Raw genomic sequence first — 57,671 nt, forward strand, 5'->3', positions numbered from 1 at the left:
TATTATGTATGTCCTGCCTTATGATTCAAAGGCCGATCTCCTCACTTTGCGTGCGCAGTGCATCCGGCACGATCTGCCCGATCCGCTCTCACCACTGGAGATTGACGGGGCCCTGTTGCCGCGCCATGTCTTTATTCACGACGGTCCGCGCGTGTTCCCCTATTTCGTGCCCAGCGTCGAGTCGGTAAAAATCTTCCACGAATATCTTGATCTGCACCGCAGTAATCCTGAGCTTGATATTCAGATGTTACCGGTTTCAGTTATGTTTGGTCGTGCACCTGGCCGGGAAGTGCAGGGTGAAGACAATCCACCGCATTTGCGCTTGCTTAACGGCGTACAAAAATTCTTTGCCGTGCTCTGGCATGGACGTGACAGTTTTGTGCGCTTCTCACCGACCGTCTCTCTGCGTCGTATGGCGACTGAGCACGGCACGGATAAATCCATCGCCCAGAAACTGGCCCGGGTTGCCCGTATCCACTTTGCCCGTCAGCGTCTGGCGGCTGTTGGCCCGCGCCTTCCCGCGCGCCAGGATTTGTTCAACCGCCTGCTGCAATCGAAGGCGATTGAAAAAGCGGTAGAAGACGAAGCCCGCAGTAAAAAGATTTCCCATGAGAAGGCGCAGCAGAACGCCATCGAGATGATGGAAGAGATTGCCGCCAACTTCTCCTATGAAGCCATTCGCGTGACGGACCGGGTAATGGGCTGGCTCTGGAGCCGCCTCTATCAGGGTATCAATGTGAACGGCGGTGAGCGCGTGCGTCAGTTGGCGCAGGACGGACACGAGATCGTTTATGTGCCCTGCCACCGCAGCCACATGGATTACCTGCTGCTGTCTTACGTGCTGTATCACCAGGGGCTGGTACCGCCGCACATCGCCGCCGGTATTAACCTAAATTTCTGGCCTGCCGGGCCGATTTTCCGCCGTCTGGGTGCCTTCTTTATTCGCCGTACCTTTAAGGGCAACAAGCTCTACTCCACCGTTTTCCGCGAATATCTGGGCGAGCTTTTTACCCGCGGCTATTCCGTCGAGTACTTCGTTGAAGGCGGCCGTTCACGTACTGGCCGACTGCTGGATCCTAAAACCGGGACGTTATCCATGACGCTGCAGGCCATGCTGCGCGGCGGTACGCGCCCTATCACGTTAGTGCCTATTTACATCGGCTATGAACACGTCATGGAAGTGGGAACCTACGCGAAAGAACTGCGCGGTGCCGTTAAAGAGAAAGAAGGCTTTATGCAGATGGTGCGCGGCTTGCGCAAGCTGCGTAACCTCGGCCAGGGATACGTGAATTTTGGTGAGCCGCTGCCGCTGATAAATTATCTGAACAAGCGCGTTCCTGAATGGCGGGATTCTATCGATCCCATTGAAGCCCAGCGCCCGGGTTGGTTAACCCCAACGGCGAATGATATCGCGGCCACCATCATGGTGCGAATCAATGAAGCCGGCGCGGCGAATGCCATGAACCTGTGCGTGACCGCCCTGCTTGCTTCACGTCAGCGCTCACTAACTCGCGAGCAGCTGATTGAGCAACTGGAGTGCTACACCCAGTTGCTGCGCAATGTGCCCTACTCACCGGATGCAACATTGCCAGACATGTCCGCCGAAGCCTTGCTGGACCATGCCCTTAGCATGAACAAGTTCGAGAGTGAGAAAGACAGTATTGGTGACATCATTATTCTGCCGCGCGAGCAGGCCGTGCTGATGACCTACTACCGTAATAACATTCATCATATGCTGGTGATGCCAGCGCTGATTGCGGCGATTGTGCAGCAGCACCGTAATCTGAGCGAAGCCGAACTGCTGCGTCAGGTCAGTCTGATTTACCCCATGCTGAAGAGCGAACTGTTCCTGCGCTGGAGCAATGACCAACTGCCGCAGTTGCTCACTGATTTGTGCCAGGAACTGACGCGTCAGGGGCTGATTACCATTGAAGCGGGCCTGCTGTCGTTCAATACCGCGCGTTACCGTACGCTTCAGCTGCTGGCCGCAGGTGTACGTGAGACGCTGCAGCGCTACGCCATTACTTTCTCCATCCTGAGTGCCAAGCCCACCATCAACCGTGGCACGCTGGAAAAAGAGAGCCGTACCCTGGCGCAGCGTCTGAGCGTGTTGCACGGCATTAACGCGCCGGAGTTCTTTGATAAAGCGGTGTTTTCCTCACTGGTGCTTACACTGCGTGATGAAGGCTATATCAGCGACAGTGGCGATGCAGACGTGGCGCAGACACTGGCGACCTGGCATATCCTGGCTGAGCTGGTTACCAGCGATGTACGCATGACCATTGAGAGCGCTGTCGCGCACGATTAACGAGTCAGCGACAACGAAAAAGGCGACCATTGAGGTCGCCTTTTTTATCCGCGTGCTGGCATGGCGCAACTACCCGCTTTGACCCACTTTCCAATCCACAAGCTGGCTGTGATGTCCTGTCAATGGCGTTTAAAGAAGCTGTGAAAACGGCGGCGTATTCATCAGCACGCCCAGAAACAGAACCAGTCCTACGTAGTTGTTGTTCAGAAAAGCGCGGAAACAGGCCTGGCGATCGCGCTCTGCGATCAGCTTTTGCTGATAAACAAACAGCCCGCCAGCCAGCAATAGTGTCCAGTAAAACGCCCCGTTCAGATCCAGAATCATCCCTACCCACGCCATGAGTACCAGCGTCGCCAACTGCAGCAAACCAATAATGAATTTGTCGTAGCGGCCAAACAGTATCGCCGTTGATTTAACGCCAATCTTCAAGTCATCATCGCGATCGACCATGGCATATTGCGTGTCATAGGCCACCGTCCAGCAAATGTTAGCCAGAAATACCAGCCAGCAGACAAGAGGTAAGGACTCACTAACTGCTGACCATGCCATGGGAATCGCCCAGCCAAATGCCGCGCCCAGCACCACCTGCGGCAAATGCGTATAGCGCTTCATAAACGGATAGACCCAGGCCAGTGCCAGGCCCACGACCGAGAGCATGATGGTCATCAGGTTCATGCTCAGCACCAGGGCAAAGGCAATCAGTCCTAACACCACAAATAAGTATTTGGCCTCTTTCGCAGTGACGGCACCGCTTGCCAGCGGCCGGTGCTTCGTGCGCTCGACATGACCATCGACCTTGCGATCGGCATAATCATTGATGACACAGCCTGCGGCGCGCATAACAAATACCCCGGCGACAAACACCGCCAGTATGTGTAGGGGCGGAACAGCCATCTTTGCCAACCACAGCGCCCACAATGTTGGCCACAGCAGCAGCAGAGCGCCAATCGGCTTATCAATGCGCATCAGGCGGCTGTAAGCCTGCCATTTCGTCATGTTTTGTGTGTTCTGCACAGGTCAAACCCTTAACCTTGATCACGATAGAGCGGCGAAGCCGGTAAAAACAGTTCCGTTAACAGCAGCGGTTTCCCTGACAGTCGCAGGCGCGAGCGGCGTCCCCAGAGCGCATCAACGCGGCCAGGCTCAATGAAATCGCGGGTCAGCGTTGATGACGAGAACAGATAACGCCCCAGCGGGCGCGTACCGAGTTGCTGTAACATCGCTTCCGGGCCGTTGAGGGTACTTTCTGGCACCAGCGTGCGCCCTGCCAGCCAAGGTTCCTCATCCCCGTAGAGGATGACTTCTCGCAGCCAGAAACGCTGATCGGCAGGGAGTAATGCCCCTTCATCGCCGAGTTCATCGGCGGAGATAAAGCCCTCACGTACAGGTTCCACCCTGACCTTCTGGCAATGCTGTTCAAAACGTCGCGTCATGGAATCCTCTTCCATTAGCCAGTCACGAAGCGGTTGCGTCAATGCGGCATCGTCCAGCGCCAGCCAGTTAAGTGAACGTAACGAACGGAGCGGGTCTTGCGTCATGGCACTTTCCCCTAAAAATTTTCAGAGAGGTAGTTTAGCGCAGAGCGATACGAGGAACACCCGTCCTGAATGCTGAGAACGTGATTACTCGCGTTTAAGCCGGTTACTGTTTGCCAGCCACAGCGTGATCACCAGCAGCAGGATGGCCGCAGAGTAGCACAGCGTATCAAAGGGATTTTTATGGTCGACGATGATCAGCCTGATGATGGCCGTAATCCCGATATAGACAAAATAGCGCAAGGGAAAATGGTAGCCCGACTGAAAGTACTTCACGATGAGTGCAATGAACTCAAAGTAGAGAAAATAAATCACAATGCCCTCAATTAGCAGGTAGGAGGACGCCTGCTCACCGGTGCTAAACAGCACATTGGCCAGATGTACCGTCTCCTTGCCCAAAAATACCATCAAAATGAAGGCCAGGATCAACAGCCCCGCGTTCAGCACCCACTGCATCAGGCGCGCAATCTTCTGTGCTGCAGGATTTTTATCACTCATGTCACGCCTCGAGAATCGAATGGAGTTCGGTTAGCGTTATCATGCTTTAGTGTGACCTAAATCACAATATAGCCGTCAGGCTTACCGCATCCGCTGCCCTCTCCGACACAACGTTGAGACGTGCCGTGTTCCCTGTCAGGCAGGGTGAATTCCGTCTCCCAAAGGCGGAATGACACAGCTGTACAGGCCGGTTTTTTATTGCTGTGTTGCTGCGGCTCACATCGGCCCGTTACGGCGGCTGATTTTCGCCGTGCCGCGGGTTGTTAAGCCTGTCATCCATTTTTCATATCCGCAGACTACATTGGCTCGGCTTTTGCGAACGACGGCGTCAGACAATGCTTTCACCCGCGCCTCTGGATGAAGGCGTTTACTGCCCTGAGCTGGCGCGTGGCTTCTGTCCTCTGACAGTGAGCAGAGTCAGGTGGCCGCAAAAAACGCGATGCAGTACGCGAGACGTCACCAGAAAGCAGACGGCTCGCAATAAGTTAGTGTGCGCACACTATCAAAATAGATCCTGCGCAGGCGGTAATGAGACGTGAAATCAAAGCCTGTCACCGCGTCAGATAACCTCACAGTGATCCCTGAGGGCTCAGACGCGCAAATTCAGCGGCGCAGCAAGGAGAAAACATGAAAACGATTTTGGTGATTTTGGATGGCCTGAGTCACTACGTTGCTCAACATGCTATGGGCTACCTGCATGCGGAATGCGCCCAGGACAGAGGGCATTATTACAGCCTGACCTGCGAGCTACCCTCGCTGTCACGTCCGCTGTATGAATGTATTCTGACCGGCGTTGCGCCGGTGCAGAGTGGCATCATTCATAACGACGTTAACCGTATGAGCCGCGAACGCAGTGTGTTTCACTATGCGCGCGATGCTGGACTGACCACCGCCGCCGCCGCTTACCACTGGATAAGCGAGCTGTATAACCGCACCCCTTTCGTCCCGGCACGCGATCGCCACACTGAGGCCCCGACCCTGCCTGTTCAGTTTGGTCATTTTTACGTCGATGACAGCTATCCAGACTCGCACCTGTTTGAAGATGCCGAGAGTCTTCGGTTACGTTACAACCCGGATTTCCTGCTGATTCATCCGATGAATATCGATCATGCCGGACATCAGCATGGCCTGTCTTCTGCGCAGTACCGTAACCGCGCGCGCATGGCGGATGGCTATCTGTCGCAGTGGATGCCCGGCTGGCTGGCAGAAGGCTATCAGGTCGTCGTCACGGCCGACCACGGGATGAACGACGACCGGTCGCACGGTGGCATGCTGCCAGAAGAAACGACCGTTCCGCTGTTTGTGTTTGGCGAGGGATTCTCGCTAAGGCCCGGCCTGGCGCCTCAACAAACCGAGCTTTGTGGCACCCTGTGTTCACTGCTTGATGTGCTCCATGATAAGCCAGTCCATCATGCCCTGCTGGCGGGCTCAGCATACTGAAGCTGGCGCCCTTCCCCGTGCGGCGGAAGGGTTAAGAACATGAACGTCTTAAACCCGCTCCTGTGCTGACCTGCCAGGGTCAGCAACCGGGTATCACCCGCAGCCCTCTCCGGCCAGCCCCGCGCCCACTGAACGTTTCTGCCGGTGCGATGCGCTACCGCTGACCGTCTAATCGGCCTGAAAAGGCTCGCCCGGTAAACGAAGCGGTGCGCGCAGGCCGGATTTGTCCATGCAGATCGCCAGAGTAGTCTACATTTAGAGATGTCGACGTTGCGCAGGTTGTTTAAAACACTGAAAAAAATTGCACAGCGTCCGGCAATCACGTGATCAGATTGCGTTCTCCATCAGGCTGGCAATCTGAACCGCCTGAAGCCTGATGGTTAAGGAGCCACTATACGTGTTAACCCTGCTTAACTTACTCTCTGCCGTTGCGCTTCTGGTATGGGGCACGCACATTACCCGCTCCGGAATTATGCGCGTATACGGTGCCGATTTGCGCCGGGTGCTCAGCCGCAGTGTAGAAAAGAAACCCATGGCGTTCCTGGCCGGCATTGGCGTGACCATGCTGGTACAAAGCAGCAATGCCACCACGCTGCTGGTGACCTCATTTGTGGCCCAAAACCTGGTGAGCCTGACACCGGCATTGGTGGTGATATTGGGTGCTGACGTCGGGACAGCCATTATGGCGCGCGTCCTGACGTTTGATCTCTCCTGGCTTTCACCACTGTTTATCTTTTTTGGCGTAGTGTTTTTCATCAGCCGCAAACAAACCCGCGCAGGACAGCTTGGACGTACCAGCATTGGTCTGGGGCTTATCCTGCTGGCGCTGCAGTTGATTGTCGAAGCCGCCAGGCCAATCACCCAGGCCTCGGGCGTACAGGTGCTGTTTTCCAGCTTAACGGGTGATGTGATGCTGGATGCCTTGATCGGCGCGGTCTTTGCGATTATCAGCTACTCAAGCCTGGCAGCGGTGCTGATTACGGCCACCCTGACGGCAACGGGCGTGATCGCCTTTAAGGTGGCGTTGTGCCTGGTGATTGGCGCTAACCTCGGCAGTGGTTTACTGGCCGTCATCAACGGCAGTGGCTCCAACGCGGCGGGTAAACGCGTCGCGATGGGCAGCCTGCTGTTTAAGCTGATTGGCTGCGTATTGATTCTGCCCTTTGTCGATCCGGTTGCGGTATGGCTGGACAAGCTGCCGGTGAACGACGAAGAGCTGGTGATCTTCTTTCACGTTTTCTACAACCTGATTCGCTGCGTGGTGATGGTGCCGTTCGCCGATGCCATGGCGCGTCTGTGTTGCCGACTGATTGCTGACGATGCCGAAAGCGATACCACGCTGAAACCCAGGCACCTTGACAGCAGCGCGCTGGATACACCGGCACTGGCGTTGGTTAACGCGGCGCGCGAAGCGTTGCGCATGGGCGACGTGCTGGAGCAGATGCTGGACACGTTTCTGCAAGTGGTTCGTGGAGAAGCACGCGCGGAACGTCGCGTGCGGCGGCTGGATGATGACGTCGATGTGCTCTACACCGCCATCAAACTCTATCTGGCGCGCATGCCCAAAGAGGATTTATCAGAGCAGGATTCTCGCCGTTGGGGAGAAGTGATTGAAATGTCGCTAAATCTGGAAATGGCAGGCGATATCATTGAACGCATGAGCGGCGATGTAGCCGATAAGTCTCTTGCCGCGCGGCGGACCTTTTCGCCAGAAGGCATGAAAGAGCTTGAGTCACTCTACGAACAGCTGGTTGAAAACCTGCGGCTGAGCCTGTCGGTTTTCCTCTCGCACGACGTCACCAGCGCGAAGCGGTTGCGCCGAGCCAAACACCGTTTCCGCCTGAAAATACGCCGTTATTCCCATTCACACGTCAATCGCCTGCACCAGCAGAATGTGCAGAGCATTGAAACTAGCTCACTCCATCTGGGCCTGCTGGGTGATATGAAGCGGCTAAACTCCCTGTTCTGCGCAGTGGCCTACACGGTGCTGGAACAGCCGGATGACGAAAGGGACGGGGATTAATTTACAGGGGCCATCCGGCCCCGTGATGTCGGTTGTACAGGCAAAAAACTACTTCTTTTTCTCAACAGGTTTACCCGACCAGTAACCCGCCAGCAGTGAACCGGACAGGTTATGCCAGACAGAGAACAGGGCGCCCGGCAGCGCTGCCAGAGGAGAAAAGTAAAGTTTGCCCAGCGTTGCGGCCAGTCCTGAGTTTTGCATACCGACCTCAAGCGCCAGCGTGCGGCAGGTGGACTCATCAAAGCCAAACAGTTTACCGCCCCAGTAGCCTCCCAGCAGACCAATGGCATTGTGCAGGATGACCGCTGCAATCACCATGACACCGACTGAGGCAATAAAGCCCTGGCTACCTGCCACGACGGCGCTGATGATCAGCAGAATACAGAGCATGGAAAAGGCTGGTAGATAGGGCTCGATCCGGCGCACCACGCTGTTCATGGTGTGATGGATGATCAGGCCTAACCCGATAGGGATCACGACGATCTTCACGATGCTCAGTAGCATCCCAGCGACATCAACCTGAATGTGCGTATCCACGTAAAAGCGCGTCAGCAGCGGAGTGGCAAACACGCCCACCAATGCTGACACCGACGAGATCGTCACCGACAGGGCCACATCGCCTTTAGCCAGATAGATCATGACGTTAGAAGCGGTCCCACTGGCAACGCTGCCCACCAGAATCATCCCCGCAGCGAGATCCGGCGGCATATGAAACAGCTTAGCCAGCGCCCAGGCGGCCAGCGGCATGACCAGATAGTGTAAGAAGGTGCCGGCAATAACCGGCGCCGGGCGCGTCAGCACGCGTTTAAAATCATCAATGTTCAGCGTTACGCCCATGCCAAACATAATCAGCATCAGCAGATAAGCGACCCATGGACCGATGCCAAGAAAGGTTGTGGGTGAATAGTAGGCAGCGACAGACAACAGAATTGCCCACAAAGGAAACAGACGAGTTAAGGTGGCAAGCATAAACAGATATCCTTATGAGCGAGTGAGGGACTACTGTGAAAGCACGCTGTGCCGCCTGGCGGCCTGTCGTGAAAAAGCCGGACAGAGCCCGGCTTTAACCCAGTGGCGGCTGAGCGCTTATTCAAACAAATTGTGATGCAGTGTACGCACTACGCTTTCAGCATCATTGCCCGGCACAAGGAAACAGAGATTGTAGCTGCTGGCACCGTAGCAGATCATCCGCAGGTTAAAAGGTTCGAGCACGCCGAAGACCTCTTTCCCTACGCCGCAAGCTTTCGACAATTCGTTGCCGATAATGGCCACCAGCGCCAGGTTTTCTTCCACTTCCACCCGACAGAGTGACGACAGCTCCGTCAGCAGCGCCTGGCTCAGCAGATTGTCGCCCGTTGAGGTTGATCCCGTGGTATCCAGCGTTAACGCCACGCTGACTTCCGACGTGGTGATCAGATCCACTGACACGTTGTGACGCACCAGAATATTGAACACTTCAGACAGGAAGCCCGGCGTGTGTAGCATATTCAGGCTGTGCAGCGTGACCAGGGTTTGCTTGCGGCGCAGCGCCAGCGCACGGAACAGCGGTGGATTCGCCGTCTCATTGCACACGCGCGTACCGCCCGCGGCAGGATCTTTACTGGAACCAACAAACACCGGAATGTCGCTACGCACCGCAGGCAGCAGCGTCGCAGGGTGCAGCACTTTGGCCCCAAAGGTGGCCATTTCAGCCGCTTCTTCAAAGGTGATCTCATCAATACGTTTTGCCGCAGGCACCACGCGCGGATCGGTGGTGTAGATCCCCGGCACGTCCGTCCAGATATCCACGCGCGAGGCTTTTAACGCTTCACCCAGCAAGGCAGCCGTGTAGTCACTGCCGCCGCGACCTAACGTGGTCGTGCGCCCTTTTTCTTCGCTGCCGATAAAGCCCTGGGTCACCACCAGTGACGCAGCAATACGCGGTTGCAGTTGCGCGCTAACCTGTTCAGCCAGTACGGCCACATCGGGCTCAGCACGGCCAAAACGGTCATTGGTGCGCATGACTTTGCGTACATCGAACCATTCTGCATTAACCTTGCGTTCACGCAGGATCTCAACGAACAGCAAGGTCGACATCAGTTCGCCGTGGCTGACCAGTTCGTCGGTTAAGGCGTTAGACGTGGCCAGCGCGGCCGCATCGGACAGCATGCCGATGTTATCAATGATGCGGTCGATTTCGTCGCGAATGACGTCCGGATTTTGCAGACGATCGATGATGGCGTATTGAATGCGGCGGATGTCATCGAGTTGCGCTGCACGCTGCGATGTCTCCTGGCCTTCGGCAAGAGAGACCAGCAGGTTTGTGATGCCTGCAGAGGCAGAAAGCACCACCAGCCGGGTATTGCTGTCCTGCAATACCACATCGGCGCTACGGTTCATGGCATCGAAATCGGCAACGCTGGTACCGCCAAATTTCGCTACATTCAGATTCAGAGACATTGTATGACCTCGTGTCAGGGTACGTTGCCCTCATCCGTTAACGGGTGAGAAACAGTAATTCAGCCTAAGCACAAGGAAAGAGCAGAAACGGGTAAGATCGAATAGACGAGTCACCCAGAAGCGCTCCACCTTGCAAAACGTCCGACTGTGGACGTTTCTGGTGACAACCCAGAGGATTCAGCCCCTGTAGCCGACAGTCAACACACCGTGTGTTTACCACCTCGGCGTCGCTCCCCCTGATGTGTTATCGCCGGATACGGTTCCTCCAACACACTGCCTGGGCGACGCGCCTCTTCTGGCTTGCGCACGGGTGCGCAAGTAGCGCGCATAGATTTATCGATTTCTGGCCCTGCTGTCAATGACCGCTGTGGGACAATTTTTCATGCAGAGCGCACCGGATAACAAATTTTGCCCTAATGCAGCGACTACAGTGCTTAATGGCTTCAGCAACGCCACCACTTTCTGATGTGGCACAAGGTATGCGGTCTGCTAACAGGCCATACTTTTCAGCCTTTCCCCCATGGAATCAGGCTGAAATCTTGCCGCATTATTGACCGTAAAACAGCGTGTTTTCATCATGGTGCCTTTATGGCGCAGACAAAATTTTCCTTTCAGTTGCAACTGTGGTCATACTGAAATGCTAACCGGGTACGATGCGACCCCGATGGAATGACGGTTCTTAATATCAACAAGAGTGTTGCCATGAAAAATATCAATCCGACCCAAACCGCAGCCTGGAAAGCGCTGCAAGAGCACTATGAACAGATGAAAACGGCGAAAATTGCCGACCTGTTTGCCCAGGATGCCGATCGTTTTGCTAAATTCTCAGCCACCTTTGACGACCAGATGCTGGTGGATTTTTCGAAAAACCGCATTACTCAGGAAACCCTCGATAAGCTTCAGGCACTGGCAAAAGAGACCGATTTAAGCGGTGCGATTAAGTCTATGTTCTCGGGTGAGAAGATTAACCGCACTGAAGATCGCGCCGTGCTGCACGTCGCGCTGCGTAACCGCAGTAATACGCCGATTATCGTTGATGGCAAAGATGTCATGCCTGAAGTCAACGCCGTGCTGGAAAAAATGAAAGGCTTTTCCGAACGCATTATCGGCGGTGACTGGAAAGGCTATACCGGAAAACCCATTACGGACGTTGTTAACATCGGTATCGGTGGATCTGACCTCGGTCCCTTCATGGTGACGGAAGCGCTGCGCCCGTATAAAAATCACCTGAACATGCATTTTGTGTCTAACGTCGATGGCACGCACATTGCCGAAACGCTAAAAGATCTGAGTCCTGAAACCACGCTGTTCCTGGTCGCCTCTAAAACCTTCACCACCCAGGAAACCATGACCAACGCCCACAGTGCGCGTGACTGGTTCCTGAAAACGGCCGGCGATCAACAGCACGTTGCGAAGCACTTTGCTGCGCTCTCCACCAATGCCAAAGCGGTAGGCGAATTTGGTATTGATACGGACAACATGTTCGAATTCTGGGACTGGGTAGGCGGTCGCTATTCACTCTGGTCAGCAATCGGTCTGTCAATTATCCTTTCTATTGGCTTCGATAATTTTGAGCAGCTGCTGAGCGGCGCGCACGCCATGGATAAGCACTTCTCAACCACGCCAGCGGAGCAGAATCTTCCGGTGCTGCTGGCGCTGATCGGGATCTGGTACAACAACTTCTTCGGTGCCGAAACAGAAGCCATCCTGCCGTACGACCAATATATGCATCGCTTCGCGGCCTATTTCCAACAGGGAAATATGGAATCGAACGGTAAATACGTTGACCGTGCAGGCCAGCCTGTTACCTATCAGACAGGCCCGATTATCTGGGGCGAACCGGGTACAAACGGCCAGCACGCGTTCTACCAGCTGATTCATCAGGGCACCAAACTGGTCCCGTGCGACTTTATCGCCCCTGCTGTGAGCCACAATGCGCTTGCCGATCACCATCCTAAACTGCTGTCTAACTTCTTTGCCCAGACCGAGGCCCTGGCCTTTGGTAAATCGCGTGATGTGGTTCAGAAAGAGTTCACCGACGCCGGCAAGTCTGCCGAGTCGGTCGCGCATATTGTGCCGTTTAAAGTGTTTGAAGGTAACCGGCCTACTAACTCTATTTTGCTACGCGAAATCACGCCGTTTAGCCTGGGTGCCCTGATTGCCCTGTATGAACATAAAATCTTCACCCAGGGTGCCATTCTGAACATCTTTACCTTCGATCAGTGGGGCGTTGAGCTGGGCAAACAACTGGCAAACCGTATTCTGCCAGAGCTCGAAAATGACAGTGATATTACCAGTCATGACAGCTCCACTAATGCCTTAATTAATCGCTACAAGCGTTGGCGTTAAATTTCTCCAGGCACAAAAAGGCGGCTATTTAGTCGCCTTTTTTATTCTATGATGGAGAGTGCAACCCGCTTTTTATCTGAAAAGTCGATATACGGATTGGATAATTCTTAAAATAGGCTGAGGCAAATCCGAAGTTAGCCGGGGTTAAATCATGACAATCTTATTAAAAATGGCCCTAAAACGGCACGAAGATCATTCTTACCTGTTGTTTTATAATGTTATTTAATTTAACCACGCTTAAGGAAATTCCGATAATTCTTATTCCGTACCAAAGAATACTAAATAAGTAGAAACCGCTTTGCTTTCTCCGTCTTTGCAGACAAATATCCGGCTTTTCAACATAAACCCATGCCTTTAAAATAAGTTAACGCTGAATTTACTTAATTTAGCCCGTTTACGCCCTCACAGACTGACAGGTTTTTACATTACTGAACTCTGGTATTTTGTTGCCCTATACTGGACGCGCCCGTAATGGGTCTGTCCTTCGGCTTTGCGTCAACGGTTTATGCTGTTGTGCAAAAATGTCGGATAGCAATCCTTCATTCACTCAATGTAGGTGTTGTTATGAAAAAACGCATGATTGCCGGTCTGGCATTACTTTACGTAGCCGTCTCTTCCAGTGCGTTTGCCGCGCCGGAAGAAGCTGGTGCTGCAGCGGGCGCACAGGCGGGCACCATGTCCGCAGGTACGACGACCGCTGTAGGTATCGGCGTGCTCGGCGCGTTAGTAGGACTCGGTGTTGCCGCTTCTGGCGGTGGTGACGGGGCAAATACTGGTACAACAACCACAACCACAACGGGCACCACGCGTTGATGGGTACCCTGCTCATTCGGGCTGTAGCAAGGCTGCGAACGCGCATATCACGATTCGTTTGCGCAGGTAAATGAGTCGCTATCAGGATGCCACAGCGTCGGCGGCCTGAACGAGTAAGGGTATGGGAGCTTTAAACATAACCACACTTTCGTGTGGTTATTTTTACTTTGGCATCATTTATCAGGGACACATTGTGCGCCAACTTCCGCTGCTGCTCGTTTGCCTGCTGCTGCAGGCCTGTACACAAACGCAAAAAGGACTCGAACAGACCGTGATGATGGCCATTGAAGGGCCAGAAGATGTCACCGTCACGCCTCAGCAGATTGATAATCTGCCCTATGCCAGCCTGTATGCCCGAATCAATGATGGCCAGCGCATTTTTGTCGTGCTGGGTTATAACGAAAATGGCCAGCAAAAGTGGGTCACTCGCGATCAATCGATGCTGGTCACCGCACATGGCAGGCTGATCAAAACGCTGGGCCTGCCTGACAATCTGACAGACGTCAGCAATTTACAGCAGGATCCGCTGGCTAAAGGCCTGCACCTCAGCAACGGAGACAGCTGGACGCGAATTGTTCAGTGGACCGTTCAGGGCAACGTCCATAGCGGAACCCTGAGCTCAACCTTCACGCGGGGCGATGACGAGGTGCTGGATATTGCGGGGAACCGCATTGCCTGCCGCGTCTGGCATGAGCAGCTTCATATCGACAGCCTAGATCGCGAGTGGCAAAACACGTTCTGGATCGACAACAGTAGCGGTCAGGTCGTGCAGTCCCGACAAATGCTGGCTGCCGATGCATTCCCTGTTGATATCACCATTCTGAAGCCGGCAAAATCATGAAAAACATAACACGCTTGTTGGCAGGAATGAGCCTGCTCACCACCCTGGCCGCTCAGGCCGCAGGTCAGGTTACCGTGCATGCCCCCCACGATACCCAGAGTGTTCAGGTTAACCAGGTGGAAAACCTGGCACAGCTGGTGACTCAGCCCGCGCTGATGACAAAGACTGACTGGCGACGCGCCGTTATTGCCGAGCGCGGGGCAACGGCAGTCGCGCAGCAGCAGTATCAGCAAACGCTGGCGCAGTTGCGCGCCTGGCGTGCCGACAGTAGCGGAGAGCAGGCTGCGGCAATTGATGCCGTTATTCATCAGTTAAGCGGTATCCGGGTGACCGGGCGGCAGTTCACCTCCCTGGATCCCGACTGGATCCGTCTGCACACGATGGATAACCGCCGCCTGGAAGGCAGCTACGATCTCTACCTTACCCAGCCCAGCACCAGCGTCCTGTTGTTTGGCCCCATCGCGGGTGCCGGTGCCGTGAACTGGCAGCCAGGGAAATCCGTACGGGATTACCTGAGCGAGCACCCCCGCCTGGCTGGAGCAGAACGTAATATCGCGATTGTGATTGCGCCGGACGGCACGACGCGGGAAGCGCCTGTGGCCTACTGGAATCACCGCCACGTTGAACCCGAACCCGGCAGCATCATTATGACGGGCTTCTCGTCGTGGAGCCTGCCAGGCGCGTTTAAAGACCTGAATGATCGCCTTGTTTCTGTTCTGACTCACCGGATACCAGACTGATGAAAAAACGTTATCTTCTCAGCCTGTTGGCTGTTTCTGTGGCAAGCGCCTGTCAGGCCCATGCGGAAATGTATGCCGCGCCGGTAACGCCTTCGCAGTCTGATTTTGGCGGCGTGGGCCTGATGCAGGTGCCCACCGCGCGTATGGCGAAAGAGGGCGAATTTAGCCTGAACTTCCGCGATAATGATCAGTATCGCTACTATTCTGCTTCACTGCAGCTTTTTCCCTGGCTGGAAACAACCGTGCGTTATACCGATGTGCGCACCCGGCGTTACAGCGCGGTGGAAAGTTTCAGCGGCAACCAAAGCTATAAAGATAAAGCTTTCGACCTGAAGCTGCGCCTGTGGCAGGAAGGTTACTGGCTGCCGGAGGTCTCGTTTGGTACCCGCGATCTGGGCGGCACCGGCCTGTTCGACAGCGAGTACCTGGTCGCCACCAAAGCCTGGGGGCCGTTCGACTTTACGTTGGGTATGGGCTGGGGCTATCTGGGCAACAGCGGAACCGTGAAAAATCCCTTCTGTTCCTACAGCGACAGCTACTGTCAGCGTCCCGGCGTCGGTCAGGCGGGATCGATCAATGGCTCGCAGATGTTCCACGGCCCTTCGGCGGTATTTGGCGGGATAGAATACCAGACGCCCTGGCAGCCGCTGCGCCTGAAGGTGGAATACGAAGGTAACGATTACAAGGATGATTTCGCCGGACGCCTGCCGCAGCGCAGCAAGGTCAACGTCGGTGCAATCTACCGCGTCACTGACTGGGCCGATATCAATGCCAGCTATGAGCGCGGCAATACTTTTATGTTCGGCTTCACCATTCGCACCAACTTCAACGATATGCATCAGGATCATATCGACAGTCCGAAACCTGCGTACAACCCGAACCCGCAACCTAAGCTGCTGGAAACCACGGTGACAGGTAATCAGCTGTCTGAACTGAAGTACAACGCAGGCCTGGCTGGTCCAAAAATCCAGACCAAAGGCAGCACGCTGTACGTATCAGGCGAGCAAACCAAATACCGTGACACGCGTGAAGGTGTGGATCGCGCGAACCGCATCATCATGAATCATCTCCCAGACGGTATTGAGACCATAAACGTGACGGAGTCGCGTTACAACATGCCTCAGGTCACGACAGAAACCTCCGTTGCCAGCCTGCGCAACGAGCTGGGGGGTTATCCATTAGGGCATGAAAAGCCGTTACAACAGGTCCGCACAGATCCGGTTGATCCGGAGCCTACCGAGCAGGGCATGTTTATTCGCAAAGAGCGCCTGAGTTACAGCCTGTCGCCGGTACTTAACCAGTCTGTGGGCGGCCCGGAAAGTTTCTATCTGTACCAGGTTGGCGTGATGGGCAACGTCGATTACTGGCTCACCGATCACTTGCTGGTAGGCGGTAGCCTGTTTGCTAACGTTGCGAACAATTACGACAAATTTAACTACAACGGCGCACCTGCGGATTCCACGCTGCCACGCGTGCGTACGCACATTCGCGACTACGTTGAGAACAACGTTTACGTTAACGATCTGCAAGCCAACTACATGGATTATCTGGGTAACGGATTCTATGGCCAGGTCTACGGCGGCTATCTGGAAACCATGTATGGCGGCGTAGGCGGCGAAGTCCTCTATCGTCCGGTAGACAGCAACTGGGCCGTTGGCGTGGATGCTAACTATGTGCGCCAGCGTGACTGGGATGACATGATGAGATTCACCCGTTACGAAGCGCCTACCGGCAACCTTACCGGCTACTGGCGCCCCTGGTTTATGGAGAACGTCTTAGTGAAAGCCAGCGTCGGGCAGTATCTGGCGAAGGATAAAGGCGTCACGATTGATCTCTCTAAGCGCTTCGACAGTGGCGTGATGGTTGGCGTTTATGCCACAAAAACCAACGTATCATCGCAACAGTATGGCGAAGGTGACTTTACTAAAGGCTTCTATATCTCCATCCCCATGGATCTGTTTACCGTTACGCCAACCCGTGGCCGTGCGCAGATTAACTGGGTACCGCTCACCCGTGATGGTGGCCAGATGCTGGGAAGGAAGTACCAGCTGTATGACATGACCTCGGACCGTGACGCCCGGTTTAACTAAAAAAGAGGCAGCCATCAGGCTGCCTTGTTTTTTTAGTCGGCGTCGTAACCCAGATTGGGGGCCAGCCAGCGCTCCACTTCGCTTACCGACATGCGCTTACGCGCCGCATAGTCCTCAACCTGATCGCGCTGAATCTGCGCCACGGCGAAGTAGCGGCTGTCAGGGTGGCTGAAGTACCAGCCTGATACCGAGGCGCCCGGCCACATGGCAAAAGACTCCGTGAGTTTCATACCCGCGTGCGTTTCCACATCCAGCAGCGCCCAGATAGTGGCTTTCTCAGTGTGTTCCGGACAGGCCGGATAGCCCGGCGCCGGGCGAATGCCCTGATAATTTTCGCGGATGAGCGCCTCATTACTGAGGTGCTCATCGGGAGCAAAACCCCAAATTGTTTTGCGCACCTGTTCGTGCAGATATTCGGCGAAGGCTTCGGCTAAGCGGTCCGCGATAGCTTTGACCATAATCTTGTTGTAGTCGTCCTGCTGCTTATCGTAAGCCTCGGCCAGCGCATCTTCTTCCAGCCCGCCCGTAACGGCAAAAGCCCCGATATAATCAGCTTTACCGCTGCTTTTCGGCGCCACAAAATCGGCCAGACAGTAGTTGGCAAAGTCGGTTTTTTCCGTTTGCTGCCGCAGATGATGGCTGATGTTCAGCAGCGTATCGCGCTGCTCATCCGCAAAGATATGAATATCGTCGCCCACGCGATTAGCCGGGAACAGGCCGACCACGCCGCGTGGCGTCAGCGCTTTTTCGTCACTCAGCTTATCCAGCATCGCGTTAGCATCGGCAAACAGTCGTTTCGCTTCATCGCCCACGACCTCATCCTCCAGGATGCGCGGGTATTTGCCAGCCAGCGACCAGGTCATAAAAAAGGGCGTCCAGTCGATGTAATTGCGCAGCACGTCAATGCCCGCGTCAACGCGCCTGACACCGACGTGCTTCGCTACGGGCGGTGTATAGCTGTCCCAGTCAATCTTCGTCGCGTTGTCGCGCGCAGCGCTGAGTGACACCGGCGGCGTGCGCGGTTTTTTACGCGCATGCTGAATACGCACGGTTTCATATTCTTTGCGGGTGCGCGCAACGAAGTCATCCCTGAGCGTATCCGATAGCAGGGATGACACGACACCCACCGTGCGCGAGGCGTTTTGCACATAAACGGTGGGCCCGCTGTAGTGCTGTTCGATTTTCACGGCGGTATGGGCTTTAGACGTGGTGGCGCCACCAATCAACAGCGGCAGCGTAAATCCCTGACGCTCCATCTCTTTCGCCATGTTGACCATTTCATCCAGCGACGGCGTGATGAGCCCAGAAAGACCAATGATGTCAGCCTTCACTTCGCGCGCGGTCTTGAGGATTTTCTCGCCCGGCACCATCACGCCGAGGTCGATAATCTCATAGTTATTGCACTGCAGGACCACGCCAACAATGTTTTTGCCAATGTCGTGGACGTCGCCTTTGACCGTTGCCAGCACCACCTTACCGTTACTGCGTCCGGCTTCTTTACTGGCCTGAATGTAGGGTTCAAGCCAGGCGACGGCCTGTTTCATCACGCGGGCCGATTTCACGACCTGCGGCAGGAACATTTTGCCTTCACCAAACAGATCCCCCACCACATTCATGCCGGACATCAGCGGCCCTTCAATCACGTCTATCGGGCGCGCGGCCTGTTGACGGGCTTCTTCCGTGTCCTGTTCAATAAACTCGGTGATGCCTTTGACCAGTGAGTATTCCAGCCGTTTCACCACGTCCCAGCCGCGCCATTCAGCCTGCTGCTTTTCATCCGCACTGTCGCTTTTATTGCGGCGGTATTTTTCCGCCAGCGCCAGTAATCGCTCAGTACCGTCGGCGCGCCGGTTAAGGATCACGTCCTCAACGGACTCACGCAGTTCGTCAGACAGGTCGTCATAAATGGCCAACTGCCCGGCGTTCACGATTCCCATGTCCATACCGTTACGGATGGCGTAGTAGAGAAACACCGCGTGAATCGCCTCACGAACCGGATCGTTGCCCCGGAACGAGAACGAGACGTTAGATACGCCGCCCGAGATCATCGCATGGGGCAGTTCACGTTTAATGTCTTCGCAGGCCCCAATAAAATCCATCGCGTAGTTGTTGTGTTCGTCGATACCGGTCGCAACGGCAAAAATATTGGGATCGAAAATGATGTCCTCAGGCGGAAACCCCACCTGTTGCGTCAGGATCTGGTAGGCGCGGCGACAGATCTCAATCTTCCGCTCACGCGTATCGGCCTGCCCCACCTCATCGAAGGCCATCACCACCATGGCGGCCCCGTAGCGGCGGACAAGGCGGGCATGGTCGATAAATACGGCCTCACCTTCTTTCATTGAGACGGAGTTGACGATGCCTTTTCCCTGAATACACTGCAGCCCTTTCTCAATAACCTCCCATTTCGAGGAGTCGATCATAATGGGCACGCGGGCAATATCGGGCTCACCCGCAATCAGGTTGAGGAAACGCACCATCGCGGCTTCCGCGTCCAGCATTCCCTCATCCATATTGATATCAATAATCTGGGCACCGCTCTCAACCTGTTGTAACGCGACTTCCAGCGCCTCATGATATTTATCTTCTTTAATCAGGCGCTTAAATTTGGCAGAGCCGGTAACGTTGGTGCGTTCTCCCACGTTCACAAATAACGATTCTGCACTGATATTCAGCGGTTCAAGACCCGAAAGACGGCAGGCAACGGGCAGTTTGGGGCGCTGACGTGGCGCAACGCCTTCCACGGCCGCCGCCATGGCAGCGATGTGCTGTGGCGTGGTGCCGCAGCAGCCGCCAACAATGTTCAGAAAGCCGGCGTTGGCCCATTCCCCAATCTGCTGCGCCATCACCTCTGCATCGAGATCGTATTCGCCGAAGGCGTTGGGCAAACCGGCATTGGGATGGGCAGTGACATAGCCTTCGGCGATGCGTGACAGTTCAGCGACATACTGGCGTAGTTCATCCGGCCCCAGTGCGCAGTTCAGACCAAAGGATAAGGGTTCTGCATGGCGCAACGAATTATAAAAGGCTTCGGTAGTTTGTCCGGAAAGCGTGCGGCCTGAAGCATCGGTGATGGTGCCGGAGATCATCAACGGCAGCGCCACGCCAAGGGCTTCCATCTCTGCTTTCACCGCAAAGACAGCCGCTTTGGCGTTGAGCGTATCGAATACCGTTTCAATCATGATGATGTGGCAACCGCCTTCCACCAGCGCCCGGGTGGACTCACGATAGGCGTCCACCAACTGATTGAAGGTGATATTACGGAACGCCGGATCGTTAACATCGGGTGAGATCGAGCAGGTGCGGTTGGTGGGGCCCAGTACGCCCGCGACATAGCGCGGTTTATCTGGCGTTTTTGCCGTCCACGCATCTGCGCAGGTACGCGCCAGCTTCGCGGCCGCGAAGTTAATCTCTGCCGACAGGGCTTCCATCTGGTAGTCCGCCATCGCAATGGGGGTGGCATTAAAGGTATTGGTTTCGAGAATATCCGCGCCGGCGGCCAGATACGCATCATGGATCTCGCGGATCACCTCTGGTTTACTTAGCACCAGCAGATCGTTATTGCCTTTGAGATCGCAGGGCCAGTCAGCAAAACGGCTGCCACGAAAATCGTGTTCGTCCAGTTTATAGCTCTGGATCATGGTGCCCATTCCACCATCTAATACCATAATGCGGTGGGCAAGTTGCTGATGCAGCGCGTCGGTTAGATTGCTCACGGTTATCTCATCCACGTCAATGCGCTGGTGAAATACCAGCCAGTCATTCTTGCATAAGGTCATGATGCCTCAAAGTAACCTTAGCGGAGATTTTCAGGGAAGTGATTATCAGGTCTGACCAGCACGTCAGCGTTTGCATTCAGGCAGATTAAAACGAAAATGGTTTCCACTATGTGAAAAGGAGAAACAGAATGGCAACGCCCGTCGCCGCGAAACGCGGAAAAAAACCCCGTGGCACCCCTGCCCCCTCAGCGCCCGCAGGCGGTCAGGTTCAGTCACTGACCCGTGGGTTAACGCTGCTGGAGTTGATCGCTAATTCACATGGCAGCGTCGCGCTTACCGAACTCGCGCAGCAGGCCGGGTTGCCTAACTCCACAACACATCGCTTGCTGACCACTATGCAGCAGCAGGGGTTTGTGCGCCAGGAGGGCGATTTAGGCTACTGGACCATGGGGGCACATGCGTTTGTGGTTGGCAGCAGTTTTTTACAGAGCCGGAACCTGCTGGCGCTGGTCCACCCGGTGCTACGTACGCTGATGGAAAACTCGGGTGAAACGGTCAATCTGGCGGTGCTGGACCTCAGCGATTTTCAGGCGGTGATTATCGATCAGGTACAGTGTACGCAACTGATGCGCATGTCTGCACCGATCGGCGGCAAACTGCCAATGCATGCATCGGGCGCAGGTAAAGCTTTTCTGGCGCATCTCAGCGACGAGCAGGTCACCGCTCTGCTGCATCAGAAAGGCCTGCATTACTACACGCCCAATACGCTGATGTCACCTCAGAGTCTGAAAACCAATCTGGCACAGATCCGGACTCGGGGATTTTCTTTCGATGACGAAGAACATGCGCTCGGTTTGCGTTGTGTGGCGGCCCCCATTTACGATGAGCACGGCGAGCCATTTGCGGCGCTTTCCATCTCTGGGCCTATTGCCCGCATGACGGACGACCGCATCACCGAACTGGGCGCGCTGGTCATCCGCGAAGCCCGTCAGGTCACCCTGGCGTACAGTGGCCGTTAAAGAAATGCCGCCCGCCCCACCCGATAACGCCAGCGCGCCCTTCATGCTTTCTCAACCGCAGCCTTTATAAGAAACAGCCTGTGGACTGGCCAGCGCCGCCCTAAAAGGGGGCGCCCGCCGTCAGTCCAACAATCCATTACGCAAGACCGCTATATACGGCATCGCGCAGCATCACGGGGAACTGACCGTTTACCCCTTCCGGCGTCGTGTTTGTCATGGCTAGTACACAGAGTTCTTTTTGGCGATCAACAAACCAGGTATGGCCGTAAGCGCCGCTCCACGACAGCGTGCCCGCTGACTGAGGCGACCCGGCCGCATCGGGATCGGCAAGCAGTGCCCAGCCCACACCAAATCCCCATCCCGGTCCCTGCGTGGCATATTTCGCGGCAACGTGTTCCTGCGTCATATAGTCAAAGCTGTCGCGCGTAATCAGCGGCGCGCCCTGCCGGCGGATCGTTTCCAGCAATTGCATGAAATCGGGGGCCGTCCCTGCCATTCCCCCGCCGGCGCACGGCCAGGCATCGGGTTTGAGAATACGGTCAGGACAGAAAATGGCTGCGCCCTCACCAAAAGGTATTCGTTGATTCTCGCCTATCGCCGTGGGCACCGGGCTGTCATCGGTATACACCGTGGTTAAACGCGCCTCATCCCTGACGGTAAACAGCGTATCTTTCATCCCGAGCGGTTCCGTGACCGCATGACTTACCAGATCCGGCAGACGCTTACCGGTTGCCCGCACCATGATTTCGCCCAAAACATCAATGCCCAGGGAATAACGCCAGCCGCTTCCCGGTTCAAACTGCAGCGGAGTGCCTGCCAGGCGTTGTAGATTCTCTTCGATGGATAATCCCGGTTGATAGTCGATCCCATCAGACACGTTCAAGGTGTGATAAAGGGAATCAGCCGGCGCGGAATAACGGTAACGTAAACCTGACATGTGACTCAGGAGATGTCGTACCAGGATGGTTGCAGGTTTCCCCTCTTCCAGGCAGGGACGGAAATTGGGAAGCCAGCGCGTAATGTCGTCATCCAGCGTCATGTACCCTTGTTCGATCAGGCGCATTGCCGTCAGGCTCACGATAGGTTTGGTCAGCGAGGCAAGGCGGAAAATCGCATCCAGCGCCATGCCTTTCTTCTGCTCTCTGTCAGCCAGACCCGCCGCTCGCTGATACATTAATTCGCCGGCTTGGGCTACCATCACCGTACAACCGACAATGCGCTGTGCATCAATCGCCTGATCGATAACCGCATCCATAGCGGCTTCAAGTTTTGCAGAGGATGGAACACGTCCTGATGTAAAATAAATCATTATCGATTCCTTGAATAATTTCAAAAAAAATAAAAAGCGTTATTTTCATTACTTTTATACATTACAAGAAGAATAGATTTTATATATTATCCACCACCTTATTTAACAAAAACCCCAAACAAGACCCACATCAAATAACATCCTTCTCACATAATAAAACATCCCATTCATTTAACTGGTCAACCAAAAGTTGACTTTGAGTCTAACTTATGGACATCCAGGGGATTTGTGATCGACCTCTTTTTTTTAAAAGAGCAGACTGATTACCATGCATTCGCACTACAAGCAAAAAATACACTGACAGATAATCAACATAGCCTTCACTGTGTTGACTTAACCACCGTCAACACTGGTTAACCAAAATAAAGTTCATTTGACATTAAACATCAGAACGGGAATCAACCCACTTATTTTAAACATTAAAACCAACCAACAATAAAAAACAAAAGGAGGAACATTATTTAAACAAAGCGTCGATTCAATTTAACCGTTTTCTCCTATTACAAATTAACTAAAAAACAATTCTCTTCATCTTCACGATCGCATAACAACCTGAAGATGTTTTCTGACCGTTACGCTGAATTAATCAAGGGAACATTATGATGACAACAACAATACCGCCACGCAGGAAGGTGGGCACGGGCACCGCAATAGGCTATGGCATTACCGATATTTTTGGCGGTGGCTCCATGGCGCTAATTGGGACTTGGTTGCTTTTTTTCTATACGACATTTTGTGGTCTTTCGATGCTCGAGGCGAGCTCCATTTTTGCTATCGCCCGCATCATTGACGCTATTCTCAGCCCGATAATGGGCTATATCACCGATAAGTTTGGCAGCACCCGCCTCGGTAAACGTTTTGGCCGACGCCGCTTCTTTCTGCTCATCAGCGCCCCGCTGATGTTTATCTATGCGCTGGTCTGGGTCAGCGACATGAGCTACTGGTACTATCTTGGAACCTATCTCGCGGTAGAGTTACTGGTGGCGATGGTGTTAGTGCCCTGGGAAACCCTGGCGGCAGAGATGACCAACGATTTTGGCGAGAGAACCCGTATGGCGGCAATCCGCCTGACGTTTTCTCAGGTGGGCACCTTCCTCACCGCCTCAGTACCGGGCGTTATGATCCAGTATTTTGGTCAGGACTCTGCCCTGACATTCACCTACACCGGTATCCTGTTTTCATGCCTGTTTTTTATTGTGGTGCTGATTACCTGGTCCTGTACCTGGGAATCGAAAGACATGAATCCCGAAGAGTTTGAGCGACTTAACGCCGGGCCAAGTATTGGACTGATATCCCACCTGAAAAATATGTTTATCGAGCTGGCCACCACCTTCAAAATCAAAATATTCAGACAGCACTTGATTATCTATATTTCATCATTTACGGCGCTGGATATTTTCATAGCGGTGTTTGTTTATTTCGTCGTATATGGCCTGAGCCTGGATGCGGCAAACGCGTCAGCCTATCTTTCGATTGCCACCTCCGTATCCATTCCCGCGACGCTGCTTTTCATGTTTATGCTGGACAAGCTGAATATCAGGCCCGCCCTGGCCATGCGTATTTCTTATCTGTGTATTTTTGCTGTACTCGGTTATCTCATTTTGATGTATATCGGCCATAGCGCTGTGTCTTCCTGGTGGCTCACCACGCTGGTATTTGTTCTGTTAGGTTTTGGCCGCGCAGGGCTTTATTTTATTCCCTGGAATATTTACAGCTTTATTCCTGATGTGGATGAAATGGTCACATGTCAACGGCGTGAAGGCGTCTTTGCTGGCGTGATGACGCTGATGCGCAAAAGTACCGTGGCCGTCGCAATTATGATAGTCGGTGCCGTACTGGAGCACAGTCATTTCGTCAAAGGGCAGTTAATTCAGCCAGAAAGTGCGCTGAATGCAATTACTGGTCTGCTGGTCTTTGGCTCCGGTGGTTTATTACTCATCAGCTTATATATGACCTTCAAATTTAAACTGACCCGTGAAACGCATCGGGTTCTGGTGAAAGAAATTGATCGCCTTAAGGCCGGCGGGAATAAAGCCGACTGTACACCCGAAACCAAAGTCGTGGTGAAGGCCCTGACCGGCTACGACTATGAACAGGTGTGGCAGCAGGATAATAACGCACGCCCTTAATTCAACCAGGCCAGTTCTTGAGTGGGTTGCACGTTACGCATGGCTGATCCCATCGGATAGCAGCCCGTTCTGCCTGCGCCTGAACGTAATGAAAATACTTAATACGCCAGGGATTCCTTTATGAACACACGTTTTTTTCGCTGCATGGCCATCGCTTTGCTGCTGTGTCCCTCGCTGCTGTACGCCGCAGCCATTAATGATAATGAAGACAGTTTAAGAATTCGTTTAAAGAATGATTTTCGACGAGCAGACAAGCCGAGTGCAGGTACCGGGCGTGATATCTACGCCTGGGTACAAGGCGGGCTCATTGATGTGAACACCCGCTACTATTCTGACTTTATTGGTATCAGCGCGGGTGCCTATTACGTATACAAACTGGGGGCGAAAGACGGCTGGAGCACCCGCTACTATCTGGATGGGCACGATAGCTTTGGCGTGGCAGTCGGCGCGGTCAAGCTTAAACCCGCCGATAATCTCTACTTAACCATTGGGCGGTTTGGTACCGACTATGGTTACGGCAGTCTCCCCTACCGCATTCCACTGATCGCCGATAATTCGTCCCGCACGATACAGACGATTTCTGAAGGCGTCCTGGCCCGTTTTGAGGCAACAGAAAACCTGGAATTCTGGTCAATGTGGCGTAAACGCGCCTTCTACTATGTCGATTCGGCAACCGGCGTGCGTGATGAAGGGGTGATTGACAGCGCAACAGGTAAGTACCATCCCCGCCGGGGACGCGGCTATTTGGTGGGATCATGGCACGATGCGTCGTCACGCTATTCGTTGGGGGCGTCTTATCAGCAAGATGTCTCAACCCAGGTGCAGAGCATTTTTGAAAAAACGCATACCTTTTCCAACGACCATACACTGAAGTGGGAGCTTATGGGATTTTATGGTCAGGTAGAAGGGATGAGTAAGCCTCTTAGTTACCATCACGAGACCGCCTTAATTTCCGGACGCTTAACTTACTCTTTTGATAAGGCAAGATTGTTTGGCGCCGTGGGCAAACTGACCCATGATATCGATGGGCGCATTGTCTACACCGATATTGGCTATCCCGACTCCCTGAGCATCGACCGCAACAAGGAAAACATGTTATCCGCGCAGTTTGGCGGGCAGTATTTCTTTAATCAAAACGTCGGTGTCATGCTGGGGCCAGTTATCACCAGAGGTTACGAAGACAAGCAGCGTAATACTAAAATTAACGGGCTCGGACTCATGGGAGCGGTGATGTATAACGTTACCGATGGGCCATTCAAAGGACTGAATATGTACGTGGCTGCTGACCGTGCCAGAGAGAAACGGCCCGGCAGCGCGCTGGGCGATAAACTTTATTACTGGGATGTGAAAACCGGCGTGCAATACGATTTTATGTTGAAGTAACGACGCATCCATTACGTCGCACAGGTGTTTCAAAAGTGGCATCGTATGATGTCACTTTTAATAAAAACCGCAATTAATTGTTAAATAAGGGATAAATCCTCTTTTCATCTGGTCAACCAGTTTATCTTAACGTGCGCAAAACCCTGTTACCTTACCCGTTGGGTGATATAGTTTTCGCCGGAACGGTATCTGACGGGAGCATAATTATGAGGTCTGTCTCTCAGCAGCGGCCCTATCAGCAAGTGGGTATAAAAATCCGGCAACTGATTCTGGAGACGCCTTACCGCTCGGGTCAGCGTTTGCCGCCAGAACGTGAAATTGCTGACATGCTCGACGTCAGCCGCACCGTGGTTCGCGAGGCGTTGATTATGCTGGAAATTGAAGGGCTAATCGAAGTCAGACGCGGTGCTGGTATTTATGTGGTGGAGCACAAAAATCCATTACGTATTGAAGAAGTGAACACGCATTTTTGCAACGATGCCGGCCCGTTTGAACAGCTTCAGGCACGACAGCTACTGGAAAGTAATATCGCCGAATTCGCCGCGCTTCAGGCCACGCGGGAAGATATCGTCAAAATGCGTCAGGCCCTGCTGTTAGAAGAGCGCGAACTGGCAAGCTGCTCGCTGGAAAACTCAGAGAGCGGTGACATGCATTTTCATCTTGCCATTGCCGAAGCAACGCATAACAGCATGCTGGTCGAACTGTTTCGCCAGTCATGGCAATGGCGTGAAAATAACCCTATGTGGATTCAGTTGCACAGTCACCTGGGCGATACGCTTTATCGTAAAGCATGGTTGATCGATCACCGACAGATTCTTGCTGCACTCATCAAGAAGGACGCACGCGCTGCAAAGCTGGCGATGTGGCAACATCTTGAAAACGTGAAACAGCGCCTGCTGGAGTTTTCCAATGTTGATGACCTTGATTTCGATGGTTATCTGTTTGATTCATGGCCGCTGGCAAAAACGGACGGCTGAATGCCTGCAGTAGCAGGCACACGTGACGACGTCGTCAACGTGCTGCCGTAACGGATGCAGAAACGCTGGGCATGCTGCCAGGCGATCACGTCCTCAATATGCCCCTGAGCGATGCGCTGCTGTTGTGCACGCCACCAGCTAGCCTCAAAAATTTCCGGATGCCGGTGTTGCAGTAGCGCGCCTGTGGCAGGCTCGCTGCATAATGCATAGCGGAAGGTTTCAGGAAATACGTCATCCGGCCCCACGCTGTACCAGGGCTCCGCACTGAGCTCATCTTCTTCATATCGCGCCTGAGGAACCTCACGAAAATTGAGTTCCTGCATAGGGCGGATTTCATCGTAATCATAAAACACGACGCGCCCGTGTCGGGTGATGCCAAAGTTTTTAAACAGCATGTCGCCGGGAAAGATGTTGGCGGCAGCCAGCTGTTTGATCGCATTGCCATACTCTTCAATGGCGTGCTGGCGCTGGTTTTCACTGGCCTGCGCCAGGTAAAGATTCAGGGGCTGCATCCGACGTTCCAGCCAGAGGTGGCTGATGATCAGGCGGTCGCCCTCAATACGTATCTTTCCGGCAATCGTGTGTTGAAATTCCTCCAGTAGCGCGGGAGCGATACGCGCGAGCGGCAACGCAAACTGTTCAAAAGCCTGTGTATCGGCCATGCGCCCCACGCGGTCGTGCTCTTTGACCTGCTGATAACAGGCCCTGACCTGCATTTCTGTGACCTCTTTTTGCGGTGCAAACCGATCTTTGATGACTTTAAATACCCGATCAAAGCCCGGTAATGTGAACACCAGCATCACCATGCCACGAATACCCGGTGCAATCTCAAACGCGGCGTCGGTTTGCGCCAGCGCCTGGAGATATTCCCGATAGCTTTCCGTTTTGCCATGTTTTTGACAGCCGATAGCCATATAGCGCTCTGCCAGGGTTTTACCCGGCAATACAGGCTTGAGCCAGGCCACCAGCGCCGCCGGCAGCGGCGCATAGACCATGAAATAAGCGCGGGCAAAGCCAAACACGATGCTCGCGTCATTGACGTCCGTGAGGCAGGTATCAATCCACAGTTCGCCCTTATCGCTGCGCTGAATCGGCAACAGACAGGGAAATATGCCGTCGGGCAGGTGCAGCCGGGCGACAATCCAGGCGGTTTTGTTGCGAAAAAACAGCTCACTGCAAACGTCCAGCCAGCCCTGCTCCAACTGGGCGGCGGAAAACTGCTCGCGCAAATGGCGGTGAATCCACGCTTCATCGCGCGCCCGATCCTGCCATGGCAGCGTTAAAGGCAGGTCGCGCAGTACTTGGTGGAACAGCGCTTGCCAGCCCTGATGTGGCAGATAGGTCCGCGCCAGAGGGCGCGCAGGGGAAGTTTGCGTTGAGGCTGGCTGAGAGCTGAAAATAAACAGGCGTTTCGGCTGCAGTGCATTATGGCCATGCAACCGGCAATACACCGAATTAAAGAAGCTCTCGGCAATTTCGTAGCGCGGATAGCCGGGCAACAGGGTTTCGTAATGGCTTTTAATCGTCAGCCAAAAGTCATCGTCCCAGTGTGCCGCCCCGTTCAGCACGCGCAATTGATCGGCGACTAATGCCACGTGATGATCGTAAAGATGAATACGCGCCTTCATCGCCTGCTGTACCGCCTGCCATTCGGCCTGTTCAAAACGCTGTTGTGCGCCTGCGGTAATGTCGAGAAAACGACCATACTGCGCGTCAAAACCCTGCAGAATGGTGTGAGCAATCAGTGATTCGCGTGGCGGCATGATTCACTCCTGAAAAAGCCCGCCCGCAGATGCCGGGCGGGAAAGACACAGACTCAACTCAAAACTGATGCTCCTCGGTGGACCCTGTCAGGGCCGTCACCGATGACTTGCCGCCCTGAATCGTGTTGGTCACCTGATCGAAATAGCCTGTTCCGACCTCCTGCTGATGCGATGAAAAGCTGTAACCCCGTTCGCGCGCAGCAAACTCCGGCTGCTGAACTTTTTCCACATAGTGGCGCATGCCTTCGCCCTGAGCGTAAGCGTGCGCAAGATCGAACATGTTGAACCACATGCTGTGGATGCCCGCCAGCGTAATGAACTGAAAGCGATAGCCCATGTCACTGAGCGCCTGCTGGAAGGCAGCAATGGTTTTGTCATCCAGATTCTTTTTCCAGTTAAACGAAGGCGAACAGTTGTAAGCCAGCAGCTTGCCTGGATAGCGGGCGTGAATCGCATCGGCAAAACGCTGGGCCATGGCCAAATCCGGGGTGGAGGTTTCACACCAAAGGACATCGGCGTAAGGGGCGTAAGCCAGTCCACGGCTGATTGCCTGCTCAATGCCGGCGTTGGTGCGGAAAAAACCTTCCGCCGTGCGGTCGCCGCGTATAAATGGGCGGTCGTATTCGTCACAGTCAGACGTGATCAGGTCTGCGGCATCCGCATCGGTCCGCGCCAGCAGGATCGTGGGTACGCCCATGACATCGGCAGCCAGACGCGCCGCCACCAGCTTCTGTATCGCCTCCTGGGTTGGCACCAGCACCTTACCGCCCATATGACCGCATTTCTTCACCGCCGCCAGTTGATCTTCAAAGTGCACGGCCGCCGCGCCTGCGCTGATCAATGACTTCATCAGTTCAAACGCATTCAGCACGCCACCAAAGCCCGCTTCTGCATCGGCGACTATAGGCAGAAAATAGTCGATATAGCGGCTGTCCCCAGGTTCTGTGCCGTTAGCCCACTGAATCTGATCGGCGCGCTGGAATGTCTGATTAATACGGGTGACCACCTCAGGCACGGAGTTGACCGGATAAAGCGACTGATCCGGATACATTTGCCCTGCTACGTTGGCATCGGCAGCGACCTGCCAGCCAGACAGGTAGATCGCTTCTATACCGGCCTTTGCCTGTTGCAGAGCCTGACCGCCCGTTAATGCTCCCAGACTGTTGATATAGCCTTTTTTGGCGTCGCCATTGAGCAGCGACCAGAGCTTCACCGCCCCCCGCTCTGCCAGAGTACAGGCCGGCACAACAGAGCCCCGCAGGTTAATCACTTCCTCTGCGCTGTACGGGCGGGTAATGCCCTGCCAGCGCGCGTCCTGCCACTGTTTTTCAAGTTGCTGAATATGTTGAGTACGTGTCATGGCAACGGCTCCTTAAGTCAGGGAAGCAGGCGGTAGCCTGGCAGAGTCAGAAAGGAAACCAGTTCGTCCTGAGTTGTGATCTGCGCCATCAGGCGCGCCGCTTCCTCATAACGACCTGAACTGAATGTCTTATCGCCCAGATGCATCTGTAGCGTTTGCAGCTCATCGTTCAGCAGCTGCTGGAAGAGCGCGGCCGTGACCGGCTGTCCATCGAGCAGAGATTTCTGATGGCGGATCCATTGCCAGATTGAAGTCCGGGCAATTTCTGCAGTTGCGGCATCTTCCATCAGGCCATCGATGGGGACACAGCCATTGCCGCTAATCCAGGCTTCCAGATACTGCAACGCCACCCGAATATTGGCGCGCATGCCCGCTTCCGTTCGATCGCCTTCGCAGGGTGCCAGAAGCTGCTCTGCCGTTATCGGGCTGTCATCCTGCCGCAGAATGTTGAGCTGATTGGGGCGTTCACCCAGTACCTGGTTGAAGACTGACATCGCAGTGTCTGCCAGGCCGGGATGCGCGATCCAGGTACCGTCATGTCCGTTGTTGGCTTCACGCTGTTTATCTTCAGTGACGCGCTGCAGCACCCATTCATTGCGCGCGCTGTCCTTGCTGGGTATCAGTGCTGACATGCCGCCCATGGCAAAAGCACCGCGGCGATGGCAGGTTTGGATCAGCAGTCGTGAGTAAGCATCCAGAAAGGGCTGAGCCATGGTTACAGACTGCCGGTCGGGCAGAATCCGATCGGCATGTTCGCGCAGCGTTTTGATATAGCTGAAAATATAATCCCAGCGGCCGCAGTTCAGCCCCACGATATGATCCCGCAGATTCCACAGGATCTCGTTCATCTGGAATACCGCCGGTAGCGTTTCGATCAATACGGTGGCTTTTATGGTGCCGCGAGCCAGATCAAAACGATCCTCGGCAAAGCTAAAGATATCCCGCCACCACGCAACTTCCTGCCAGCTCTCAGTTTTAGGCAGATAAAAATAGGGGCCACTGCCTTTTGCCAGTAAGGCTTCCGCGTTATGAAAAAAGTAGAGAGCAAAATCGAACAGACCACCGGGAATCGCATTGCCCTGCCAGCTAACATGTTTTTCAGACAGATGCAGTCCACGTACCCGGCACATCAATACCGCAGGATCGGCCCGTAGCTGATAGATTTTTCCGTTCTCGCTGGTATAGCGCAGCGTTCCCGCCACGGCTTCCCGTAAGGTTTGCTGTCCGTCAATGAGTTTTTCCCAGCAAGGTGCCAGCGAGTCCTCAAAGTCGGCCATAAACACCTTTACGTTAGCATTCAAGGCGTTAATCACCATTTTGCGATCGGGCGGACCGGTGATCTCAACGCGACGATCCTGTAAATCGGCCGGAATACCACGGATCGTCCACGCTCGCTCTCTTATGGAAACCGTTTCCATATCAAAGTCAGGTAACCCGCCGGAATCGTACTCTTTTTGCCGGACCTGACGTGCGGCTAACAATCTCTCACGCTGGGGTGCAAAACGCGTCACCAGTTCCTGCAGAAAAGCGATGGCGTCGGGAGTAAGCAACTGCTTTTCCGCATCGCTAAAGGGTTTACTGAAAAGTAATTCACTGTTGATAACCGAGTCTGTCATGTCTGCTCTCTCCTGTTTACAGGCGGATCAACATGGATGATCCACAGATAGGGTAATTATTGAGCTACAGGATCAGAGCATATTCATTTTAATTTTAAAATCAAAAACTATTTCCATTTTTAATAAAAAAACAACTTATCATCATGATTAATAAATGATTTATTTTATTGTTTAACAGGTAATACTTTTCACTCACGTTTTACAGACGAAAAAAAACCGTGCTGCCAGCGGCTAACACGGTTCAGTTGTCGCTAAAAAAGGATTATTCCAGCGTGGGATTCATATGGCGCAGATCAAACGGCGTAATCTGGTAGACGTAATAATTCAGCCAGTTTGAAAACAGCAGGTTTCCATGGCTACGCCAGGTGGCGCGCGGTGTAAGCTGCGGATTATCCTGTGGGAAATAGTTATAGGGTACTTCAGGATTCAGCCCGGCTTCATAGTCGCGTTGAAACTCTCCCGCCAGCGTCAGTGCATCGTACTCCGGATGCCCGGTCACAAACGCCAGCCTTTTGTCTTTGCTCGCCATCAGATACGCGCCGGTTTGTTCCGATTCAGCAAATAATTCCAGATCGGTATAATCCGTGATGAGCTGCGTCGGGAAATCAGCGTAACGTGAATGGGGAGCGAGGAAATTATCGTCGAATCCCCGCGTCAGTAAGGAATGGGGATGCAGTATCTGATGCTCAAAGACGCCCGCCAGTTTAGTCTGCCGGGTCTGTTTAGGAATGCCATATAAAATGTTTAATGCCGCCTGGACGGCCCAACAGACAAACAGCGTTGAGGTAACATGATCTTTCGCCCACTCCAGCACCTGTTTTATCTGCGGCCAGTAAGCCACATCGTTAAATTCAACCAGGCCCAGCGGCGCACCTGTCACGATTAAGCCATCGTAGTTATCGTGCTGAATATCGTTAAAATTGCAGTAGAAGTTGTTGAGATGATCGCTGGGTGTATTCCGCGACTCCCGGCTGTCGATGCGCAGTAGCTGGATATCGATCTGCAGCGGTGAGTTGGAGAGTAAGCGCAGAAACTGGTTTTCCGTCTCAATCTTCTTGGGCATGAGATTAAGAACCAGCACTTTAAGCGGACGGATCTCCTGAACACTGGCACGTGACGACGTCATCACAAAGACGTTTTCGTTACGTAAAAAATTCACTGCCGGTAATTCGTCGGGGACCCTGATTGGCATAGCTTAATCACCTCTAGTAACCATATATACGTTTAGACATCCAGACAGCCAAAGATAACCAGTTAAAGGCTAAATGTCGAGTCTGCATATCAACAGGTGAAAAAGTTTCAAGGCGCGGGGCAGAGATGTGACATCTCGCTAAGCGCGCCCCTGCGGAAAAGAAATTGAAAGCCTGTTCTGTCACTGGCTGAGGGACAGAAAACCGTACTGGCGTAAAATTTGTTGCGCGGTATCGGAACTCAGGAATGCCGCGAGCGGCCTGGCAGCGGCGGACAGCGTGGCCCAGCCGTATCGTGCCTGGACATTGTAAGCGGAAGGAATGTTAAAAACCCGAAGCTGGGAAAAACGAGCCAGGCGAGGCGCATAGCTGGCGTAGCCGATAAACAGCTCAGCATGGCCTGCATTGATAATCCACTGCGCCGCCAGGTCACCCGCAGGCACAGGCAAGCTGTCTGGTCCGCCAACCATCGCGATCGCTCTTTGCCTGAGTGCATCGCCACAACCGGGATGGCGCTGTTCGATATGGTCAAACAACTGCAGGGTGTAATCACCTGAGGGATCGCAAAGCGGCGTTGAGGTTCCCAGCCGCAAATCCTCACGGAGTAATAGCGACAGCCAGTCATCCTGTTCAATGACGCAATCACGTTTAGCCGTCAGGCAAAGCCTGTTATTTGTAAAATGGCCGGTATGATCTGCCAGGCCTTGTTGGCGCAGCTTTTCTGGATGCTGTAGGTTAGCCGACACAAACAGGTCGCATATTTCACCCTGTTCAATGCGCTGACGCAGCAGGCCGGCCGGCCCATACTGAGTATTTGCTGTTAAGCCGGATTCGGCATGGAAGGCGGTCATGAGCATCTTCCACACGTCACGCAGGCTACCTGCTGCCAGAATCTGTAGATTTCTCATGGTATGACGTCCGGTAGAACCGTTGATACCAGCGATTAGCCTGCTGCTGCATATCGATGTCGCGGAATTTATCTGGGTAGAGTTTTTTCGCCATCCACAGTTCGCCTAACCCTATGGCCTCCGGCATGGGATAGCCCCATGCCTTGGCATACTCAGGCATCAGCCATACCCGGTGATGTTTCACTGCATCAATGGTTCGCCAAAGGGGATTCTGTTGAATCTCCTTTACCACCTGTGGATAGCGGTCCTGAACGAAGATGACCTGTGGGTTCCATACGACAACCTGCTCCATGCTGACCTGCCTGAATCCCTGAATCGACGAGGCCGCCACGTTAAGGGCACCGGCATGCGCCATCATCAGGCCGGTATATTTACCCGCTCCGTAGGTGGTCAGATCGGGATTAGCCATATAGGCGCGAACACGCTGCTGCTCGGGGATATTTTTGAGACGGTCGGTGACGATCTGACGACCGGCGAATGCCGCTGAGATTAACGCTTTGGCCTGTTGCTGCCTGTTGACGACTTCCCCAATCAGCGTAATCCCCTCTTTTATACCCAGGTCGTACGCCTGATCTTCGTTTTGCATATTGGGGTTGATCTCACCCTGCTGTCCGGCGTCGTCATGGCGCAATGAAATTGCCAGGACCGGAATACCCAATGCAGAGATTTGGTCAATCATCTCTTTTGGCGCATAGTTAGTGACAAATACCACCTGTGGATGCAGCGCAACCAGCTTTTCCAAATCCACGTGGGTCAAATCACCCAGCAGCGCTTTATGCGTCAGTTCAGGTACCAGCGTCGCGTAATTGTCCCCTAGCTGCTGCTTCCAGTTAGCGAGAATCCCTACGATTTTATCTGTCGCGTTTAACTGCACCAGGAGATTCAGCGTTTGATGCTGAAGCACGACCACACGATCAACCCGATCTGGAATCGTAACGGTGCGGCCAATTTGATCGGTCACAACACGGCTGGCGTAACTGTTTAAGGCGGTAAGCGTCACTATGCCTGCAAGCATCAGGCGCTTTAATGTTGTATTCAATAAGGTTTCCCCGAAGCGTAATGCAAGAGATTATATAGCGCTTATCTGTCGCAAGGTAGCCTCTTGATGCGCATACCTGACCGCTGCTGTGCTCCTTTATCCTGTTTCCGAATCGGCGTCACCGAAACACCAGAAAGGTAAAAAGAGAACGGATGCGCTAAAACCATCAAGGCTGCGGAACTGGCCTTTAACGGAATCATGTTGACAGCTGACAGCGGGATACAGCTTCGCCCAGGTGGACAGGGCTTTGTGAACGTGTTCAGGCTGTACAGGCGAAGGTCAGATAAATCACTGTGCGGACGACTTGACGGTTTTTTAGATTACGAGCTGGTCAGCGGGCATAACTGGAAAGTGCATCTCACTATGCGCTGTAAACAATCAGGCTGAAAGATATTCCAGTGTATAGTTATATTATTCCAGTATTAAATCCCTACAGATTTAACCTGCTGATATTCTCTTTTACATACTGAAAATAATGCTAGCAGGTTGATATTAATTAGAGCACAGGGCGTTAATTTTAAACTGCACATACTCTGCTAGTTTAATTTTAACGGAGCCAGACAGACTCCTTCATCAACTGAAATAAAGGGGTAATATTATGAAAATCAATAAAGTAACGTCAGCTGCTGCTGCCGTGGCATTTTCATTGATGTCTTTCGGTTGTTTTGCACAAACCGTCTCTGCCACCTCATTAACACTGGATGGCGCGGTCTCTAAAATTGCCAGACAGGCGAAACAACAAGGCGATCATTTTAGAGTTATCAGTGCAGACACCAATAATTATGCCCACGTAACCGCTGAATTATATAAATAATATCGGCGCTAAAAAAGCACGTGACCGGCTGTTTTTAAACGCATTCCGCGTTTTTAAAATAGCTGGTCTTTTTTTGTCTTTAATTAATGCTGCCCATCTTATCCAACTCAACCAGGCGATCTTCAACGATTTTAAGGCGTTTTCAAAGATGCCTACTGATAACAGCCTGTCTGCCGTGTACCAGATGACGTGCCTGTGTTTTACGTCGCTCCGCCACTGCACCAGTGCCTTGCTGCTGGTTCACCGTTGCCCGCTAAACGCCGGTAAAGGGATGCGTCCGGTCCGGAACGGCGCAGAGATGAGGGGTTATGTGGCAGATCGCAGACGTAAAAAAGCCCTGAACGTCAGTTCAGGGCTTCTTTACTTGTTTGATGCCTGGCAGTTCCCTACTCTCGCATGGGGAGACCCCACACTACCATCGGCGCTACGGCGTTTCACTTCTGAGTTCGGCATGGGGTCAGGTGGGACCACCGCGCTAAGGCCGCCAGGCAAATTCTTTGTGCTCCGTCCTGCGTCTTTCACGCTGCTGCCGCGCTGGCTTCCCTCGCGCCGCTCAGTCACATACCTCAGTATGCTCCTTCACCCCGTCTCGGTTGCCGCCTTGCACTCAGCGCAAAATCCTTCGGACTCGCGTCCGCAGAACAGAACTAAATTCTTTATCCGGTAAACAATGCTGAAAATTTAAATCGTCTCTCAACCAAAACGCCTCTGGCGTTGTAAGGTTAAGCCTCACGGGTCATTAGTACCGGTAAGCTCAACGCATCGCTGCGCTTACACACCCGGCCTATCAACGTCGTCGTCTTCAACGTCCCTTCAGGAGCCTTAAAGGCTCAGGGAGAACTCATCTCGGGGCAAGTTTCGTGCTTAGATGCTTTCAGCACTTATCTTTTCCGCACTTAGCTACCGGGCAGTGCCACTGGCGTGACAACCCGGACACCAGCGGTGCGTTCACTCCGGTCCTCTCGTACTAGGAGCAACCCCCCTCAATTCTCCAGCGCCCACGGCAGATAGGGACCGAACTGTCTCACGACGTTCTAAACCCAGCTCGCGTACCACTTTAAACGGCGAACAGCCGTACCCTTGGGACCTACTTCAGCCCCAGGATGTGATGAGCCGACATCGAGGTGCCAAACACCGCCGTCGATATGAACTCTTGGGCGGTATCAGCCTGTTATCCCCGGAGTACCTTTTATCCGTTGAGCGATGGCCCTTCCATTCAGAACCACCGGATCACTATGACCTGCTTTCGCACCTGCTCGAGCCGTCACTCTCGCAGTCAAGCTGGCTTATGCCATTGCACTAACCTCCTGATGTCCGACCAGGATTAGCCAACCTTCGTGCTCCTCCGTTACGCTTTGGGAGGAGACCGCCCCAGTCAAACTACCCACCAGACACTGTCCGCAGCCCGGATTACGGGCCTACGTTAGAACACCAAACATTAAAGGGTGGTATTTCAAGGTCGGCTCCACGCAGACTGGCGTCCACGCTTCAAAGCCTCCCACCTATCCTACACATCAAGGCTCAGTGTTCAGTGTCAAGCTGTAGTAAAGGTTCACGGGGTCTTTCCGTCTTGCCGCGGGTACACTGCATCTTCACAGCGATTTCAATTTCACTGAGTCTCGGGTGGAGACAGCCTGGCCATCATTACGCCATTCGTGCAGGTCGGAACTTACCCGACAAGGAATTTCGCTACCTTAGGACCGTTATAGTTACGGCCGCCGTTTACCGGGGCTTCGATCAAGAGCTTCTCCTTGCGGATAACCCCATCAATTAACCTTCCGGCACCGGGCAGGCGTCACACCGTATACGTCCACTTTCGTGTTTGCACAGTGCTGTGTTTTTAATAAACAGTTGCAGCCAGCTGGTATCTTCGACTGGCTTCGGCTCCGGGAGCAAGTCCCTTCACCTACGCGCCAGCGTGCCTTCTCCCGAAGTTACGGCACCATTTTGCCTAGTTCCTTCACCCGAGTTCTCTCAAGCGCCTTGGTATTCTCTACCTGACCACCTGTGTCGGTTTGGGGTACGATTTTGTGTTACCTGATGCTTAGAGGCTTTTCCTGGAAGCAGGGCATTTATCACTTCAGCACCGTAGTGCCTCGTCGTCACGCCTCAGTGTAAAGTGAACCGGATTTGCCTGGAACACACACCTACACGCTTAAACCGGGACAACCGTCGCCCGGCTGATATAGCCTTCTCCGTCCCCCCTTCGCAGTAACACCAAGTACAGGAATATTAACCTGTTTCCCATCGACTACGCCTTTCGGCCTCGCCTTAGGGGTCGACTCACCCTGCTCCGATTAACGTTGAACAGGAACCCTTGGTCTTCCGGCGACAAGGTTTTTCACCTTGTTTATCGTTACTTATGTCAGCATTCGCACTTCTGATACCTCCAGCATGCCTCACAGCACACCTTCGACGGCTTACAGAACGCTCCCCTACCCAACAACGCATAAGCGTCGCTGCCGCAGCTTCGGTGCATGGTTTAGCCCCGTTACATCTTCCGCGCAGGCCGACTCGACCAGTGAGCTATTACGCTTTCTTTAAATGATGGCTGCTTCTAAGCCAACATCCTGGCTGTCTGGGCCTTCCCACATCGTTTCCCACTTAACCATGACTTTGGGACCTTAGCTGGCGGTCTGGGTTGTTTCCCTCTTCACGACGGACGTTAGCACCCGCCGTGTGTCTCCCGTGATAACATTCTCCGGTATTCGCAGTTTGCATCGGGTTGGTAAGCCGGGATGGCCCCCTAGCCGAAACAGTGCTCTACCCCCGGAGATGAGTTCACGAGGCGCTACCTAAATAGCTTTCGGGGAGAACCAGCTATCTCCCGGTTTGATTGGCCTTTCACCCCCAGCCACAGGTCATCCGCTAATTTTTCAACATTAGTCGGTTCGGTCCTCCAGTTAGTGTTACCCAACCTTCAACCTGCCCATGGCTAGATCACCGGGTTTCGGGTCTATACCCTGCAACTTAACGCCCAGTTAAGACTCGGTTTCCCTGCGGCTCCCCTATACGGTTAACCTTGCTACAGAATATAAGTCGCTGACCCATTATACAAAAGGTACGCAGTCACCCCATAAAGAGGCTCCCACTGCTTGTACGTACACGGTTTCAGGTTCTGTTTCACTCCCCTCGCCGGGGTTCTTTTCGCCTTTCCCTCACGGTACTGGTTCACTATCGGTCAGTCAGGAGTATTTAGCCTTGGAGGATGGTCCCCCCATATTCAGACAGGATACCACGTGTCCCGCCTTACTCATCGAACTCACAACCTGTGCACCCGGGAGTATCACCCTGTACCCTGCGACTTTCCAGACGCTTCCACTGATGCACAAGCTGATGATGGTTCTGGGCTCCTCCCCGTTCGCTCGCCGCTACTGGGGGAATCTCGGTTGATTTCTTTTCCTCGGGGTACTTAGATGTTTCAGTTCCCCCGGTTCGCCTCATACAGCTATGTATTCACTGCATGATAGTGTGACGAGTCACACTGGGTTTCCCCATTCGGGTATCGCCGGTTGTAGCGGTTCATATCACCTTACCGGCGCTTATCGCAGATTAGCACGCCCTTCATCGCCTCTGACTGCCAGGGCATCCACCGTGTACGCTTAGTCGCTTAACCTCACAACCCACAGGCGTTTTACGCTGCGTGTCGTGAGCTTTTGAGAGACTCGAACACATTGTGCTGTGTTCCTTATTACGGAGGAACACGACAATGCGTCGTTTCAAATTTTCAGCTTGTTCCGGATTGTTAAAGAGCAGAATACTTCGCAGCACACCGTTGCCGGTACGCTCTGAAGTATTTTCAGAAAAAATACAGTAGTGAGTATGGTGGAGCTAAGCGGGATCGAACCGCTGACCTCCTGCGTGCAAGGCAGGCGCTCTCCCAGCTGAGCTATAGCCCCATACAGTTACTGCAGAGACCACTACTACCACTCAACCGAGTACACTTCGTGAGAAGTGCACTTCGTGCTCAGGCAAGGCGTGTGTCCGCGAAGCATAGTGAACTATGCGAGCCGGAGACATAACGCAGCATGAGTGCGAAGTTGGTAGGCCTGAGTGGACTTGAACCACCGACCTCACCCTTATCAGGGGTGCGCTCTAACCACCTGAGCTACAAGCCTGTAGAGGTTTTTTCTGCTCGTGACTTTCTATCAGACAATCTGTGTGAGCACTTCGCGGGAAGGTATCTTCAGGTAAGGAGGTGATCCAACCGCAGGTTCCCCTACGGTTACCTTGTTACGACTTCACCCCAGTCATGAATCACAAAGTGGTAAGCGCCCTCCCGAAGGTTAAGCTACCTACTTCTTTTGCAACCCACTCCCATGGTGTGACGGGCGGTGTGTACAAGGCCCGGGAACGTATTCACCGTGGCATTCTGATCCACGATTACTAGCGATTCCGACTTCACGGAGTCGAGTTGCAGACTCCGATCCGGACTACGACGCACTTTATGAGGTCCGCTTGCTCTCGCGAGGTCGCTTCTCTTTGTATGCGCCATTGTAGCACGTGTGTAGCCCTACTCGTAAGGGCCATGATGACTTGACGTCATCCCCACCTTCCTCCGGTTTATCACCGGCAGTCTCCTTTGAGTTCCCGACCGAATCGCTGGCAACAAAGGATAAGGGTTGCGCTCGTTGCGGGACTTAACCCAACATTTCACAACACGAGCTGACGACAGCCATGCAGCACCTGTCTCACGGTTCCCGAAGGCACTAAGGCATCTCTGCCAAATTCCGTGGATGTCAAGAGTAGGTAAGGTTCTTCGCGTTGCATCGAATTAAACCACATGCTCCACCGCTTGTGCGGGCCCCCGTCAATTCATTTGAGTTTTAACCTTGCGGCCGTACTCCCCAGGCGGTCGACTTAACGCGTTAGCTCCGGAAGCCACTCCTCAAGGGAACAACCTCCAAGTCGACATCGTTTACGGCGTGGACTACCAGGGTATCTAATCCTGTTTGCTCCCCACGCTTTCGCACCTGAGCGTCAGTCTTCGTCCAGGGGGCCGCCTTCGCCACCGGTATTCCTCCAGATCTCTACGCATTTCACCGCTACACCTGGAATTCTACCCCCCTCTACGAGACTCAAGCCTGCCAGTTTCAAATGCAGTTCCCAGGTTAAGCCCGGGGATTTCACATCTGACTTAACAGACCGCCTGCGTGCGCTTTACGCCCAGTAATTCCGATTAACGCTTGCACCCTCCGTATTACCGCGGCTGCTGGCACGGAGTTAGCCGGTGCTTCTTCTGCGGGTAACGTCAATCGACAAGGTTATTAACCACATCGCCTTCCTCCCCGCTGAAAGTACTTTACAACCCGAAGGCCTTCTTCATACACGCGGCATGGCTGCATCAGGCTTGCGCCCATTGTGCAATATTCCCCACTGCTGCCTCCCGTAGGAGTCTGGACCGTGTCTCAGTTCCAGTGTGGCTGGTCATCCTCTCAGACCAGCTAGGGATCGTCGCCTAGGTGGGCCGTTACCCCGCCTACTAGCTAATCCCATCTGGGTTCATCCGATAGTGAGAGGCCCGAAGGTCCCCCTCTTTGGTCTTGCGACGTTATGCGGTATTAGCCACCGTTTCCAGTGGTTATCCCCCTCTATCGGGCAGATCCCCAGACATTACTCACCCGTCCGCCACTCGTCACCCGAGGAGCAAGCTCCTCTGTGCTACCGTCCGACTTGCATGTGTTAGGCCTGCCGCCAGCGTTCAATCTGAGCCATGATCAAACTCTTCAATTTAAGTTTGATTTGCTGAAACCAGTTCAGCGGTGCTCATCTGTAAAACGTCATAATGAATTTCATTATGTGTTCACTCGTGAGGCTTTGATATTTTTTACGTCCGGAGACGCTGATATCAATCCTGCGAGTGCCCACACAGATTGTCTGATAAATTGTTAAAGAGCAGTGCGAACAGCGGGTTAACCGTCTGTCGCGAGGTGGCGTATATTACGCTTTCCTCCTTCAGAGTCAACCTCTTTTTCAGAAGTTTTTCTCCGGCGGCTCAGTTGCCTGACCCTCTCAACACCGCATTCCGTAAGCCGTTGTGCCGTGTCGATGGAGGCGCATTATAGGGAGTTCTCTCTGGCTGACAAGGGCTAAATTCAATAAAAATGACTGTTCGCTGCATTCCACAGCAAAACCCCGCCTTATACGCAGTTACACACAAAGTTATCCACATTCCTGGCCGCATCAAATTTAGACGAGCATCACGCAAACGTTTTCGCTACAATGCCCCGCAACGCAATGGATGCCCCTTTTCGGGGCGTTACCTGAAGTTTTTACGCTTTTGCTGCTCTATATAGAGAAAAGTAAGCACGCAAGCTTGATGTAACGCTCTTATTTACGCGAATCAAAGCCAAGGGATAAAACCACCATGCAACAACCTCGTCCTTTACGCCGCGCCCTGCTCAGTGTTTCTGATAAAGCCGGCATCCTCGAATTTGCTCAGGCACTCTCTCAGCGCGGTGTTGAGCTGCTCTCCACAGGTGGTACCGCTCGCCTGCTCGCAGAGGCGGGACTTCCCGTCACAGAAGTGTCTGACTACACCGGCTTCCCGGAAATGATGGATGGACGCGTTAAAACACTGCACCCGAAAGTCCATGGCGGCATTTTAGGACGTCGTGGACAAGATGATGCGGTGATGGCGCAGCATGCTATCAGCCCGATTGATATGGTGGTCGTCAATCTTTATCCCTTTGCCCAAACCGTCGCAAAACCAGATTGCTCACTGGAAGACGCCGTTGAGAACATTGATATTGGCGGCCCGACAATGGTGCGCTCGGCGGCCAAGAATCACAAAGACGTGGCGATTGTCGTTAAGAGCAGCGATTATCCGGCCATTATCGCTGAGCTGGACGCCAATCAGAACTCACTGACGCTCGAAACCCGCTTCAACCTGGCAATCAAAGCGTTTGAACATACCGCCGCGTACGACAGCATGATCGCTAACTACTTCGGTACTCTGGTTCCTGCCTATCATGGTGAAACCAGCCAACCAGCCGGCCGCTTCCCGCGCACCCTCAATCTCAACTTCATTAAGAAGCAGGATATGCGCTATGGCGAGAACAGCCATCAGGACGCCGCCTTCTATATAGAAGAGAATGTGCAGGAAGCCTCGGTCGCTACCGCCAGCCAGGTGCAGGGCAAGGCACTCTCTTATAACAACATTGCGGATACCGATGCCGCGCTTGAGTGCGTGAAAGAGTTTATTGAGCCCGCCTGCGTCATTGTCAAACACGCCAATCCTTGCGGTGTTGCGGTGGGTGAGTCAATTCTGGCAGCTTATGAGCGTGCCTATCAGACTGACCCGACATCTGCCTTCGGCGGCATCATTGCCTTTAACCGCGAGCTGGATGAGGCGACAGCCCAGGCCATCATCAGCCGACAGTTTGTTGAAGTCATCATCGCTCCTGCTGCAACGGAAGCTGCGCTGAAAGTGACCGCGGCAAAACAAAACGTCCGCGTGCTGGTATGCGGTGACTGGCAGGGTCGCGTGGCTGCCCTTGATTTCAAACGGGTGAATGGTGGTCTGCTGGTTCAGGATCGCGACCTCGGTATGGTCGATGCCAGCCAGTTGCGCGTCGTCAGCAAGCGCCAACCTTCTGAGCAGGAACTGCGTGATGCCCTGTTCTGCTGGAAAGTGGCGAAATTCGTTAAGTCCAACGCCATTGTCTATGCGCGCGACAATATGACCATCGGCATAGGTGCTGGCCAGATGAGCCGCGTCTACTCTGCCAAAATTGCAGGAATTAAAGCGGGTGATGAAGGCCTGGAAGTAAAAGGGTCCGCGATGGCTTCCGATGCGTTCTTCCCGTTCCGGGATGGCATTGATGCCGCTGCTGCCGTGGGCGTAAGCTGTGTGATTCAGCCTGGCGGTTCTATCCGCGACGATGAAGTGATTGCGGCAGCAGATGAGCATGGTATTGCCATGATCTTTACCGACATGCGTCACTTCCGCCATTAATTCTGTGGAGCCTTTTATGAAAATTTTAATCATCGGTAACGGCGGACGTGAACACGCATTGGCCTGGAAAGCGTCGCAGTCGCCGCTGGCAGAAACCATTTTTGTCGCACCTGGTAATGCGGGCACCGCGCTGGAACCCGCGTTGCAGAACGTCGATATTGCCCCCACCGATATTCCCGCTTTGCTGGCCTTCGCTCAACGTGAACAGATTGATCTCACCATTGTCGGCCCTGAAGCGCCGTTAGTGGCAGGCGTGGTTGATGCGTTCCGCGAGGCCGGATTGAAAATCTTTGGTCCAACTCAGGCCGCCGCGCAATTGGAAGGGTCTAAAGCATTCACCAAGGACTTTCTTGCACGTCACAACATCCCCAGTGCCGAGTACCAAAACTTCACCGACGTCGCCCCTGCGCTGGCTTACCTGCGTGAAAAAGGTGCGCCGATTGTCATCAAAGCTGACGGGCTGGCTGCCGGTAAAGGCGTGATTGTGGCCATGACGCTGCAGGAAGCGGAAGATGCCGTGCAGGATATGCTGGCGGGCAATGCGTTTGGTGACGCCGGGCACCGTATCGTGATTGAAGAGTTTCTGGACGGCGAAGAAGCCAGCTTTATCGTGATGGTTGATGGCGAGAATGTGTTGCCAATGGCCACCAGCCAGGACCATAAACGGGTGGGCGACGGCGATACCGGACCGAACACGGGAGGAATGGGTGCTTATTCCCCTGCCCCGGTGGTGACCGATGAAATCCACCAGCGCGTTATGGATCAGGTTATCTGGCCAACCGTACGTGGCATGGCCGCCGAAGGCAATGTCTATACGGGCTTCTTATATGCCGGGCTGATGATCGATCAGACTGGTCAGCCTAAAGTGATCGAATTCAACTGTCGCTTCGGCGATCCCGAAACACAACCCATTATGCTGCGCCTGCAGTCGGATCTGGTGGATCTGTGTCTGGCCGCCTGTGAAGGCAAGCTTGATCAAAAAGACTCACAATGGGATCCCCGCCCTTCACTGGGCTTGGTGCTGGCAGCCGGGGGCTATCCCGGCTCTTACAATAACGGCGATCAGATTCACGGTCTGCCGCTGGAAGAGGTTGCCGACGGCAAAGTTTTCCACGCCGGGACGCGCCTTGAAGAGGATCGGGTTTTGACGAACGGTGGGCGGGTTCTTTGCGTCACCGCGCTAGGCGATGATGTTGCTGCCGCACAGAAACGGGCTTACGAACTGGCTAAGCCGATTTCCTGGCAAGGCAGTTTCTGCCGACGCGACATCGGCTATCGTGCCATTAACCGTAAATAATGATCAAAGGGGCACCCAGTGCCCCTTTTTATTGCCTCAGAAATTCGCCTCATCCGGCGCATCCGCGCATTCATCTTTTTGAGTCACACGCAGCAACTGCACGCCTTCAGGCGCTTCCAGCCATGAAATCATCAAGGGTTCCGCCTTATCACGGCGGTAGTGCGTAAGCGTCTGCAGTGCATAACTGTCGAAAGCCGGCGTCACCTGCTGGCCCTCACAGGTTGTCACAACGCTTCCACCTGACCAGTGTCCTTGTTTCAGAAACACCCGCCCACTTAACAGCGCATCGCTGACTTCACGCATACGTTGTGCATCAAACTTGTAAAGCTCAACCGCATCCGGACTGACTGCCTCACGGCGCGTCGCGAGCTGGCGCTGCATAAAATTGAGATTGCCGCCTTGATCAAAGCGTAGCGTAACGTCGTCTGGCTTTTCGCCTTTCACCTGGCGTTCCACGCTGATCAGATCATCGCCGAGCCAGCGATAGTCCGTAATTTCACTTTTTTCGCTGTTGAACGGATTATAGAGCGTACGAATATGTACCGAGTGATGATCGGTATTCTTGCGCCAGATACGAACACTGCCGCGATCGGCGAGATAACCGCTGGCCGAGAAAGCCGGAATGTCGGGCGTTGAACTACACCCAATGAGAAAAGAGGAGAGAAGCAGGGCTGATAATCGCTGAAACAGCGTAGTCATGGTGGCTGGCCCCTAAACAAAAGGGGCGAAATCGCCCCTGTTTTAAAACGTTACCGCAGTGCGACGTCTTACTTAACGGCGTCTTTCAGAGCTTTACCAGACACGAATGCAGGTACGTTTGCCGCAGCGATTTTGATTTCTTTGCCAGTCTGTGGGTTACGACCGGTACGCTCAGCGCGGTGGTTCACTTTAAAAGTACCAAAACCAACCAGTTGTACAGCATCACCCTCTTTCAGAGACTCAGTGATTGCAGCCAGAGTAGATTCCAGCGCTGCCTTGGCCTGGGTTTTAGACAGGTCAGCTTTTTCTGCGATCACATCAATCAGTTGAGTCTTGTTCATAAGTTATCCTTAAAGTGTATTTATCGCTTGCTAAGCAACGAGTGCGAGGGAAAAGCCAGCTTCGGGCACTCTTCAGCCTGCACGCACCGATAGCCACAATTTTCAGCCCCCCAAATGTAGACCAGACTGGGGGCTGATGTGAAGCCTCCAGGCGCGCTAATTAAGGCCTGAAGTCACGTTTTCTCGCCTTATTGCTGAATTTTTATACCGATGTTACTAATTCCCGCCTCACGCAGGTCAGATCGCAGACCTTTTATCAATTCGAGGTCTCGCTCTTCACAATCCGCGAGCAGGCGAAAAATCTCCCATTGCAGGTCCCATTCGTCGATGACAGCCTGATTTTCTCGTAGCTCTTCATCGGTCATTTCGCGACCTTCGTGAGTCATTTCCAGGATGGCAACGGTGGTGATCGAGGTCTTGCTGACTTCAATCGCATGTTCAAGCGTTTCACCGCTTAACTGCGAATGCAGCACTTCACTCAATGCCACGCAGGCATCGATGGCCGGATAGACACCGTAAACCTCAAACGCATCGCCATCGGGAATCGCCGCTTCAAGCTTTTCCAGCTGGCTGTCAAAATTGATCTTCGCATCTTTAACCGTCAGCGTTTCCCAAATCAGATCCAGAATACGGCGGTAAAGTGCAGGATCGGCAAACTCGGTTTGCTGGCAAAAAGCCACGTAGTTGGGATACATGCGCTCGCACAGGCAAGCCATAAACGTCAGGTGTTGCCAGCTTTCCAGCTTTGCCAGACGCAGATGTACAGGGTTTTGTAACATACACAGAGCTCTTATTCGTTTCGCTGGCGGCAGTGTAACCCAAAAGCGCCATACAAACAGTGTTAAAGCGCGCTTTGCCAGCGCAGAAATGCGGGTCGGCGAGATGCCACAGCATCCGCCCAGCGCGTGGGCTCCGGTAAACGGTAGCCCTGTGTGCACTTTTCTACCCATTCCAGAGCGCTGTCCAGACTGACGCGGTGTCCGGTGGCAACAAACAGCGGGTTACAGCGTGCCTTGCTGCGCCATACCCAGCCAATTTGTTCTCCTTTATCCATCAACGGCTGCCGACTGCCGGGCGTTTCATCCAGCGCCTCAACGTGCCCGCACAGACGCTTTTTCGCAACACCGATAGTGGGAACATCCACCATCAACCCAAAATGCGACGCGACACCAAGCCGGCGCGGATGTGAGATACCATGACCATCGACAAATAGCAGATCGGGCTTCTGCTCCAGCATGTCCCAGGCCGCCAGCAGGGCCGGATACTCACGGAAAGAGAGAAAGCCCGGAATGTAAGGCATGGTGGTATCAATGCGCGCGATGCGATATTCCACCAGCTTCATGGACGGATATTCAAGAATAACCAGTGCCGCACGCGTCACTGCGCCTTCCTGCTCAAAACCGACGTCTGCGCCACCAATAAAGCGTGGCGGCAGCACGTCAAAATCATCCTGCCGTACGACTTCTGCGGCCCGTTGGCGTTGCTCCGCGCGAAGAGCGGCGATATCCATTATGACGCCGAATGATACTGGCGTGACAGACGGTGCACCGCCTCAACAAATACGCCGGCATGCTCGGGTGGAACATCCTGATGGATGCCGTGTCCCAGATTGAAAACGTGGCCTTCACCCTGGCCGAATCCTTCCAGAATCGTTGCCACTTCCTGCTCAATTCGCGCCGGGGGTGCATAGAGCATGGAAGGATCCATATTGCCCTGCAAAGCAACTTTGTGGCCGACACGGCGGCGGGCTTCACTGATATCGATAGTCCAGTCCAGACCTAGTGCATCACAGCCCGTTTCAGCAATGGCTTCCAGCCACTGACCACCATTCTTGGTAAACAAGGTGATGGGTACACGACGGCCTTCGTTCTCATGAAGCACGCTGTCGACAATTTTATGCATGTAGTAAAGCGAGAACTCACGATAGTCGTTCCCGGTTAACACGCCGCCCCAGGTGTCAAAGACCATCACCGACTGCGCACCGGCGCGGATCTGGGCATTAAGATAGAGGATGACACTGTCGGCCAGCTTATCCAGCATGGCGTGCAGCGTGGCAGGCTCGGCATACATCATTTTTTTGATCTTAGTGAAGGCTTTGCTGCTTCCCCCTTCAACCATATAGGTCGCCAGCGTCCAGGGGCTGCCTGAGAAGCCAATCAATGGTACTTCGCCGTTGAGGTTTTTACGGATGGTGCGTACCGCATTCATCACGTAACCCAGCTCCTGTTCAGGATCGGGCACCGGCAGGCGATCAACATCAGCACGGCAGGTAATCGGGTTGGAGAAGCACGGGCCTTCGCCTGTTTCGAAGTATAAACCCAGCCCCATCGCATCAGGGATGGTGAGAATATCACTGAAGAGGATCGCCGCATCCAGCTTAAAGCGACGCAGGGGTTGCAGGGTGACTTCGCAGGCCAGTTCGGCATTTTTGCACAGCGACATAAAATCGCCTGCCTGGGCGCGCGTCGCTTTATATTCCGGCAAATAACGCCCGGCTTGCCGCATCATCCATACGGGGGTGACATCTACAGGCTGGCGTAACAGGGCGCGCAAATAACGGTCGTTCTTCAGTTCACTCATCTCAGGACTCTCTCGGTATCAAGCGAGTAGTGTAGCACTCTCACGCCTCAGCGCGGCAGAGGGCCACCGTATCTTCAATTAATCGACGGGCGACGGTACCGGGCGGCGGCAGTAAAGGCAGCGCATCAAAGCGGAACCATCCGGCGTCCAGCAGCTCTTTGCCGTCATGTTGTAACTCGCCGCCATCATATTCCGCCATAAACGCCATCATCAGAGACTGCGGGAAAGGCCAGGGCTGCGAGGTAACATAGCGGACATTCTTCACACGCACGTTGCTCTCTTCCATTACCTCGCGCGCGACGGCCTGTTCAATGGTTTCGCCGACTTCGACGAAACCGGCCAGCACAGTGTAAATGTTATTACGCTGGCGCGCATGGTTAGCCAACAGGATCTCGTCCCCCCGGCGAATGGCGACGATAATGCAGGGCGCAATCTGTGGATAGTAGCGTTCACGGCAGTGGCTGCACAGGCAGGCAAATTCACGCTTGCTGGCGTGCATCTCATGGCCGCAGTAGCCACACCAGCGGTGAGAGCGATAAAATTCGGCCAGCTGTACACCGCGCCCTGCCAACTGAAACAGTCCCGGATCTTCGTTAAGTAACTGCCGCAAAGACAGCATATCCTCCGAACGTGTTTCGCAAATCAGCCAGACATTCTCCCCCTGCCATTCGCCAATTACGCGCCCCTGATGACCCGTCAGGCCAAAATGCTGCGCATTACCGTGAGGCAGGTCTCCTTGCGGTAACCAAATTTTTTGTTCACTGCTGACAATCCACCATCCAGCGTCTACGCTTGAAATTTCGCATTGCATTTATTTCGTCATCCTTAGCGTCAACCCGCACGCTGAAGTCCCGATGTTAAGTGTGTAGATGAACAACTATACCCAAATAATTCTGGTTGCAAGACGGCAACACGCTTATTTCTCCCCGGCAGGCTCGTGGAAAACAAGCGCACTTGACGCATCGCTAATCTGAAATATGAAGGTGCATAACTCATACGGAGTTAACTATGCTCAACCAGTTAGACGTTCTGACCAAACGCGTAGGTGGCAGTAATGAACTGGTCGATTCATGGCTGGCCGCTCGCCGCCAGTTACTGGTTTCTTATTACCATTTGGTCGGTATCAAGCCAAAGAAAGAGGCACTGACGCGTCTGGATGAACAGGCACTTGATAACTTTTGCCATAATCTGGTCGATTACCTTTCATCCGGCCACTTCAGCCTCTATCAACGCCTGATCGGAGAAATGGACGGTACCAGTCCGCTGTTGGCAGCAACGCAGATTTATCCCTCGCTGGAAGCCAACACCGAACAACTGATGAAGCTGTATGACGGACACCTGCAGCAGGCGATTGATGACGATAACTACGTCACCTTTCAGAATGCGCTATCGGAGGTCGGAGAAGCCCTGGAAGGACGCTTTACGCTTGAGGACAAACTCATCCAGATGGCATGGGATAATCACCTAACCCCGCCCGTGGCTAACGACAGCGAAATTGCCCGCCCCGCCTAAAACCTAATCGATTGTAAAAGACTTGTGATTAGCCAAAAGCCCCCTTATGCTGAGTGGGCTTTACGTTTAACGCCGAACGTAGTCGGTGTTTACGGTTGATACGTCATCTACGGGCGCTGTTCATGCTATCCCTTTTTCCGGGGTGAAGCCGATCGGGCGCCGTAGCGAAATCGTTGAAACCTCATCTTGTCGGAGTGCCTAAGGGCTGAGACCGTTAATTCGGGATCCGCGGAACCTGATCAGGTTAGAACCTGCGAAGGGAACAAGAGTAAATTTATACGGTACGCCACCGAATGGTGTCAGCAGTGCCGTTACTCCTTCCGAACTCCGGACAAGCAACCTTCCCTCTTACTGGAATATTGCTATGTCTACTGCTAAAACGACCCGTCGCGAACAACGTGCTCAGGCACAGGAATTCATTGACTCTCTTCAGGGCGGCAGCGCCTTCCCTAATTCAAAACGTATCTGGCTTACCGGCAGCCGCGATGATATCCGTGTCCCAATGCGGGAAATTCAACTCAGCCCTACCCTGACCAGCGGCAGTAAAGAAGCGCCGGTTTATGAGGAGAATGAGCCCGTTCCGGTTTACGATACGGCCGGTGCCTATGGCGATCCCGCCGCACAAATCGACGTGCATCGGGGGCTGGATAAACTGCGGGCGCGCTGGATTGAAGAGCGGAATGACAGCGAAAATCTGGTGCAAATCAGCTCTGCCTACACGCAACAGCGGCTGGCCGATGACGGCCTGGATCACTTGCGTTTTGAACACCTGCCCACACCACGCCGTGCGAAGGCAGGCCACTGCGTTACCCAGCTCCATTATGCTCGTCGGGGCATAATTACGCCGGAGATGGAGTTTATCGCGCTGCGGGAAAATATGGGCCGGGAACGCATCCGCGGCGAGGTGCTGCTGCAGCAGCATCCGGGGCACAGCTTTGGCGCCCATCTGCCAGAAAATATTACCCCTGAGTTTGTGCGTCAGGAAGTGGCTGCCGGGCGCGCTATTATTCCGGCAAATATTAACCATCCCGAATCCGAACCCATGATCATCGGGCGTAACTTTCTGGTGAAAGTGAATGCCAATATCGGCAACTCAGCCGTGACCTCCTCGATTGAAGAAGAGGTTGAAAAGCTGGTGTGGTCAACGCGTTGGGGCGCCGATACCGTCATGGATCTTTCCACCGGCCGCTATATCCACGAAACCCGTGAATGGATTTTGCGTAACAGCCCGGTGCCTATCGGTACGGTACCGATCTATCAGGCGCTTGAGAAAGTTAACGGTGTGGCAGAAGATCTGAACTGGGAAATTTTCCGCGACACATTGCTGGAACAGGCCGAGCAGGGTGTGGATTATTTTACGATTCATGCAGGCGTGCTGCTGCGCTACGTGCCCATGACCGCGAAGCGCCTGACTGGGATTGTCTCGCGTGGTGGTTCCATTATGGCGAAGTGGTGCCTGTCGCATCACAGAGAGAGCTTCCTGTATGAGCACTTCCGCGACATCTGTGAAATTTGTGCGGCCTACGACATCTCATTATCATTAGGTGACGGCCTGCGTCCGGGATCGATTCAGGATGCCAATGACGAAGCGCAGTTTGCGGAACTGCACACCTTAGGTGAGCTGACGAAAATTGCCTGGGAATACGACGTGCAGGTGATGATTGAGGGCCCCGGCCATATTCCCATGCAAATGATCCGTCGCAACATGACCGAACAACTGGAACATTGCCATGAAGCGCCGTTTTACACTCTGGGCCCCCTCACCACTGATATTGCTCCGGGTTACGATCACTTTACCTCCGGCATTGGTGCCGCGATGATTGGCTGGTTCGGCTGCGCCATGCTGTGCTACGTCACGCCCAAAGAGCATTTAGGTCTGCCAAACAAGGAAGATGTTAAACAGGGCTTAATCACGTACAAGATCGCCGCGCACGCAGCCGATCTGGCCAAGGGTCATCCGGGCGCGCAAATCCGCGACAATGCGATGTCCAAAGCACGTTTTGAGTTTCGCTGGGAAGACCAGTTTAATCTTGCACTGGATCCGCATACGGCCCGGGCTTACCACGATGAAACCCTGCCGCAGGAGTCCGGTAAGGTGGCCCACTTCTGCTCTATGTGCGGCCCCAAATTTTGCTCAATGAAAATTACCCAGGAAGTGCGTGACTACGCCGCAAGGCAGGAAGCCGAAGCCCAGGCGATTGAGGTGGGGATGGCGAAAATGTCTGATCATTTTCGTGAGCGCGGCGGTGAGCTGTATCACCCTGCGACCGCAATAAAGGAGGAATAAATGGACGCCTTTCCCGCAACCGCATCACGTCTGGGGCTCTATCCGGTCGTTGACAGCGTGGAATGGATAGAGCGCCTGCTGGAAGCCGGTGTGCGAACCCTTCAGCTTCGGATCAAGGATCAGCCGGACGAGGTGGTTGAACCCATGATTATTCGGGCTATCGCCGCAGGTAAGCGCTATCAGGCACGTCTGTTTATCAATGATTACTGGCAACTGGCGATTAAACATCAGGCCTATGGCGTCCATCTGGGTCAGGAAGATTTAGAGGTCGCTAACCTGCAGCAGATCCTGCACGCAGGCTTGCGGCTGGGACTTTCAACTCATGATGATGCAGAGCTGGATCGGGCGCTGGCACTGCGCCCTTCCTATGTGGCGCTGGGGCACATCTTCCCCACCCAGACGAAGGCCATGCCCTCTTCCCCTCAGGGCGTAGCTGAACTTAAGCGCCATTTGGCCCGGCTGCACGGCATCTCAACAGTCGCGATCGGAGGCATCAGTATTGATCGTGCGCCAGAGGTCCTGGCCACCGGGGTGGGCAGTATTGCGGTGGTGAGCGCGATTACTCAGGCAGAAGACTGGCAGGAGGCCACGCGTGTTCTGCTGCGGCTTGCCGAACCCGAAACGGCGTACTAACGCGCGTCAGCGCCCAGAAATACCTGCAGCCTGTGCAAAAGGCTGTTAAAGAGTGGAAAGCCGCGCACGGCAATGAGTATTACGGCTGGCGCGGTTTTTTTATGCTCAGTAAAGTCACAGGTGTCCGGCCGGAATGGCCGGACCAGGGCCAGTTCCCTCCTCTTTCTGGCCCTGCTCCTCAACCACAGGTAAAGAGGTATGTGCCCTTGGCCGATCGTGGACACATGCCGCTATCGCCTGCTCAACGGCGCTGCCCGTTATCGCCAGTGCCCGTTCAACTTTATCGCTGGCAGGCAAGGCATAGTTCAGGCGCAGGCAGTTGCGATATTTGCCCGAGGCGGAAAACAGCGAACCCACAGCAATCTGTATCCCGGACTTCCGCAGCGTATTGTTAAGTTGCACGGCGTCAAAGGCTTCTGGCAGTTCAATCCACATCAGAAATCCCCCCTGAGGCCGCGTGACGCAGATTCCACAGGGGAAATAGTGCCGAACCCAGCAAATAAAGGTTTCGTAGTTGTGTTGGTAAACCTGACGCATCCGCCGCAGATGGGTCTGGTAATGCCCCTGATGAATAAACTCTGCAACTGCGTGCTGAGGCTGAGTCGCAGTAGACCCGGTTCCGATGTATTTCATATGCAGAACCCGATCGCGGTAGCGCCCCGGCGCCACCCAGCCTACGCGCAGACCCGGCGCCAGCGTTTTTGAAAATGAACTGCATAACAATACGCGCCCGTCTTCATCCATCGATTTAATGGATGAAGGCCGTGGATACTCCCAGGCCAACTCGCCATAGACATCGTCTTCAATAATCGCGGCGTCAAAACGTTGCGCCAAGGCCAGCAGGGCGCGCTTGCGCTTCTCTGGCATGATGAAACCAAGTGGGTTATTACAGTTGGGCACCACAACGACGGCCTTAATCGGCCACTGATCAAAGGCCAGCTCCAGCGCCTCAAGACTGATGCCCGTTACCGCATCGGTGGGGATCTCAATGGCGCGAATGCCAAAACCGCGCAGCGTTTGCATGATGCCGTGAAACGATGGTGATTCCACGGCGATGATATCGCCTGGCTGGCAGACAGCGCGAACGGAAACAGACAGGGCTTCATGGCAACCCGTCGTAATGACAATATCTTCATGGCTGAGCTGACAGCCACTGTCAATCATCAGCCGGGCGATCTGCTCTCGCAGGCAGGTCACCCCATACAGATTATCGTAATTCAGCAGAGTGCTTTCCTGCTTCTGTGCCTGCCGACTAAACGCTTTCCAGAGCGGCTTCAGGGTAGACTGTGTGAGATCCGGCATGCCGCTGCCCAACTGCAATATGTCATCTTCCAGCCGGCTGTTAAGCAGATCAAAGACCGCATCCCACTGCGTGATTTCCACCGGGCGCTGTACCGGTCGGGTCAGTGCCGGAATGGGCGGCATCGCTTTATGCGGCGCGACATAATAGCCCGAACGGGACTGCGGGATGATCAACTGTTTCTGCTCCAGCAAATAATAGGCCTGTTGCACGGTGCTAATACTGACACCGTGTTCAGCACTCAGGCTGCGCACCGAGGGCAACCGTTCGCCGTTCCGATACAGCCCCTGCGCAATGCGCTTTTCCAGCAGCATGGCTAAATGTTGATAACGCGTCATTGTATGCCTTATGAAGTTTGATTGCCCCGCAAAGCGGTACAGATTAACGCTATTTCTACCATTCAGATGCGTCAACGCGCAATCTGTATGTTAAATATTTGTTCCTGGTGAGTCTGTATCGAACAGACGGTCTACGTGAAAATGTTTCTCAGATAAACAACGAGGGGCAGGATCATGGGATATGAAGAAAACCGCGCGGCTAAGCCATTTGTCATAAGACCGTTTCGGTTCTTGCGCATTGTCTGGGGGAGCATCCGACGCTGGCAATGCCAGCGGGAAACCCGCGCTATTTTGTCCAGGCTTAGCGATAGTCAGTTAAAAGACATTGGGTTAAATCGACGCGATATTCACTGATGGCTTAAAGATAAAAAAAAACCCTGCCAGAGCAGGGTTTTTTATCAGGCGTTTGACGATTACTCGTCGTTGTTACCGCCCAGACCAGCGTTCAGCAATTCAGCCAGGCTTGCAGAGGCTTCATCCGCAGTTACCTGCGGTGCAACCGGCACTTCGCCTGCCGCTTTGCGGCGCATACGATCCTGATGGTATGCATAACCGGTACCGGCAGGGATCAGACGTCCCACGATAACGTTCTCTTTCAGACCGCGCAGTTCGTCGCGCTTGCCTGCAACTGCCGCTTCGGTCAGGACACGCGTGGTTTCCTGGAACGATGCAGCAGAGATGAACGATTCGGTTGCCAGTGACGCTTTGGTAATACCCAGCAGGTCACGCATGAAGGTAGCGCCCACTTTTCCGTTCGCTTCAAGTTCACGGTTAGAGATCTTGATGCGAGAGAATTCAGCCTGCTCACCTTCCAGGAACTCGGTGCTTCCCGCGCTCATGATGGTTGCTTTACGCAGCATCTGACGAACGATGACTTCGATGTGCTTATCGTTAATCTTAACGCCTTGCAGACGGTAAACTTCCTGCACTTCGTTAGTGATGTAACGGGTAACCGCATGCACGCCACGCAAGCGCAGGATGTCATGTGGTGACTCTGGGCCATCGGAAACCACGTCACCGCGCTCAACACGTTCACCTTCGAACACGTTCAGCTGACGCCATTTCGGAATCATCTCTTCATACGGATCGCTACCATCCAGCGGAGTAATAACCAGACGACGTTTACCTTTGGTCTCTTTACCGAAGGAGATGATGCCGCTGATCTCCGCCAGGATTGCTGGCTCTTTCGGACGACGTGCTTCGAACAGGTCAGCAACGCGTGGCAGACCACCGGTAATATCCTTGGTACCGCCCGATTCCTGCGGAACACGCGCCAGGGTATCACCCGAGCTGATCTTCACGCCATCTTCAAGCTGTACAATCGCTTTACCTGGCAGGAAGTACTGAGCTGGCATATCGGTACCAGGGATCAGGACATCATTGCCGCTAGCATCAACGATTTTCAGGGCTGGACGCAGGTCTTTACCACCCGCAGTACGCTCAGCAGAATCCAGGACCACCAGCGATGACAGACCGGTCAGGTCGTCAGTCTGACGAGTAATGGTCTGACCATCGATCATATCCGTGAAGCGAATGAAACCGCCCACTTCAGTGATAACCGGCATGGTATGCGGATCCCAGTTTGCAACGGTTTCGCCCGCAGCAACCTGCTCACCATCACCTTTCGCCATGGTCGCACCGTAAGGAACTTTATAGCTCTCTTTAGTACGGCCAAATTCGTCGATCATTTTCAGTTCAACGTTACGCGAGGTGATCACCAGCTTGCCTGCCGAGTTAGTTACCGACTTGGCATTGGTCAGCTTGATGGTACCTTTGTTCTTCACCTGAATGCTGGATTCAGCAGCCGCACGTGATGCCGCACCACCGATGTGGAACGTACGCATCGTCAGCTGTGTACCCGGCTCACCGATGGACTGTGCCGCGATAACACCGATCGCTTCACCTTTGTTGATGATGTGACCACGTGCCAGGTCGCGACCATAGCAATGCGCACACACACCAAAGTCGGTTTCACAACCAACAACAGAACGCACTTTCACGCTGTCTACTGAGTTCAGTTCCAGCACGTCACACCAGTGCTCATCGAGCAGAGTGTTACGTGGAACCAGAATGTCAGCCGTACCAGGCTTCAGCACGTCTTCCGCAGTCACACGACCCAGAACACGCTCACGCAGCGGTTCTTTCACGTCGCCACCTTCGATGACCGGCGTCATCATGATGCCTTCGTGCGTGCCGCAGTCGTCTTCAGTCACAACCAGATCCTGTGCAACGTCAACCAGACGACGCGTCAGATAACCGGAGTTTGCTGTTTTCAGTGCGGTATCCGCCAGACCTTTACGTGCACCGTGCGTCGAGATGAGAGTACGTTCAGACCTTCACGGAAGTTTGCCGTAATCGGCGTCTCAATGATTGAGCCATCTGGCTTAGCCATCAGACCACGCATACCGGCCAGCTGACGAATCTG

At 53.8% G+C, this 57,671-nt stretch carries 39 protein-coding genes, 2 tRNA genes, 3 rRNA genes, 1 pseudogene and 2 riboswitches (2 of these 47 only partly in view); of the genes and pseudogenes, 19 read left to right on the plus strand and 26 right to left on the minus strand.

The genetic code is table 11. The features are described from left to right. Positions 1-2,308, plus strand: the 3' portion of a protein-coding gene (gene plsB, locus P9J57_RS19440) for a glycerol-3-phosphate 1-O-acyltransferase PlsB (protein ID WP_014595060.1). 119 nt of this gene lie to the left of the window's left edge; the window shows 2,308 of its 2,427 coding nt (coding positions 120-2,427); the start codon falls outside the window, past its left edge; the stop codon is at positions 2,306-2,308. Positions 2,309-2,437: 129 nt separating this feature from the next. On the opposite strand, the gene ubiA is transcribed toward plsB, so the two are convergent. The 3 genes from ubiA to psiE form a co-directional block, all read right to left on the minus strand. Then, the gene (gene ubiA / locus P9J57_RS19445) at positions 2,438-3,322 is read right to left on the minus strand and encodes a 4-hydroxybenzoate octaprenyltransferase (RefSeq protein WP_029569358.1); all 885 of its coding nucleotides are present in this window, start codon (positions 3,320-3,322) and stop codon (positions 2,438-2,440) included. Between the two features lie 11 nt (positions 3,323-3,333). Then, positions 3,334-3,846, minus strand: a complete 513-nt coding sequence (ubiC, locus tag P9J57_RS19450) for a chorismate lyase (protein WP_014606948.1) — start codon at positions 3,844-3,846, stop codon at positions 3,334-3,336. Positions 3,847-3,930: 84 nt separating this feature from the next. Further along, positions 3,931-4,341, minus strand: coding sequence for a phosphate-starvation-inducible protein PsiE (gene psiE, locus P9J57_RS19455; protein WP_013024151.1), 411 nt, complete (start codon positions 4,339-4,341; stop codon positions 3,931-3,933). A gap of 627 nt (positions 4,342-4,968) precedes the next feature. Between psiE and P9J57_RS19460 the strand changes: the two genes are divergently transcribed. Together P9J57_RS19460 and P9J57_RS19465 are read left to right on the plus strand one after the other, a co-directional pair. After that, complete coding sequence (locus tag P9J57_RS19460; protein ID WP_014606949.1) at positions 4,969-5,781, plus strand: alkaline phosphatase family protein; 813 nt, start codon at positions 4,969-4,971, stop codon at positions 5,779-5,781. A gap of 397 nt (positions 5,782-6,178) precedes the next feature. After that, positions 6,179-7,804: a Na/Pi cotransporter family protein gene (locus P9J57_RS19465; RefSeq protein ID WP_014606950.1), complete on the plus strand. Its 1,626-nt coding sequence runs from the start codon at positions 6,179-6,181 to the stop codon at positions 7,802-7,804. A gap of 48 nt (positions 7,805-7,852) precedes the next feature. Here P9J57_RS19465 and panS read toward each other — a convergent pair whose 3' ends face one another. Further along, positions 7,853-8,773, minus strand: coding sequence for a ketopantoate/pantoate/pantothenate transporter PanS (gene panS, locus P9J57_RS19470; protein WP_013024148.1), 921 nt, complete (start codon positions 8,771-8,773; stop codon positions 7,853-7,855). A 117-nt stretch (positions 8,774-8,890) separates the two neighbouring features. Next, on the minus strand, positions 8,891-10,243 hold the full coding sequence (lysC, locus tag P9J57_RS19475) for a lysine-sensitive aspartokinase 3 (RefSeq protein WP_014595054.1): 1,353 nt from the start codon (positions 10,241-10,243) through the stop codon (positions 8,891-8,893). Positions 10,244-10,353: 110 nt separating this feature from the next. Further along, a riboswitch (Lysine riboswitch) is annotated at positions 10,354-10,546 on the minus strand. 399 nt (positions 10,547-10,945) lie between these two features. Between lysC and pgi the strand changes: the two genes are divergently transcribed. The 5 genes from pgi (at position 10,946) to P9J57_RS19500 (ending at position 17,076) form a co-directional block, all read left to right on the plus strand. Further along, positions 10,946-12,592 carry a glucose-6-phosphate isomerase gene (gene pgi / locus P9J57_RS19480; protein WP_014606951.1) on the plus strand — a complete coding sequence of 549 codons (1,647 nt, stop codon included), beginning with the start codon at positions 10,946-10,948 and terminating at the stop codon, positions 12,590-12,592. A 564-nt stretch (positions 12,593-13,156) separates the two neighbouring features. Then, positions 13,157-13,405, plus strand: a complete 249-nt coding sequence (gene yjbE / locus P9J57_RS19485) for an exopolysaccharide production protein YjbE (RefSeq protein ID WP_026020991.1) — start codon at positions 13,157-13,159, stop codon at positions 13,403-13,405. 193 nt (positions 13,406-13,598) lie between these two features. Beyond that, positions 13,599-14,246 carry a YjbF family lipoprotein gene (locus P9J57_RS19490; RefSeq protein WP_033766286.1) on the plus strand — a complete coding sequence of 216 codons (648 nt, stop codon included), beginning with the start codon at positions 13,599-13,601 and terminating at the stop codon, positions 14,244-14,246. Further along, positions 14,243-14,986, plus strand: coding sequence for a capsule biosynthesis GfcC family protein (locus tag P9J57_RS19495; RefSeq protein WP_013024143.1), 744 nt, complete (start codon positions 14,243-14,245; stop codon positions 14,984-14,986). Before P9J57_RS19490 ends, P9J57_RS19495 begins: the two co-directional genes overlap by 4 nt. Next, positions 14,986-17,076 carry a YjbH domain-containing protein gene (locus P9J57_RS19500; protein WP_013024142.1) on the plus strand — a complete coding sequence of 697 codons (2,091 nt, stop codon included), beginning with the start codon at positions 14,986-14,988 and terminating at the stop codon, positions 17,074-17,076. Before P9J57_RS19495 ends, P9J57_RS19500 begins: the two co-directional genes overlap by 1 nt. A gap of 32 nt (positions 17,077-17,108) precedes the next feature. On the opposite strand, the gene metH is transcribed toward P9J57_RS19500, so the two are convergent. Next, positions 17,109-20,744, minus strand: coding sequence for a methionine synthase (metH, locus tag P9J57_RS19505; RefSeq protein ID WP_232285091.1), 3,636 nt, complete (start codon positions 20,742-20,744; stop codon positions 17,109-17,111). 239 nt (positions 20,745-20,983) lie between these two features. Between metH and iclR the strand changes: the two genes are divergently transcribed. Continuing rightward, complete coding sequence (gene iclR, locus P9J57_RS19510) at positions 20,984-21,814, plus strand: glyoxylate bypass operon transcriptional repressor IclR (RefSeq protein ID WP_014595049.1); 831 nt, start codon at positions 20,984-20,986, stop codon at positions 21,812-21,814. A 136-nt stretch (positions 21,815-21,950) separates the two neighbouring features. On the opposite strand, the gene P9J57_RS19515 is transcribed toward iclR, so the two are convergent. Beyond that, entirely contained in the window at positions 21,951-23,123 is a 1,173-nt protein-coding gene (locus tag P9J57_RS19515) for a serine hydrolase domain-containing protein (RefSeq protein ID WP_105088421.1), read from the minus strand. 599 nt (positions 23,124-23,722) lie between these two features. On the opposite strand from P9J57_RS19515, the gene P9J57_RS19520 reads away from it, so the two are divergent. The 3 genes from P9J57_RS19520 (at position 23,723) to uxuR (ending at position 27,612) form a co-directional block, all read left to right on the plus strand. Continuing rightward, entirely contained in the window at positions 23,723-25,252 is a 1,530-nt protein-coding gene (locus tag P9J57_RS19520; RefSeq protein WP_015701276.1) for an MFS transporter, read from the plus strand. A gap of 120 nt (positions 25,253-25,372) precedes the next feature. Continuing rightward, a complete protein-coding gene (uidC, locus tag P9J57_RS19525) occupies positions 25,373-26,635 on the plus strand; it encodes a glucuronide uptake porin UidC (RefSeq protein WP_013024137.1) in 1,263 nt (420 codons plus the stop codon). A gap of 206 nt (positions 26,636-26,841) precedes the next feature. After that, positions 26,842-27,612, plus strand: coding sequence for a Uxu operon transcriptional regulator (gene uxuR, locus P9J57_RS19530; protein ID WP_014595046.1), 771 nt, complete (start codon positions 26,842-26,844; stop codon positions 27,610-27,612). Here the strand turns inward: uxuR and aceK are convergent. The 6 genes from aceK to P9J57_RS19560 form a co-directional block, all read right to left on the minus strand. Next, a complete protein-coding gene (gene aceK / locus P9J57_RS19535; protein WP_013024135.1) occupies positions 27,570-29,375 on the minus strand; it encodes a bifunctional isocitrate dehydrogenase kinase/phosphatase in 1,806 nt (601 codons plus the stop codon). The two genes, uxuR and aceK, sit on opposite strands and share 43 nt — an antisense overlap. Before the next feature lie 58 nt (positions 29,376-29,433). Further along, a complete protein-coding gene (gene aceA / locus P9J57_RS19540) occupies positions 29,434-30,735 on the minus strand; it encodes an isocitrate lyase (protein WP_014595044.1) in 1,302 nt (433 codons plus the stop codon). 17 nt (positions 30,736-30,752) lie between these two features. Continuing rightward, a complete protein-coding gene (aceB, locus tag P9J57_RS19545) occupies positions 30,753-32,351 on the minus strand; it encodes a malate synthase A (RefSeq protein ID WP_014595043.1) in 1,599 nt (532 codons plus the stop codon). A 262-nt stretch (positions 32,352-32,613) separates the two neighbouring features. Then, positions 32,614-33,543, minus strand: a complete 930-nt coding sequence (metA, locus tag P9J57_RS19550; protein ID WP_013024132.1) for a homoserine O-acetyltransferase MetA — start codon at positions 33,541-33,543, stop codon at positions 32,614-32,616. Between the two features lie 180 nt (positions 33,544-33,723). Continuing rightward, positions 33,724-34,449: a substrate-binding domain-containing protein gene (locus P9J57_RS19555; RefSeq protein WP_088900582.1), complete on the minus strand. Its 726-nt coding sequence runs from the start codon at positions 34,447-34,449 to the stop codon at positions 33,724-33,726. Then, positions 34,418-35,464: an ABC transporter substrate-binding protein gene (locus P9J57_RS19560; protein ID WP_014595041.1), complete on the minus strand. Its 1,047-nt coding sequence runs from the start codon at positions 35,462-35,464 to the stop codon at positions 34,418-34,420. Before P9J57_RS19560 ends, P9J57_RS19555 begins: the two co-directional genes overlap by 32 nt. Before the next feature lie 622 nt (positions 35,465-36,086). Here P9J57_RS19560 and P9J57_RS19565 point away from each other — a divergent pair. Further along, positions 36,087-36,302: a YdgH/BhsA/McbA family protein gene (locus tag P9J57_RS19565; protein WP_014606960.1), complete on the plus strand. Its 216-nt coding sequence runs from the start codon at positions 36,087-36,089 to the stop codon at positions 36,300-36,302. A gap of 373 nt (positions 36,303-36,675) precedes the next feature. Here P9J57_RS19565 and rrf read toward each other — a convergent pair. The 5 genes from rrf to P9J57_RS19590 form a co-directional block, all read right to left on the minus strand. Beyond that, a 5S ribosomal RNA gene (gene rrf, locus P9J57_RS19570) occupies positions 36,676-36,791 on the minus strand. Positions 36,792-37,020: 229 nt separating this feature from the next. Next, positions 37,021-39,918: ribosomal RNA gene (locus P9J57_RS19575) — 23S ribosomal RNA — on the minus strand. Positions 39,919-40,125: 207 nt separating this feature from the next. Beyond that, positions 40,126-40,201 (minus strand) — tRNA-Ala (locus P9J57_RS19580). 142 nt (positions 40,202-40,343) lie between these two features. Then, positions 40,344-40,420 (minus strand) — tRNA-Ile (locus P9J57_RS19585). 73 nt (positions 40,421-40,493) lie between these two features. Beyond that, a 16S ribosomal RNA gene (locus P9J57_RS19590) occupies positions 40,494-42,035 on the minus strand. The 16S, 23S and 5S rRNA genes sit together here with 2 tRNA genes alongside, the layout of an rRNA operon. A gap of 634 nt (positions 42,036-42,669) precedes the next feature. On the opposite strand from P9J57_RS19590, the gene purH reads away from it, so the two are divergent. Together purH and purD are read left to right on the plus strand one after the other, a co-directional pair. Beyond that, on the plus strand, positions 42,670-44,259 hold the full coding sequence (gene purH / locus P9J57_RS19595) for a bifunctional phosphoribosylaminoimidazolecarboxamide formyltransferase/IMP cyclohydrolase (RefSeq protein WP_013024128.1): 1,590 nt from the start codon (positions 42,670-42,672) through the stop codon (positions 44,257-44,259). A gap of 16 nt (positions 44,260-44,275) precedes the next feature. Beyond that, positions 44,276-45,556 carry a phosphoribosylamine--glycine ligase gene (gene purD / locus P9J57_RS19600; protein WP_014595040.1) on the plus strand — a complete coding sequence of 427 codons (1,281 nt, stop codon included), beginning with the start codon at positions 44,276-44,278 and terminating at the stop codon, positions 45,554-45,556. Between the two features lie 36 nt (positions 45,557-45,592). Here the strand turns inward: purD and P9J57_RS19605 are convergent, their stop codons facing one another. From P9J57_RS19605 to nudC, 6 genes are all read right to left on the minus strand, one after another. After that, a complete protein-coding gene (locus P9J57_RS19605) occupies positions 45,593-46,255 on the minus strand; it encodes a DUF1481 domain-containing protein (RefSeq protein WP_014595039.1) in 663 nt (220 codons plus the stop codon). A 68-nt stretch (positions 46,256-46,323) separates the two neighbouring features. Beyond that, complete coding sequence (gene hupA, locus P9J57_RS19610; RefSeq protein WP_006121511.1) at positions 46,324-46,596, minus strand: nucleoid-associated protein HU-alpha; 273 nt, start codon at positions 46,594-46,596, stop codon at positions 46,324-46,326. Positions 46,597-46,784: 188 nt separating this feature from the next. After that, positions 46,785-47,375, minus strand: a complete 591-nt coding sequence (locus tag P9J57_RS19615; protein ID WP_013024125.1) for a YjaG family protein — start codon at positions 47,373-47,375, stop codon at positions 46,785-46,787. 62 nt (positions 47,376-47,437) lie between these two features. Further along, a complete protein-coding gene (nfi, locus tag P9J57_RS19620) occupies positions 47,438-48,106 on the minus strand; it encodes a deoxyribonuclease V (RefSeq protein WP_014595037.1) in 669 nt (222 codons plus the stop codon). Beyond that, positions 48,106-49,176 (minus strand): uroporphyrinogen decarboxylase, encoded by a 1,071-nt coding sequence (gene hemE, locus P9J57_RS19625; protein WP_013024123.1) that lies wholly within the window; start codon positions 49,174-49,176, stop codon positions 48,106-48,108. The genes nfi and hemE overlap by 1 nt, the downstream gene beginning before the upstream one ends. Before the next feature lie 40 nt (positions 49,177-49,216). Next, entirely contained in the window at positions 49,217-49,987 is a 771-nt protein-coding gene (gene nudC, locus P9J57_RS19630) for an NAD(+) diphosphatase (RefSeq protein ID WP_013024122.1), read from the minus strand. Between the two features lie 197 nt (positions 49,988-50,184). Here nudC and P9J57_RS19635 point away from each other — a divergent pair, with 197 nt between their 5' ends. The 3 genes from P9J57_RS19635 (at position 50,185) to thiE (ending at position 53,608) form a co-directional block, all read left to right on the plus strand. Continuing rightward, positions 50,185-50,688, plus strand: coding sequence for an Rsd/AlgQ family anti-sigma factor (locus P9J57_RS19635; RefSeq protein WP_013024121.1), 504 nt, complete (start codon positions 50,185-50,187; stop codon positions 50,686-50,688). A 180-nt stretch (positions 50,689-50,868) separates the two neighbouring features. Then, a riboswitch (TPP riboswitch) is annotated at positions 50,869-50,967 on the plus strand. Positions 50,968-51,052: 85 nt separating this feature from the next. Then, positions 51,053-52,975, plus strand: coding sequence for a phosphomethylpyrimidine synthase ThiC (thiC, locus tag P9J57_RS19640; protein ID WP_013024120.1), 1,923 nt, complete (start codon positions 51,053-51,055; stop codon positions 52,973-52,975). Then, positions 52,976-53,608: a thiamine phosphate synthase gene (gene thiE / locus P9J57_RS19645; RefSeq protein WP_013024119.1), complete on the plus strand. Its 633-nt coding sequence runs from the start codon at positions 52,976-52,978 to the stop codon at positions 53,606-53,608. It begins immediately after the preceding gene. 114 nt (positions 53,609-53,722) lie between these two features. Here the strand turns inward: thiE and P9J57_RS19650 are convergent, their stop codons facing one another. Then, positions 53,723-55,246: an aminotransferase-like domain-containing protein gene (locus P9J57_RS19650; protein ID WP_207806460.1), complete on the minus strand. Its 1,524-nt coding sequence runs from the start codon at positions 55,244-55,246 to the stop codon at positions 53,723-53,725. Between the two features lie 174 nt (positions 55,247-55,420). Here P9J57_RS19650 and P9J57_RS19655 point away from each other — a divergent pair, with 174 nt between their 5' ends. Next, complete coding sequence (locus P9J57_RS19655) at positions 55,421-55,600, plus strand: DUF1127 domain-containing protein (RefSeq protein WP_014606965.1); 180 nt, start codon at positions 55,421-55,423, stop codon at positions 55,598-55,600. Between the two features lie 59 nt (positions 55,601-55,659). Here P9J57_RS19655 and rpoC read toward each other — a convergent pair. Beyond that, a pseudogene (gene rpoC, locus P9J57_RS19660) lies at positions 55,660-57,671 on the minus strand (DNA-directed RNA polymerase subunit beta'); it runs 2,207 nt beyond the window's last position.

It is taken from the genome of Pantoea sp. nfd-35 (genome assembly GCF_056892255.1).

Bases quoted from the DNA above. Each gene is read 5' to 3' on its own strand.
- ubiC (WP_014606948.1), bottom strand. From the start codon at position 3,846: ATGACGCAAGACCCGCTCCGTTCGTTACGTTCACTTAACTGGCTGGCG.
- psiE (WP_013024151.1), bottom strand. From the start codon at position 4,341: ATGAGTGATAAAAATCCTGCAGCACAGAAGATTGCGCGCCTGATGCAG.
- P9J57_RS19460 (WP_014606949.1), top strand. From the start codon at position 4,969: ATGAAAACGATTTTGGTGATTTTGGATGGCCTGAGTCACTACGTTGCT.
- panS (WP_013024148.1), bottom strand. From the start codon at position 8,773: ATGCTTGCCACCTTAACTCGTCTGTTTCCTTTGTGGGCAATTCTGTTG.
- lysC (WP_014595054.1), bottom strand. From the start codon at position 10,243: ATGTCTCTGAATCTGAATGTAGCGAAATTTGGCGGTACCAGCGTTGCC.
- pgi (WP_014606951.1), top strand. From the start codon at position 10,946: ATGAAAAATATCAATCCGACCCAAACCGCAGCCTGGAAAGCGCTGCAA.
- yjbE (WP_026020991.1), top strand. From the start codon at position 13,157: ATGAAAAAACGCATGATTGCCGGTCTGGCATTACTTTACGTAGCCGTC.
- P9J57_RS19495 (WP_013024143.1), top strand. From the start codon at position 14,243: ATGAAAAACATAACACGCTTGTTGGCAGGAATGAGCCTGCTCACCACC.
- P9J57_RS19500 (WP_013024142.1), top strand. From the start codon at position 14,986: ATGAAAAAACGTTATCTTCTCAGCCTGTTGGCTGTTTCTGTGGCAAGC.
- metH (WP_232285091.1), bottom strand. From the start codon at position 20,744: ATGGTATTAGATGGTGGAATGGGCACCATGATCCAGAGCTATAAACTG.
- iclR (WP_014595049.1), top strand. From the start codon at position 20,984: ATGGCAACGCCCGTCGCCGCGAAACGCGGAAAAAAACCCCGTGGCACC.
- P9J57_RS19515 (WP_105088421.1), bottom strand. From the start codon at position 23,123: ATGATTTATTTTACATCAGGACGTGTTCCATCCTCTGCAAAACTTGAA.
- P9J57_RS19520 (WP_015701276.1), top strand. From the start codon at position 23,723: ATGATGACAACAACAATACCGCCACGCAGGAAGGTGGGCACGGGCACC.
- uidC (WP_013024137.1), top strand. From the start codon at position 25,373: ATGAACACACGTTTTTTTCGCTGCATGGCCATCGCTTTGCTGCTGTGT.
- uxuR (WP_014595046.1), top strand. From the start codon at position 26,842: ATGAGGTCTGTCTCTCAGCAGCGGCCCTATCAGCAAGTGGGTATAAAA.
- aceK (WP_013024135.1), bottom strand. From the start codon at position 29,375: ATGCCGCCACGCGAATCACTGATTGCTCACACCATTCTGCAGGGTTTT.
- aceA (WP_014595044.1), bottom strand. From the start codon at position 30,735: ATGACACGTACTCAACATATTCAGCAACTTGAAAAACAGTGGCAGGAC.
- aceB (WP_014595043.1), bottom strand. From the start codon at position 32,351: ATGACAGACTCGGTTATCAACAGTGAATTACTTTTCAGTAAACCCTTT.
- metA (WP_013024132.1), bottom strand. From the start codon at position 33,543: ATGCCAATCAGGGTCCCCGACGAATTACCGGCAGTGAATTTTTTACGT.
- P9J57_RS19555 (WP_088900582.1), bottom strand. From the start codon at position 34,449: ATGAGAAATCTACAGATTCTGGCAGCAGGTAGCCTGCGTGACGTGTGG.
- P9J57_RS19560 (WP_014595041.1), bottom strand. From the start codon at position 35,464: ATGCTTGCAGGCATAGTGACGCTTACCGCCTTAAACAGTTACGCCAGC.
- P9J57_RS19565 (WP_014606960.1), top strand. From the start codon at position 36,087: ATGAAAATCAATAAAGTAACGTCAGCTGCTGCTGCCGTGGCATTTTCA.
- purH (WP_013024128.1), top strand. From the start codon at position 42,670: ATGCAACAACCTCGTCCTTTACGCCGCGCCCTGCTCAGTGTTTCTGAT.
- purD (WP_014595040.1), top strand. From the start codon at position 44,276: ATGAAAATTTTAATCATCGGTAACGGCGGACGTGAACACGCATTGGCC.
- P9J57_RS19605 (WP_014595039.1), bottom strand. From the start codon at position 46,255: ATGACTACGCTGTTTCAGCGATTATCAGCCCTGCTTCTCTCCTCTTTT.
- hupA (WP_006121511.1), bottom strand. From the start codon at position 46,596: ATGAACAAGACTCAACTGATTGATGTGATCGCAGAAAAAGCTGACCTG.
- P9J57_RS19615 (WP_013024125.1), bottom strand. From the start codon at position 47,375: ATGTTACAAAACCCTGTACATCTGCGTCTGGCAAAGCTGGAAAGCTGG.
- nfi (WP_014595037.1), bottom strand. From the start codon at position 48,106: ATGGATATCGCCGCTCTTCGCGCGGAGCAACGCCAACGGGCCGCAGAA.
- hemE (WP_013024123.1), bottom strand. From the start codon at position 49,176: ATGAGTGAACTGAAGAACGACCGTTATTTGCGCGCCCTGTTACGCCAG.
- nudC (WP_013024122.1), bottom strand. From the start codon at position 49,987: ATGCAATGCGAAATTTCAAGCGTAGACGCTGGATGGTGGATTGTCAGC.
- P9J57_RS19635 (WP_013024121.1), top strand. From the start codon at position 50,185: ATGCTCAACCAGTTAGACGTTCTGACCAAACGCGTAGGTGGCAGTAAT.
- thiC (WP_013024120.1), top strand. From the start codon at position 51,053: ATGTCTACTGCTAAAACGACCCGTCGCGAACAACGTGCTCAGGCACAG.
- thiE (WP_013024119.1), top strand. From the start codon at position 52,976: ATGGACGCCTTTCCCGCAACCGCATCACGTCTGGGGCTCTATCCGGTC.
- P9J57_RS19650 (WP_207806460.1), bottom strand. From the start codon at position 55,246: ATGACGCGTTATCAACATTTAGCCATGCTGCTGGAAAAGCGCATTGCG.
- P9J57_RS19655 (WP_014606965.1), top strand. From the start codon at position 55,421: ATGGGATATGAAGAAAACCGCGCGGCTAAGCCATTTGTCATAAGACCG.